The 57,671-nt window shown below is 50.0% G+C and carries 49 protein-coding genes (2 of these 49 cut by a window edge); all 49 read right to left on the reverse strand.

Features of this window, described 5'->3' with window-relative positions:
• Positions 1-1,075 carry the 5' portion of a phosphoglucomutase (alpha-D-glucose-1,6-bisphosphate-dependent) gene (gene pgm, locus E0L35_RS13980; protein ID WP_138800583.1) on the reverse strand. It extends 521 nt beyond the left edge of the window, so 1,075 of the gene's 1,596 nt are visible here — the first part of the coding sequence; its start codon is at positions 1,073-1,075; the stop codon falls past the left edge of the window.
• 21 nt (positions 1,076-1,096) lie between these two features.
• Positions 1,097-2,092 carry a glycosyltransferase gene (locus tag E0L35_RS13985; protein WP_249362143.1) on the reverse strand — a complete coding sequence of 332 codons (996 nt, stop codon included), beginning with the start codon at positions 2,090-2,092 and terminating at the stop codon, positions 1,097-1,099.
• 848 nt (positions 2,093-2,940) lie between these two features.
• Positions 2,941-3,921 carry a phosphotransferase gene (locus tag E0L35_RS13990; protein ID WP_171051155.1) on the reverse strand — a complete coding sequence of 327 codons (981 nt, stop codon included), beginning with the start codon at positions 3,919-3,921 and terminating at the stop codon, positions 2,941-2,943.
• A gap of 312 nt (positions 3,922-4,233) precedes the next feature.
• Positions 4,234-6,477: a glycosyltransferase family 2 protein gene (locus E0L35_RS13995; RefSeq protein WP_249362144.1), complete on the reverse strand. Its 2,244-nt coding sequence runs from the start codon at positions 6,475-6,477 to the stop codon at positions 4,234-4,236.
• Between the two features lie 70 nt (positions 6,478-6,547).
• A complete protein-coding gene (locus E0L35_RS14000) occupies positions 6,548-7,492 on the reverse strand; it encodes a sulfotransferase family 2 domain-containing protein (RefSeq protein ID WP_138800587.1) in 945 nt (314 codons plus the stop codon).
• Between the two features lie 271 nt (positions 7,493-7,763).
• A complete protein-coding gene (locus E0L35_RS14005; RefSeq protein WP_138800588.1) occupies positions 7,764-8,438 on the reverse strand; it encodes a hypothetical protein in 675 nt (224 codons plus the stop codon).
• The gene (locus E0L35_RS14010; RefSeq protein WP_101148404.1) at positions 8,413-11,028 is read right to left on the reverse strand and encodes a glycosyltransferase; all 2,616 of its coding nucleotides are present in this window, start codon (positions 11,026-11,028) and stop codon (positions 8,413-8,415) included. Before E0L35_RS14010 ends, E0L35_RS14005 begins: the two co-directional genes overlap by 26 nt.
• 407 nt (positions 11,029-11,435) lie before the next feature.
• The gene (locus E0L35_RS14015; RefSeq protein ID WP_138800589.1) at positions 11,436-13,013 is read right to left on the reverse strand and encodes a glycosyltransferase family A protein; all 1,578 of its coding nucleotides are present in this window, start codon (positions 13,011-13,013) and stop codon (positions 11,436-11,438) included.
• Entirely contained in the window at positions 13,006-14,859 is a 1,854-nt protein-coding gene (gene glmS, locus E0L35_RS14020) for a glutamine--fructose-6-phosphate transaminase (isomerizing) (RefSeq protein ID WP_138800590.1), read from the reverse strand. The genes E0L35_RS14015 and glmS overlap by 8 nt, the downstream gene beginning before the upstream one ends.
• Before the next feature lie 97 nt (positions 14,860-14,956).
• Entirely contained in the window at positions 14,957-15,832 is an 876-nt protein-coding gene (locus E0L35_RS14025; protein ID WP_138800591.1) for an MBL fold metallo-hydrolase, read from the reverse strand.
• Positions 15,833-15,847: 15 nt separating this feature from the next.
• The gene (locus tag E0L35_RS14030) at positions 15,848-16,957 is read right to left on the reverse strand and encodes a hypothetical protein (protein WP_138800592.1); all 1,110 of its coding nucleotides are present in this window, start codon (positions 16,955-16,957) and stop codon (positions 15,848-15,850) included.
• Positions 16,958-17,055: 98 nt separating this feature from the next.
• Positions 17,056-17,763: a phosphoadenylyl-sulfate reductase gene (locus tag E0L35_RS14035; RefSeq protein WP_138800593.1), complete on the reverse strand. Its 708-nt coding sequence runs from the start codon at positions 17,761-17,763 to the stop codon at positions 17,056-17,058.
• Positions 17,764-17,903: 140 nt separating this feature from the next.
• Complete coding sequence (locus E0L35_RS14040) at positions 17,904-18,692, reverse strand: capsular polysaccharide synthesis protein (protein WP_138800594.1); 789 nt, start codon at positions 18,690-18,692, stop codon at positions 17,904-17,906.
• A gap of 5 nt (positions 18,693-18,697) precedes the next feature.
• A complete protein-coding gene (locus E0L35_RS26290) occupies positions 18,698-18,862 on the reverse strand; it encodes a hypothetical protein (protein ID WP_171051156.1) in 165 nt (54 codons plus the stop codon).
• A gap of 116 nt (positions 18,863-18,978) precedes the next feature.
• A complete protein-coding gene (locus tag E0L35_RS14045) occupies positions 18,979-20,583 on the reverse strand; it encodes a glycosyltransferase (protein ID WP_138800595.1) in 1,605 nt (534 codons plus the stop codon).
• Position 20,584: 1 nt separating this feature from the next.
• Complete coding sequence (locus E0L35_RS14050; protein WP_138800596.1) at positions 20,585-21,910, reverse strand: glycosyltransferase; 1,326 nt, start codon at positions 21,908-21,910, stop codon at positions 20,585-20,587.
• A complete protein-coding gene (locus tag E0L35_RS14055) occupies positions 21,907-23,721 on the reverse strand; it encodes a glycosyltransferase family A protein (RefSeq protein WP_138800597.1) in 1,815 nt (604 codons plus the stop codon). The genes E0L35_RS14050 and E0L35_RS14055 overlap by 4 nt, the downstream gene beginning before the upstream one ends.
• Positions 23,722-23,724: 3 nt before the next feature.
• Positions 23,725-24,648: a hypothetical protein gene (locus E0L35_RS14060; RefSeq protein ID WP_138800598.1), complete on the reverse strand. Its 924-nt coding sequence runs from the start codon at positions 24,646-24,648 to the stop codon at positions 23,725-23,727.
• A 115-nt stretch (positions 24,649-24,763) separates the two neighbouring features.
• Positions 24,764-25,747 carry an NAD-dependent epimerase/dehydratase family protein gene (locus tag E0L35_RS14065; protein WP_138800599.1) on the reverse strand — a complete coding sequence of 328 codons (984 nt, stop codon included), beginning with the start codon at positions 25,745-25,747 and terminating at the stop codon, positions 24,764-24,766.
• Between the two features lie 53 nt (positions 25,748-25,800).
• Positions 25,801-26,559: a hypothetical protein gene (locus E0L35_RS14070; RefSeq protein ID WP_138800600.1), complete on the reverse strand. Its 759-nt coding sequence runs from the start codon at positions 26,557-26,559 to the stop codon at positions 25,801-25,803.
• Positions 26,560-26,627: 68 nt separating this feature from the next.
• Complete coding sequence (locus E0L35_RS14075) at positions 26,628-29,849, reverse strand: glycosyltransferase (protein ID WP_138800601.1); 3,222 nt, start codon at positions 29,847-29,849, stop codon at positions 26,628-26,630.
• Between the two features lie 8 nt (positions 29,850-29,857).
• A complete protein-coding gene (locus tag E0L35_RS14080; protein ID WP_101148418.1) occupies positions 29,858-31,048 on the reverse strand; it encodes an NAD-dependent epimerase/dehydratase family protein in 1,191 nt (396 codons plus the stop codon).
• 103 nt (positions 31,049-31,151) lie between these two features.
• Positions 31,152-32,192 (reverse strand): polysaccharide biosynthesis protein, encoded by a 1,041-nt coding sequence (locus E0L35_RS14085; RefSeq protein WP_138800602.1) that lies wholly within the window; start codon positions 32,190-32,192, stop codon positions 31,152-31,154.
• Positions 32,193-32,231: 39 nt separating this feature from the next.
• Positions 32,232-33,272 carry a hypothetical protein gene (locus E0L35_RS14090; RefSeq protein ID WP_138800603.1) on the reverse strand — a complete coding sequence of 347 codons (1,041 nt, stop codon included), beginning with the start codon at positions 33,270-33,272 and terminating at the stop codon, positions 32,232-32,234.
• A complete protein-coding gene (locus E0L35_RS14095; protein ID WP_138800604.1) occupies positions 33,265-34,302 on the reverse strand; it encodes a hypothetical protein in 1,038 nt (345 codons plus the stop codon). Before E0L35_RS14095 ends, E0L35_RS14090 begins: the two co-directional genes overlap by 8 nt.
• Complete coding sequence (locus E0L35_RS14100) at positions 34,299-35,006, reverse strand: hypothetical protein (protein ID WP_138800605.1); 708 nt, start codon at positions 35,004-35,006, stop codon at positions 34,299-34,301. The genes E0L35_RS14095 and E0L35_RS14100 overlap by 4 nt, the downstream gene beginning before the upstream one ends.
• Before the next feature lie 85 nt (positions 35,007-35,091).
• Positions 35,092-35,670 carry a dTDP-4-dehydrorhamnose 3,5-epimerase gene (gene rfbC, locus E0L35_RS14105; protein ID WP_138800606.1) on the reverse strand — a complete coding sequence of 193 codons (579 nt, stop codon included), beginning with the start codon at positions 35,668-35,670 and terminating at the stop codon, positions 35,092-35,094.
• A gap of 286 nt (positions 35,671-35,956) precedes the next feature.
• Entirely contained in the window at positions 35,957-37,441 is a 1,485-nt protein-coding gene (locus E0L35_RS14110) for a hypothetical protein (protein WP_101148424.1), read from the reverse strand.
• A gap of 182 nt (positions 37,442-37,623) precedes the next feature.
• Positions 37,624-38,538, reverse strand: a complete 915-nt coding sequence (gene rfbA, locus E0L35_RS14115) for a glucose-1-phosphate thymidylyltransferase RfbA (RefSeq protein ID WP_101148425.1) — start codon at positions 38,536-38,538, stop codon at positions 37,624-37,626.
• 89 nt (positions 38,539-38,627) lie between these two features.
• On the reverse strand, positions 38,628-39,521 hold the full coding sequence (gene rfbD, locus E0L35_RS14120) for a dTDP-4-dehydrorhamnose reductase (RefSeq protein ID WP_138800607.1): 894 nt from the start codon (positions 39,519-39,521) through the stop codon (positions 38,628-38,630).
• 141 nt (positions 39,522-39,662) lie between these two features.
• Positions 39,663-40,730 carry a dTDP-glucose 4,6-dehydratase gene (gene rfbB, locus E0L35_RS14125; RefSeq protein ID WP_138800608.1) on the reverse strand — a complete coding sequence of 356 codons (1,068 nt, stop codon included), beginning with the start codon at positions 40,728-40,730 and terminating at the stop codon, positions 39,663-39,665.
• A 29-nt stretch (positions 40,731-40,759) separates the two neighbouring features.
• Complete coding sequence (locus E0L35_RS14130; RefSeq protein WP_138800609.1) at positions 40,760-41,707, reverse strand: ABC transporter ATP-binding protein; 948 nt, start codon at positions 41,705-41,707, stop codon at positions 40,760-40,762.
• 67 nt (positions 41,708-41,774) lie between these two features.
• Positions 41,775-43,226, reverse strand: a complete 1,452-nt coding sequence (locus E0L35_RS14135) for an MBL fold metallo-hydrolase (RefSeq protein WP_138800610.1) — start codon at positions 43,224-43,226, stop codon at positions 41,775-41,777.
• 573 nt (positions 43,227-43,799) lie between these two features.
• Positions 43,800-43,991: a DUF2283 domain-containing protein gene (locus E0L35_RS14140; protein ID WP_138800611.1), complete on the reverse strand. Its 192-nt coding sequence runs from the start codon at positions 43,989-43,991 to the stop codon at positions 43,800-43,802.
• Positions 43,991-44,248 (reverse strand): DUF4258 domain-containing protein, encoded by a 258-nt coding sequence (locus E0L35_RS14145; protein ID WP_138800612.1) that lies wholly within the window; start codon positions 44,246-44,248, stop codon positions 43,991-43,993. Before E0L35_RS14145 ends, E0L35_RS14140 begins: the two co-directional genes overlap by 1 nt.
• Positions 44,249-44,510: 262 nt before the next feature.
• On the reverse strand, positions 44,511-45,611 hold the full coding sequence (locus tag E0L35_RS14150) for a chain-length determining protein (RefSeq protein ID WP_041157940.1): 1,101 nt from the start codon (positions 45,609-45,611) through the stop codon (positions 44,511-44,513).
• Positions 45,612-45,614: 3 nt separating this feature from the next.
• Complete coding sequence (locus tag E0L35_RS14155) at positions 45,615-46,427, reverse strand: ABC transporter permease (protein WP_138800613.1); 813 nt, start codon at positions 46,425-46,427, stop codon at positions 45,615-45,617.
• A gap of 167 nt (positions 46,428-46,594) precedes the next feature.
• Positions 46,595-48,328, reverse strand: coding sequence for a polysaccharide biosynthesis/export family protein (locus E0L35_RS14160; protein WP_138800614.1), 1,734 nt, complete (start codon positions 48,326-48,328; stop codon positions 46,595-46,597).
• Positions 48,328-48,735, reverse strand: a complete 408-nt coding sequence (locus tag E0L35_RS14165) for a DVU3141 family protein (protein ID WP_138800615.1) — start codon at positions 48,733-48,735, stop codon at positions 48,328-48,330. The genes E0L35_RS14160 and E0L35_RS14165 overlap by 1 nt, the downstream gene beginning before the upstream one ends.
• 283 nt (positions 48,736-49,018) lie before the next feature.
• Positions 49,019-50,044: a porin gene (locus E0L35_RS14170; RefSeq protein ID WP_138800616.1), complete on the reverse strand. Its 1,026-nt coding sequence runs from the start codon at positions 50,042-50,044 to the stop codon at positions 49,019-49,021.
• Positions 50,045-50,269: 225 nt separating this feature from the next.
• Positions 50,270-51,340, reverse strand: a complete 1,071-nt coding sequence (locus E0L35_RS14175; RefSeq protein WP_035577932.1) for a porin — start codon at positions 51,338-51,340, stop codon at positions 50,270-50,272.
• Between the two features lie 264 nt (positions 51,341-51,604).
• Positions 51,605-52,441, reverse strand: a complete 837-nt coding sequence (locus E0L35_RS14180) for a ProQ/FINO family protein (RefSeq protein WP_138800617.1) — start codon at positions 52,439-52,441, stop codon at positions 51,605-51,607.
• Positions 52,442-52,461: 20 nt separating this feature from the next.
• Positions 52,462-53,019, reverse strand: coding sequence for a dihydrofolate reductase (locus tag E0L35_RS14185; protein WP_138800618.1), 558 nt, complete (start codon positions 53,017-53,019; stop codon positions 52,462-52,464).
• Entirely contained in the window at positions 53,016-53,834 is an 819-nt protein-coding gene (locus E0L35_RS14190) for a thymidylate synthase (RefSeq protein ID WP_138800619.1), read from the reverse strand. The genes E0L35_RS14185 and E0L35_RS14190 overlap by 4 nt, the downstream gene beginning before the upstream one ends.
• Positions 53,835-54,175: 341 nt before the next feature.
• Positions 54,176-54,694 carry a hypothetical protein gene (locus E0L35_RS14195; RefSeq protein WP_138800620.1) on the reverse strand — a complete coding sequence of 173 codons (519 nt, stop codon included), beginning with the start codon at positions 54,692-54,694 and terminating at the stop codon, positions 54,176-54,178.
• Positions 54,691-54,990, reverse strand: a complete 300-nt coding sequence (locus E0L35_RS14200; protein ID WP_022519678.1) for a nucleotidyltransferase domain-containing protein — start codon at positions 54,988-54,990, stop codon at positions 54,691-54,693. Before E0L35_RS14200 ends, E0L35_RS14195 begins: the two co-directional genes overlap by 4 nt.
• A 123-nt stretch (positions 54,991-55,113) precedes the next feature.
• Positions 55,114-55,902 (reverse strand): prolipoprotein diacylglyceryl transferase, encoded by a 789-nt coding sequence (lgt, locus tag E0L35_RS14205; RefSeq protein WP_022519679.1) that lies wholly within the window; start codon positions 55,900-55,902, stop codon positions 55,114-55,116.
• A 225-nt stretch (positions 55,903-56,127) separates the two neighbouring features.
• Positions 56,128-56,925 (reverse strand): sulfite exporter TauE/SafE family protein, encoded by a 798-nt coding sequence (locus tag E0L35_RS14210; RefSeq protein WP_138800621.1) that lies wholly within the window; start codon positions 56,923-56,925, stop codon positions 56,128-56,130.
• Positions 56,922-57,671: the 3' portion of a response regulator gene (locus E0L35_RS14215; RefSeq protein ID WP_138800622.1), read on the reverse strand. The gene runs 477 nt beyond the window's last position; 750 of the gene's 1,227 nt are visible here — the last part of the coding sequence; its start codon lies beyond the right edge, outside the window; it ends in the stop codon at positions 56,922-56,924. Before E0L35_RS14215 ends, E0L35_RS14210 begins: the two co-directional genes overlap by 4 nt.

Genomic DNA, 57,671 nt, shown 5'->3' on the forward strand with positions numbered 1-57,671 from the left:
AGCCCACCGGCACTTCATAAAGCTCGCGTTGATGTGAGGCGACGACCCGGTCAATCATGGAAGACGACACTAGCGTTTTACCCACTTTTAGCGAAGCGGCCCACTCCGGGCGGTGGGTCATCAGGTAATCAATGCACACCGCTAAAAAATGGTTCGGGTTCATTAGGCCGTTGGCATCAACAATGCCGTGGCGGTCGGCATCTGGGTCGTTGCCAAAGGCAATATCGAAGCGGTCTTTAATTTCCAACAGATTAGCCATTGCGGCGGCGCTAGAGCAATCCATGCGGATTTTGCCGTCGTGATCCGGTGGCATAAACGCAAATTCAGGATCAACTGCGGTGTTTACCACATCCAGGTTCAAGCTATAGTGCGCCGCGACCGCCTGCCATACCGGCAGCGCGGTACCTCCCATTGGATCAGCACCCAACCTCAGGTTCGCCTTCTGAATAGCGGCAATATCAATCACGTCGCCCAGCTGAGACACGTAATGCGCCGTGTAATCGTACTCTTGCGCATGCGCGATCGCCTCTTCAACCGAAACAGTGGGCACATCTTCTAACTGACGCAGTAGGTAAGCATTGGCACGCAACTCAATCCAACCGGTAGCGTCAGTATCCGCAGGGCCACCGTGGTGAGGGTTGTACTTAATTCCGCCATCTTCGGGTGGGTTATGCGAAGGGGTAATGATTAATCCGTCTGCCAGCGCCGTACCAGGCACGGCCTGACCTTGAGGGCGGTTGTGCTGCAAAATTGCGTGGCTGACCAGTGGCGTCGCGGTGAAGCCATGATCTTTCTCGACAAATACCGGCACCTTATTAGCGGCCAGCACCTGCAGCGCACACTCCCAGGCAGGGCGAGAAAGCGCATGGGTATCAAAACCTAAAAACAGCGGGCCTTTATAGCCCGCCTCAAGGCGGTAATCGACAACGGCCTGGGTAATAGCGAAGATATGAGATGCATTGAATGTACGATTGGTCGCTCTGCCACGATGGCCAGATGTACCAAACGAAACCCGCTCGCCCACAACATTGGCATTAGGCTGTTCTTGATAAAAAGCGTTAACAATAGACTCCATGGTTCCCTCTCCCTGCTCATATTACTGCGACAAAGCATCGCTGCGTTGTAGCCAGAACTGCACGGCGGCCTCTACGCCACCTACCTTTTTTGCATCAATAGCAGCTTGTTTAGCCATCCGTGCAGCGGCTTCGGGGTTTTCTAATAAGTGCTCTAAAGCGCTTCGCCATTCGATGGGCGTATCATTAACAAGCAAACCGTTTTCACCATGATGCACCACCTCAGTATAGGGGTAGCGATTTGAATAAATGCCCACCCCCCCCATGGCGGTAATATCCAAAAACTTTATCAATGATTTGCCACGATTGAACGGGCTTTCTAACAGCGGGGCCAAACCTATATGGCAGTGGTGCTCTCGCTGATAAACCTTAAACGTCTCCCAGGGTAAAGGAGAAGGCGCATTTACGCGAGGCAGTGCAACGAGGCTTTCTGGCGTGTGTGGCCCCAGCATAATCTCCACCTGGGTATCCATACGCTGAGACTGAATTTGCCGTATGGCTGGGGCAATGTGCATGAGGTCTGTTAAATGCGCCCGCGTGCCGTAAAAGCCGATTCTCCAGTTAACGGCGGCAGTTGGTGGTAGTGAGAAATGCTCAAGTGAAGGTAGCGGAGCAATAAGAGGCGGCGTAAGCACTTGAACATTGTCGTGCTCGCTAAAAAAGCAGCGGGCCAGTTGCTCACTAGAAGCCACCACTTCATCAACCAGCGCCAGCAGCCGAGGCTGGTATGTAGCAATACGCGCCATTCGCTTACGGTAGGCGGCGGGCAACGCGGAGTCATTGGCAGCCGCCGTAATATCATCATCAATTAAATAAGCGATATAGCCAAAGGCGTTGCGATGACGCTCCAACCAACGCAGCCAGCTTAGCGGCAGCGAGCGGCAAAGCAGCAGATTGGCGCCTGCATAGCGTTTAAGCAGAGCACGACCATGCAACCGGCTAGCCCCAAAGGAGCGTGAAACAGCTACCCGCTCAACCGCGATTCCCTGCAGGCGTAATTCAGGCGCAGCAGACGCCAAGAAATAAATATCCTCGGTAGGCCGCGCCCCATTGCTAAGAACAACCCACCCAACGTGGCTACTCACAATACATCCCTTTTAACGATGGTTCTGTTCCTGGCTTAACAACCTCGGCACCGCTTCGCGCTGCTTTCACGCCGGGCCGCCGCTGCGGGTGCGCCTTGGGCTTACCACACGCTACGAAAACCACCCAAATCAATCTCTTGCACGTACCGTAGCGCGTGGTAACGAATCTCGCGAGGCACGAGCGTATGAGGCACCCGCGGGAGGCGGCGGAACGACGCCCAAGGGCACATAACCAACCCTGCCCACACAAGCCAACCCCGGCAACGCTGCGCGCTGCTCCCGCGGGTGCGCCTTGGGCTTACCACGCGCTACTAAATCACGCCTGCACATGAAAGTGGGGCTTCCACGGCCATGTGCACGTTATGTACATGGCCGTGGTACGTCATCACGCCACCAGAATCGAGTAATTGCACCCGTAGCGCGTGTTAACGAAGAACGCGAGTTCGACGAGCATTCGTAGGCACCCGCGGGAGGCGGCGGAACGACACCCAAGGGCAACCAACCAACAATGCCCACACGAGCCAAACCCGGCAGCGCTTCGCGCTGCTTCCGCGGGTGCGCCGTAGGCTTACCACGCGCTACTAAATCACGCTTGCACTTGAATATGGGGATTCCAAGGGGATGTGCACGTAATCACACCATTGGAATCGAGTGAGTTCACATACCGTAGCGCGTGGTAACGAATCTCGCGAGGCACGAGCGAATGAGGCACCCGCGGGAGGCGGCGCCAGCCGCCCAATGGCACTCAACCAGCCCCGGCACCGCTACGCGCAGTGGCGGGGTTATTGGCTTGTATCAGAGCGCAGTTTGAACTGTTCATACAACGTATAGATACGGTCACGCAGCAAGGCGGCTTCTTCCGAACGCATAAAGTGAGCGACGTCCAAACACTGGAACAGATAGGTGAACACCAAGGTACCCAACTGTTGATCCACTCTTTTTACAGCCAACGGTTCTACTTCACCCCAGGGTAGCCCCCGCAACAAAAGCGCAGCATCAAATCCTAACGGCAAATACGCCCATCGATCCCAGTCGACAAGCGCTACCTGCCGACGCTGAGTATCAATGAGCACGTTATTACGATGCAGATCCCCATGCGACAAGACGCGTGGCAAGCGTGCGGTAACCCGCATCAAAAAGATAAAAAAGGACAATTCAAGCTTACTACCCCCACCTCGTAATGCCTGAAAGAACACCGATGGGAATAATCTATGCAATAAGCTTTTAAAACGACTGGAACGGCGCTTTAAAGCGCTGCGCCTTGCTTCACCAGCTTGCTGAAGCGTAAGAAGTTGCGCCATGACTAAGGGCACCCAAGATTCCCAACCGCTGCCCACCTTATCCAGTGTAGTGCCTGGCTGAAAAGCAAATATCTGTATCACATGCTTGTCTTGAGAGATCGCGTCCAATAAAGGCGGCGCGGCTATCCGGCTAGGCGTTATCACTTTGTCATAAAGCTGCTTCACGTTTGAATGAGCCGTCGGCTCCACATCAAAACGCGCCATGACAGGCGCCTGGTTAGCAACGTTAAGCACAGCGCCAGCCATTTGTCGCTCAGCAGACAATCCAAACAATGGTTTAAATCGCTCTACCGACAGCTGATCAGGAAGCCTAGCAAGTGCTTTGTACTCTGCGTGGTGATGGGAAATAGCCATAGGTAACCAATCGCTTTGCTCGGGGTGCTTATAGAGCCATGGGCTATTCCGCAATGACACGCCTTTGTCCGTTACAATCCTGACGATATCCCCATGCTCCAGCGCCAACTGGCCACGAAACCCCACATTGCCGCTCAACGAATGCCCTGCCTTTTTCACATCCGCTCGTTGGCGGTCACAAAACAGTCGGCAGCGCTCTCGGCCATTTACCAAAACAGTTACGTAAGGCGCTAGGCTCCAACCACTAATTACCCCCTCACTCACCCGATCTATAAAACCAGATACCGTCGGTTTTTTTATTACTTTCAACATAAACGTATTATTTCAATATCCGGTAAAGATTGTTCTCGGGTGTAGCCCGGTTTCTGATAACCCCCACTGCATGGTCACCTTCAGTATTGTATCAAGATATTCAAGCGTTTATCGCAACGAAAAATCTTCATGGACGAGCGTAAGGTTGGGGTTGTAAGCAGGGTCGCAATCTAATCGCTTGCCCCATGTAGCACGCATATACGTCACTTCTTTGGATGCACGCGAACGTTTCTTCGAATTATCATCCGCACCACGAGAAATAGACTCATGGTGGTAAAGCTCAGCATAGGGCGTCCACAGGTTCCGGTAACCCGCTTCACGCACCTTCAAACAAAAATCGACATCGTTAAAGGCAACGGTCAGCTCATTTTCATTCAGCCCCTTTACCTGCTCAAAGACCGATTTACGCACCAACAAACAAGCAGCGGTAACCGCTGACATATTCTGAACCAAATGCAAACGCGTGAAATAGCCACTCGCGTTACGGGTAAAATATTTGTGCGCGTGGCCAGCAACGCCACCGATACCCAAAATCACCCCCGCGTGTTGAATCGTATCATTGGGGTAGTACAGCTTAGCCCCCACGCAGCCGATCTCAGGGCGGCATACCTGGCTGACCATCTCTCCCAACCACTCAGGATTGATCGGCTCAATATCGTTATTCACTAACCCAATAATTTCGCCCTTAGCGTGTTGGGCACCAAAATTATTGATAGCGGAGTAGTTGAACGGCTCTGACCAGGGCAGTACACGCACCCTCTCATCACGTTTAGCCACCGCATCCATATACGCCAAAGTGTCAGAACACGTGCTGCCATTATCCAGAATCAGCAGTTCAAAATTTTGGTAGTCCGTACGGTCTAAAATCGCATCGACGCAGGGCTTTAAAATCTCTACCCGATCCCGGGTAGGAATCAGTAAGCTCACCAACGGCGGAGTGGCAGGAATGGGCCAGCATACTCGGTACGTGTTGGGGTAATGACCATGTTCCGCCACGGCACCGCGGTGATGCTTCTCTACGTGGCTAGCCACTGCCTTGAGCCCCGCTTCGGCGGTATAGTCTTTTTGGGTACTGTTCATCGCCGTGGAGCCTTTCGTAGCGCGCCAGTGATAAAGCACCTTGGGAATATGAACAATACGGTCAGCGGAGATTTCCGCCGTTACCCGGAGCACCAAGTCGTGATCCTGGCTGCCCTCATATCCCTCACGAAAGCCTCCCACCTGGCGCACCAGTTCAGTACGGTACACACCTAAGTGGGAAATATAGTTTTGCCCGAGTAACAGGTCAGGATTCCAGGCAGGCTTAAAGTGCGGGTCAAACCGCTCACCGCGCTCATTTAGCTTGTCTTCATCGCTATATAGCAGCGCCGCATTGGGTTTTTCCTGCAACGCGACAACCACTTGATACAGGGCATCTTCATTGAGAGTGTCGTCGTGGTCGAGCAGCGCGGTAAACTCACCCTCAGCCATTTCCAGCGCACTGTTACTGGCGGCACAAATATGACCGTTGCGTTCCCGAATCACCACTTTTATGCGGCTATCTGAAGCGGCATAGGTATTTAACACCTTATGCACCCGAGAGTCGGTAGAGGCGTCGTCTGCCAGGCAAAGCTGCCAATGGGGGTACGACTGCGCTACGACTGAATCAATACAAGCGCTCAAGAGTTCGGGAGAAGGGTTATAAACCGGTACAACAATCGAAATAAGCGGTTTGTATTCCGCCTTAGTTAAAAATTGCTGAACCTCTTCCCTGCTTGGCAATACCTGGTTGCTCAACCACTCCTGATAACTCTTCCCGGCACTCATGCGTTCGAACGTGGCGTTATATTGCGCCATAGCAAGGGTACGCCAGTGAACCCCCTTATCCGATGCCTGCAGCTTTAATAAGGGAACCACCTCTTTTTTCTCCCTTCCCCGCCAAAGGTGGTGCATGCGCGTCAAACGTTGCGCCAAACGGTCATGGGCAAACCAAGGGGTCAACCACACAAACCGCAGATGACGGATAGTGAAGAGGCCTTCTGATTCCAGCGGGTCAAAGCGTATTGCCTTAACGCCCCAGGGCATCCAGAACAGGCGCTTGGTGATGCGGCCAAGCTTTAAGGGCAAGTAAACACTCGACTCCTCCTCAAAACCGTTGCCTAAATCAAAGTATAACTTAACAGCTGCGCTGGGCTGGTTGTGGGCAATATCCGCCTCAAGCATTTGCCAACCGGGAAGCGGCAACGCCTCAGTTTGCTCAAACTGAGGGTCGATATCAGATGCCAGCCACTCAAAACTACCGCCCTCTTCACCGACTAAAGGGCGCAGACCACTTTTTGGCTTAACGCGTAAATTTCGTACAAACAAGTTCACTCGACCTTTATCCATGTGTAATTAAACGTAAGCCATGCACAGAAAAATTTTCCTTCACCAACATACACGACTAAACCGTGTAGCGGCCGATGACCTGACCAGTGCTTGCTACCACGCACTCGACGCTGTCGTTCTTTTTTAAAGGTTTAGAAAACTTATGATGGAAGCCGACATACCCTTTGCGCGGCAGTGATAAATGCAGCATGCCGGGGCGGATCTCCTTGGCAAAGGTTCGCACCTTCTCATGGTCATTCACATAAATGGCGACTTCTACAGGTTCTTCCGTATCGGCATACCAAGCCCAACCACGCACCATGCCAGGTTTGCTGTCCTGCAATGCTGCGTGAGTGTAGGGTTTTCCCTCATCAAAAAGCTGGGTACGCTGCTGAAATAGCTTTCCCGCATGTTCATAACAGCGCAAGTCATCAGCATTCAACTGCCTGATTTCAGACAGCGTTTCATCGTCTAACTCATAGGTTGACTGTTGGTCGCTACGACCTTGATTAAGCTGTACCGACTTAATTGCCAAGCCATAGCGTGAGTTTATTTCTACCAGGCTGCGCTCGTACGCTTCGGTTAAGCCAATAAAGCCAATTGCCTCAAGCGGCACACGGTTTAGCATCCGCGACTGACGATTAATCGCATGCTGCTGATTGTAAAAAGTACGTAAATCTTTCTTATAAGAATTATTTCGTACATGGTGGTGATATTCCGACACCACACGCTGAACAGGGTCGCGCACGAAAGCAATAGTATTAGCAACGCCTAATAAATGAGTATATTTGATAGCGGGTACATGTCCACTTAAAAATTTTGTATCTGTAGAGGAAAGCTGGGAATCCAGTCCCGCGTAATCGTCTTTTTGATACACCCACTCCTTGACCAGCTCGGAGGTTTCCTTCATATCCGGATAGTAATCATAAAGGACTTTATCTTCACCAAAATAGGCTTCACACGCCTTACGAAAGCTTGTGCCTGCCGTTTTAGGGATGTGCACAAAAAAAACAGCTGACATATTCGTACCTTAAGAAAACAATTAAATAATCAAACGTGATAAGCGCGCTCGCTAGCCAAGAGCAGTGTGCCCCTGAGTAACTTATTACCCGTGCTGCTTATATAACTTGCCCATACAGATAACCGCACTCCATCGCTTGAGCATGGGAACACTGACGCCAAACAGCGTAAAAAATTCCTTTTCTCAGCCATCTCGAACAATATTCTAAGTTTAAATAATTCCTGATCAGCGCCATCAGCAATGGCCGTTTTAACAATGACTTCTTAGCAGGTTATAACGGAAATACTTTGCGACCTTCATTTCTACCAAAAAGTGAGTAGTGAACAAGCGGATTCATCTGATTCTGATACACATCGGGAGATTCAAGGTAATACGCTATCGAGTTGAATAATGGGCCTGGGTGGCGGCCTTCAAAGCCACCAAACAGAAGGTAGTGCATAGCCGGATCTTCAGCGTAACCACTGTCTTTGATGTCTGGATAAGCTTCCAAATACCACTCAGCATCAAAAAACTCAGAATCCCGGACGGTTTGAATATGCGGCACTAAACGCTCACGCTCTTCAGCGAGCACTTTTAACGGAATAAAACCTGCCAACCTTTGCTCTGGGTATGGCTCTTCGCTTACCACAGGTTCAGGCAAAGCTTGGAGCACGGGGCTATCACTTGTGGTTTGATGCGCGGAAGGTTCAGCTTGAGGCGCTAAAACGGCCATTTTCTCATCTAGCCCCGCTAAGGTTCGGCCTAATGCTTCCATTGACTCAGCTAAAGCGTTCTGACGCGTTTGTAGCTCAGAAAAAGCTTGCCTGTCTTTTTGTAACTGCGTTTTGCAGTCGTCAATTTGCTGTTGTAACAAAGCGATGTTCTCAGACATTTTTATACCTTTCTCTAGCATGTCAAAATTGAAATATATCTGTTCGAGCTTATAAGCGATTGAAGTGCTTTTCAAAATAGAGCTGCTGATACTTTCCCGCCATATGACGCGTCGTGCCCGTTTCTTCCATTTGACGTTGCACATCAGGGATTAGCTGCAGCTTTTCTTGCTGCTGCGATACCACCAAATCATACAGCCTATTTGAATGCTGTAGTGTATGAATATCAACCACCCATCCTACGCCTGAAGCTGATACTCGGTCTTGCAGGGTAGGGAAATCACTGACAATCGCTGGCAGGCCGAGCGCCCATAGCTCTGTTAGTGTATGACTCCAGGTTTCGTTCCAAATCGAAATCACCGCGCCTACATGGGGGTTAATATCAGCGACAAGTGCTGCAAGCTCATCACGCTGATAGCTACCATGGAGAATAATGCCGGGCTGCTCAGCAAGCTCGGTATCTCCCAAAATATGGAAATGCAGCGATTGGCCTTTATCCTGGTTCGCTAGCTGTTGAATTAGCTGGCTACCTTTTGCCTCATTAATATGGCCTAGCACTAAAATTCTAATGGCTTCGCCCGGCTGATAAGGCGCCGCTAATTGATAAAAACACGGAAAATCCCGGCCATGTGGAATGATATGAAAATTGTCAGCTGGCAACTTTAAAAGCGGCAGTAGCGTCTCTTTCACGCTAGCATGCGTTGTCACGAATTCATCACAGTAAGGGACTACTTTTTCGACAAACTGCTGGCGCCACTGATACACCCAGTGATGTTTCAATGCTGGAAACACAGGCTGCTGGCCAGTTGCTTGCCATAGCTCCGGCTGGCAAGTGCCCTTCGTGTTAGTGCACTGCCCGGCACAGTAAACGTTATTTTCATCAAGTAGCTTCACGGTGGGGCAAGCCGTGTAAAAATCATGAAACGACTTGATTACCCGCACGCCCTCAGCTTGCGCCAGGCGAGGTAAATTGAGTGAGTGCCACGCCAGATGGCGAATATGCATAACCGCAAAATCATATGCTGCCAACCAGTGCTGAATAACCCTGTCGTACTCATGTGACACGTGAGTCAATGGCTCTACGGGCTCTGAAAGCGTGTGCTGATGAACGAGGGTATCAGGGCCAAACGCCGCAACACGATAAAGCCGCAGCGTTTGCGCATCACATTGAAGCAACCATGGCTCAATCTCTGAGCCTATGGCACGCATTAAATCACGATTAGTTTGTGGGGTGCCTCCGGTCAAGGTAGAAATCACAAACAGCACACGTGGAACAACGGGGTCGTGGTTCTCAACTGAGTTCCATGCCTTACGGGCTATGAACCTAGCTGCTGCGATACTCGGACTTTGAGTAAATACCGAAATTGCCAGCGAATAATCCGGGTACCGTTTATCAACCACCGCGCGCCCAGCGTCCATCAAGGCCCTTTTCTGCTCACCAAAACTCTGGTTACGCTCATGGAAGACATAGGTGCGGTCATCAATCACATTAAACCAACCGGCGGCCCTCGCACGCATACAGAAATCGTTCTCTTCACCGTACCCGCGGGGAAAGGCTTCGGCATCAAAAACGCCAAACTGCGATAACGCTGCACGGCGAATATACAGACAAAAACCATTTCCCGTAGGCACCGAAGGGTACAACCCTAATGAGTGCCGACGAAACGCGACGGCATAGTCAGCCTCTGAGGTTTCGGAAGATAGCGGATTATCATTGCTAATAGTCGGCGCTGAAAATGCCCCCGCCCAAGCAGACATAGGTGTTGCAGTAGCGATCAGCGGATCAGTGGCGACGGCACGCTGCAAGCCTTCCACCCACCTGGGGGTTACACGGGCATCAGAGTTGAGCAAAATAACATCGCGCTCACCCGCTAGCTCAATACCGCGATTGACGGTTCGTGTGTAGCCTAAATTATCTGCATTGTGGTAAACGTGATAATGAGCAGGTAACGATACAGAATCCAAAAACTGACGAACGCCGGGATCTGTGCTGGCATCATTAATCAACAGCACCTCAACATTGGGGCGGGTATATTGCAATAACCGTTCAACGCAGCATTTCACGTCATCAAGTGCGTTAAATATAGGCACAATGACACTTACAGGGGCATGTTCCCCTAATGGGAAACAGTGGTTAGTAGGAAGTGAGGCCGCCAACCTCTCACCGATAGCAATATCATCAAAGCGCACGCCATTTTCAAAACGTAGGCTTAGTGTTGAGCTTACAGTTAACAAGGCCGGGTGTATTTGAAAACTAAACCCACCCAACCCTTCAGAGAAACCGGCCTGCTTCAGGTCTGGACGTGGTCTATCGTTTTTGATCGTTAAATAAAGCTCATTATCGAGGTACACGTAGCAGTCAAAGACTTTGCCACTAGAGGTTTTATCAACAAACCAGCCGGATACATGACTGCCTTTTGCGGTATCGATGTTGCCCTGCACCCTATCGTTATCAGCAAGAGCGACAGAAGCTTTTGATCCTCTTCTGGAGGCAATAGCCGGTGAATGAATTCGACGCTGGGCAGCGGCCATATTGAACTGGACGACCCTGGTCAGCTCGCTATCGCAGCCGTCAGGATTTTCCGTAAGCATTGCCCGATAGAGCCGCAACGCTTTGGTGTAATCTTCCGCCTGGAAAGCGTTATTCGCTTCCTGCAACACGCTCATAGTACGACTCGACACCAAAAAATAGGAAAGAATGTATTGTTTTAAAGAACAACTTAATCGACTTTGATAATATCAACGCAAAAAGTAGCCGATCAATTGCTATCGAACAGGCCACGAGTATAAACGTTATCAGCAACGTTTTTCAGATCATCTGACCAAGCGTTAGCGAAAATGGCATCACACTCTGCTGTGAATACTGTTAGCTCACACATCATCCGAGAGCCTTAGAAAGTGTCAACTACTAAAACTTGTTCACTCCAATTTGATCAAGCATTGCATGCGCTGAGCCCAACGGAAACCCTTCTCTACTCCACTACTTCATCAAACATACATTAAGCATGCTGCTATATGACACCGAGCAAACATATGGATACCCCTCGTGATGGACCTTCCTTCTTTCCATCTGCTCAAGGCAGCATAGCCACAGGCACGGCGAAAGGACGCTCTCCAGGTTCAGCAGGCAAATAGAGCCGTTCCGGCCGTCCAGCATTGGCACGGTGCCAGGCCTGACTCGCCTCACGGTAGTCGGCGCGTACACCACTGTATTGGCTCACCAGGTGCGTGGTTCCCACCGAGGTCAGCGAATCCGCAGCCACCCGCCCAAAGGCCAACGGCACCTTGGGCAGCACCTCTCCGATGGCCTGGTCACCGAAGGCAGCACGAATGCGGTAGTAATACTCGGTATCCGCCTCCACTCGCACCCGGTCCCAGTAGCCCAGGGCCTCAAAAACCTGGCGGCGGAACATCAGCGAGGAGACGTTGCGGTAAGTCCAGCCGGTGTCCATTCGCCAGACCGTGAACACCAACTCAGGCGAGCAACGCACCCAGTGCGAGCAACACGCCTGCCATTCAGGGTGTGTTTGAAGCCCAGCCAACTGCGTGGCCAGCTTGTCGGGATGCGACCAGTCATCGCTGTCGTGTACGGTAATGTATTCCCCCCTTGCCTCGCTAAGGCCGCGGTTGCGTGCCACATAAGCCCCCTGGTTATGCGACTGGCGGATCACCCGGAAGCGTGCGTCACCCTCGGCGAAGGCCTCGGCCACCTCGGCAGTATCATCTGGAGAGGTATCGTCCACCACGATCACCTCCAGGTTGACCCCGCGCTGAGATGCTAGCCCATGCAGCGCCGTGGGCAGCGTATTAGCCGCCTTGAAGGCTGGGACTATGACAGTGATGAGCGGCGAAAAATGTGTCGCGACCGGTGAACGGTTAGTCGTGAGGTTGTCCAGGGAGAGCGGTGCCGTCGGGTCGGCCAGCTCGACTTCTGTGAGGCTATGCCGATTCCAGACCGAGTTTATCCACATCAGGCGCTGTCGCTGCCATTCGCCTCGCTGATCAGCGGAGACCTCTGGGTGCGCCTCTGCCTGCCAGGCCAGCAGGTTGGACTCCGCCAAGCGGGTATCGGCCCACTCTGGTGCCTGCTTCTGCAACGCAGCCTGAGCCTGCCAGGCCTCAACCAGCTGACCGCTGCGGCCAAATGCTTCCACCGTAAGCAGTGCTGGTCCGGAGTGGTTGGGCAATGTGCCCTTTCCGGTGGGGCGTCGCGCCAACCAGGCCCCTGCCGCCGCCCACTCATTCTGGCAGGCATGCCAGCGCCCAAGGGCAAACCCCGCCCAAGACGCCTCTGACAACCCGCCGTTCTCAAGCAGGGTCTGTAATACCTTTAAACATACCTCGGAAGGCTTCTCTTGCCGCCACAAGGCTGCCTCCCACATTTCGGTCTCCAGGCTGCAGGGCAGCCTCCCCTCTTGCTCACCGTGGACGATAAAATGCAGCAGCGGACTCACGCCCGCCTGCGCCACATCTGGGTACTTAGCCAAGTACCACTTAGGAGCGAACGTTGGCCCCGGCTGCCGCCCTTGGCTTTCGCCGAAAAGCAGGTAGTGCTCTTCCGGTGCCATGTCCAAAAGCCTCACGTCGGGATATTGGTCACAGTACCAATCGGCATCGAACCAAGGGGATTGCTTCAACAGTTCACTATTCAACAGTCACACTCTTAGCAAGATTACGCGGTTTATCCACATCAGTACCTTTCACTAGCGCTACGTGGTAGGAAAGCAACTGAAGCGCTACCACGTGCAACACCGGCGAAAGCAGGCCGTAATGCTCTGGCATCATCAGCACATTGACGCCTTCAGAGGACTTCACGGCACTGTCGCCATCGGCAAACACATACAGCTGGCCGCCACGGGCGCTGACTTCCTGCATGTTGGCTTTTAACTTCTCCAACATCTCATCGTTGGGAGCCACCACGACTACCGGCATTTCTGCATCGACCAACGCCAATGGGCCATGCTTTAACTCACCCGCCGGGTAAGCTTCCGCATGAATATAGGAGATCTCTTTAAGCTTAAGTGCCCCTTCCAACGCAATGGGGTAATGCCGCCCACGGCCTAAGAACAGCGCATGATGTTTATTAGCAAAGTGCTTCGCCCAGGCTTCAATGCTGGGTTCAAGCGCAAGCACCTTATCTACCGCGATGGGAAGGTGACGCAACTCATCAAGGTAAGCTTTTTCATCTGCTTCACTTAAGCGCTGGTTGGCTTTGGCAAGCAGCAGAGTAAGCAGGAACAGCGCACTTAGTTGAGTGGTGAACGCCTTGGTAGAGGCAACGCCAATTTCCGGCCCGGCGCGGGTAATAAATCGCAGCGCTGTTTCACGCACAATGGCGGATTCCGGTACGTTGCAGATCGCCAAGGTATGGGTATGGCCTAGCGATTTAGCGTGGTGAAGCGCCGCCAGCGTATCCGCTGTTTCACCCGACTGTGAGATAACCACCACCAGCTGTTTAGGGTTAGCGACGCTTTGGCGGTAACGGTACTCACTGGCAATTTCGACGTTACAAGGAATGCCTGCCACTTGCTCAATCCAGTACTTGGCGGTCATCCCCGCATAGCTGGAAGTACCGCAGGCCAGGATCAGCACGGCTTCTACCCGGTCGAAAATATCAGCGGCTTCTGCACCGAAGATGCCTGGTTGTAGCTGCCCTGCCCCGCTAATCATTTCCAGCGTATTGCTAAGGGCCTGGGGCTGCTCGAAGATTTCCTTCTGCATGTAGTGGCTGTAGTCACCCAGCTCTACCGCATTAGCGCTTAGGCTTGAAGTAATGACCTTACGCTCGACCGGCTGGCCAATACCATCAACGACAACCACCGCTTCGCGACTTAACCGAGCCACATCACCATTTTCTAGATACATCAAACGCTTGGTAGTGGAGATAAGTGCGGAGGCATCCGAGGCGGCATAGTGCCCATCATCTCCAATGCCCAACATGAGCGGCGAACCTTCACGGGCAACGACTAAGCAGTCAGGCTCTTCTTCACTAATCACTGCCAGGGCAAAGGCACCTTTTAGGTGTCCAACGGCGCACTGCACGGCAGAAAAGAGGTTTTCAGCGGGCTCTCCAATTTGGCCTTTAAAGCAGGCCTGAATCAGATGGGCGATGGTTTCGGTGTCGGTATCCGAGGTAAATTCATACCCCAAGCCCTGTAGCTGAATGCGCAACGCTTCGTAGTTTTCGATAATGCCGTTGTGCACCACCGCCAACCCGCCGGAGATATGCGGGTGGGCATTACGTTCTGCCGGTACGCCGTGGGTGGCCCAACGGGTGTGGGCAATACCCACATGACCACTTAGCGCCTTTTCCTTCACTAGGGCGGCTAATTCCGCCACACGCCCTTTAGAGCGGGCACGCTGCAAAATGCTGCTTTGCTCACCCGATAGCAACGCCAAACCCGCTGAATCGTAACCGCGATACTCCAATGTAGATAAGCCTTCCAAAAGAAAGGCGGTGCTATCCTTTGCGCCAACCGCGCCAACAATTCCGCACATAACGATCCTATTATAGATAATTAAATATTATGTTTAAAAAACCATTCTTAAACCTGATAACAGGCAACCTGAATACAATTTTTACATACCCTTACTATCAAGCATGGTTTATATTCAATGGGACTTTTAAGTAATGTTGACCATTATCTTCAGCCGGAGGGGCTTTACCTGCGCGCATGTTCACTTGTACAGACGGTATTAGTAAGCGCGGCATTGGTAGTTTTTCATCACGGGCGCGCCGCATAGCAACGAACGCATCTTCATTTGTCCCTTCACGCACATGCACGTTATGCCCCCGCTCCTCCCTCACAGTCGTAGCATTCCTAAATTCCTGGCGCCCGGCAGTCTTGTAGTCATGGCACATATAGAGCTGTATTTCATCTGGCAAACTTAGCAACTTTTGTATTGAACGATACAGTTGACGCGCATCGCCACCGGGAAAGTCACAACGAGCCGTGCCAAAATCAGGCATAAACAATGTATCACCTACAAAGGCAAAGCTATCATTTACCAAGTAGGCAACGCACGCTGGCGTATGGCCTGGGGTGTGTAAAACTCGCACCGGCAGGTTTCCAATGGAAAAAGTATCCCCTTCATGAAACAACTGATCAAACTGGCTTCCATCCCTCTCAAATTCAGTGCCCGCGTTAAACACCTTCCCGAAGATATCTTGCACTTGAATAATTTGTGCACCAATACCAAGCTTTCCGCCTAGCTTACTCTTAATATAGGGCGCAGCAGAAAGATGGTCTGCGTGAACATGCGTTTCTAAAATCCATTCAAGTTTCAACCCTTGCTCGCGAATGTACTCAATGATTACATTCGCAGATTCAAACGATGCAGTGCCTGATGCATAGTCAAAATCCATTACTGAATCGACAACAGCACAACACTGCGTAGCGGGGTCACTGACCACATAACTAAAGGTATTAGAATCACTATCGAAAAAGTCTTTAACTACTGAATGGGCCATGGCTGCATACCTTAATTAATCATGTAAAAAAGAAACAAGATAGTCCGCTGCTTGGTCAGCACCAGAAGGCGAAATTGCCGGATAGCGCTCCTGGTTTAACAGGTGCTCCATCTCGCAGGAGAATTTGCCATCTGCCAACGCATCGCGTGAGATTTGTGCTGAAAGGCCGACCTTTTCAATCCATTGCACCAGACTATCAGAGTCTGGCCAATCATCGCGGGCTACAAATAACAGTGGTAACCCCGTAGCCGCTGCTTCAACGAAAGTGCCATAACCCGGTTTGGTTATCATAAGGTCAACCGATGCCATCAGGTCTTGATACATCAAGTCGGTATGAGAGACCGCGTGAAAGTATGACGCTAAAACTTCCTCACCTTTAATTGCTGATAACTGTGAATCGGGTAGAAGATAATGCACCGGCCGCCCATGCAACTCATTGGCCCAATGCCTTGCAGAGAGTGAGAGAGCCATCCCCCCCATACCGACCAAAACGATGTAACAGTTCGCTGGTAGCGCCAATCGGGCAATGAGCGCTTCACGCTGGCATCGCCCTACGCGCCCGATGGGAGCTACCGGAAGACGATTATCAAGCCAAAGCATAGGCATACTGGGGGCTGGTTGAATAAACACCTTGGCTTGTTGGTACGCTTGCCTCGCCTGATCCTTCCAGTACTTGGCCTGTTCACTGCTGAAATAACGCTCTATTACCTCTGCCCAATTCAGTGAACAAATCACCGCGCTAGGAATGGCCGCATACTGCGCAGCTGCCAGTGGTAAATAAGCAACATCGGTAAGCACGTGGGTTACGTGTTGCTGCCGCAACCACGTGGCCAATGCTTCCACTTTCAAATCCCATTGGTCGTGAAGCGCAGTATAGGCCGCTTCACTGGCATTTAAGTCCACATCAAGCGCACTCGTCATACGCATACCGATATCATCTTCAACGCAATAGTGCGTAAACGCTGGTGATATCCACTCCTGAAGCACAGTGGTAGCAAGCGATGAGCGTATCGATAACTTTATACGAGGATAACGACTGGATAGCGAATTGATGACGGCGCTGGCTTGGCTAAGATGGCCAAGGCCATGACCTGAAATTGTAACCAGAAGGTGCTGTCCATGCATAAAAAAGACTCCGATGCTATTACCGATGGTTGATCAGTATCGTACCGGAAAAGAGGGAATCAATAGCAACAGCACCCATAGAACGCGGTGAAATTAGACTACAAGTGCAAGCCACACTCACGTTTTAGACCAAAGAAGCGAGTATCTTCCTCCTGCATACCAGGCGTTAGCGGCTGGCTTGTATGCCAATCGCCTACTGTGACATAGCCCTTCTCCCACAACGGGTGGTAAGGAAGATTATGTTCCGTCAGGTAATGATGAATATCACGACTATGCCAATCGATCAGGGGGTACACCTTGTAGCGGCCATCATGACGCTGCTCTATTACCGGGCGTTGCTCACGAGAACCCGATTGCTGGCGGCGTAAACCTGCAAACCAAGTCCCAACGTCTAGCTCGTCCAGGGCTTTTTCCATCGGCGTCACTTTCATCAGCTGATTATAGCGATTTAGCCCCGCAAGCCCTTGCTCCCACAGTTTACCGAAGTTTTCCTCCAAGCGCGCCGGGGTGAAATCGGGTTTCGCCACCTTAAGATTTAGGCCAAGCCGTTTAGTTAAAAGATCAACAAACTGGTAGGTTTCAGGGAAAAGGTAGCCAGTATCCACCAGCAAAACTGTCATTTCTGGCTGAATACGTGTAGCTAAATGCAACAATACCGCAGATTGGATCCCAAAGCTGGAGCTAAGCACGAAAGTGCCTGGCAAGTGAGCAAGCGCCCACTCCATACGTTGCTGGGCATTCTGCTGTTCCAACATCGCATTTGTACTAGGTAGATTAACCTTTTGGGTATGTGCCTGTAAGACCATGCTCACCCTCCTTGATGTGACTATGGGCAGTCGCCACTAGCAAATGACACCATAGCCCAGCATAGGAATAACTCAAAAGAATAAAAAATAATTTTTTAATAACCAAAAGCACCAAAGCAACGAAACAGGCTATGCATGTCTCACTTTTGTTTATAACCAATATCATTCGCCAGCATCCGTTCTCGATATACTCGTGAAAGAAGGGCTTGACTGGTGGCAAGCTGCTCTGGCGTCCAGTCTTTTAGGGTCGCACCCTTCACGTCTTGCTCGAATATACGATGAAACAGCATTAACGTAATGGCATCTTGTGGTACGACATCACTAACCGGCATTGTAGTATCGGCCAACAGGTGTTGATGTTCAGCCACAATAGGGTGAACACGATCCTCACGAAACAAATAACAACGGTCTAGGGCTGCATCCACAATTGGGGTCAGCAAATGCGCCCCCACTTCCGCCCACCGAAACTCGGTCTTTTCATTTAGAATCATTCGGAGTTGATCGCAATAAGCAGTTATAATCGAGCCTCCCGGCTCGCTGCCATAGAAGCCAATCGAAATATGATTAGTTTTTGCGGAAGTTCTACGAATTGCGAAAAATTCTGCACCACCGACCTCATTGAAAACCTGACAATAATCGACCAAAGCAAGACAGTCAGAATCTACATATAGACCACCGTAACGCTCCAGCAATAGCGCCCGAATATAAGCACAGCGCACGGCAATTGGATTTTGGTTAGGAGAAGACAACGTGATATCCCACACACGTGGGTTTAGGTCGGGTAAATAATCATGAACGTTATCTGGCGTTACCCATCGTATATCCACTCCGTGCTGTTGGCTTTCCAAAACTTTATGGCAGAACTCTATATGTGGGGGTTTATGCTCACCGGGTCGATTTTCCCAGTACAACCAGACAATCTTATCCATAACATTTAATCCTGATTTGTCTTACGCTCTAGCTCCAAAAATGCCTCATCGCAAAATGCTTCGTCATCCTCTTCTTCCTTGGTCTCATCTGCAGCCTCTTGCCCTGTTGCGGTTAAATCCCGCAGTACTGGCTGTCCTTCAAGTTGATGCTCTGCAAAAAAGTGCGACATGACATAATCAACACCCTCTTCATGAATGCTGCGCGAGTTATTTTTGACAAATATAGCCTTGTAAGTTCAATCAAGCCAAACTCAAAACTTTTTATACTCATTAATAAAAAACACTATTATCGGCTTTCAAACCTTACAGACAAGTCTTCAATTATTGAATACTCATTTTTTGGTTTCCGTCCCGGCCATCGTTCAAAATAGCGATCATCTACAGCGATAGGGAAGGAGCCTTCAAATGCTCCAACCGTATAAAAATGATAAAGAGGGCAAATATCTGACTCATTCTGCTTCATATACCTAATTCTATATTTTTCATTGTCAAACAAAGGAGATGGATTATAACCATCCCTCCACCCTTTTGAGATATAGTGTAACAAAGGGTCTTGACCTGATTCTTTTACATCTAAATATTTCTCTAAGTAATAGCGTTCATCAAATAAATCATGCCCATAAATAGTTAAAAATTCTTGCCGATAACTTTGGTAAAGTTCTTCATTCTTTTTGAATAGCATTGCACTTGAATAAGCCCCCTCCTTCAATAGCTCTCCCAACAAATACTTCGCTTGCATTAGTTCTGAGTTGTTATTTAATACTTTCTTCTTCCTATCAATTGCTGAGAGCAGTAAGGACTCCCACTCTTTGTTTATTGGCTCTGGAAGATATTGAGCTGCTTTTTCAATACCTTTTTTGCCCAAATCGACACGTCTCTTGGAATCATTCATCAGACTTTTCATAGCGCTAGCCAAACCACCGATTGGCTCATTAGCTGTTGCGAGCAGACCATCAATGTCGTGTTCTATAATCTCATTACTACCTGAGCAAGTATCATAGGCAATAACCGGTAACCCATGCGCCATCGCTTCGCGTAACGCCATTGGGCAACCTTCATACTCAGAAGGAAGTACCTTCAAATGAGCTTTAGGGTACAATTCATACATGGCTTCGGTGTTGTCCACGCTCATCCACTCAATGCGATCGGCGAAACCACATGCTTGAGCCTGTTTTTTCAGTTTTTCCTCTAGCGGCCCATTTCCTATGATCTGTAAGTCCCAATTAGAAAACTCTTCAGCCAAACTAGAAAAAGCTAATATTAAATACTGAAGTTGTTTTTCGAATGAAAGACGACCAGAGTAGATAACTTTATATCGACCATCAGCGTTGGGCTGATCTGGTGAAGCAAACGATGTCGCTGGTTCAATCTGACTTGGAATTGTTTTGATTTTGGCGTGCTCGGCAGGATCAAAAATATTTTTATAAGATGGCAACAACAAATGAACAGCATCAGCCACCTTAAATGGAAGATCGAATATTACCCGGCAACGCCACAAATAGTATAAGCAAAAATATGGGGATCCTCGCATTGAATATACAGACGGTATATTGAAGTTACTAAGATATGCAAGAAATGGTAATGCTTTTGGCGAGCTATTAACTACAAGGCCAACATCATAATTTTCATTAGACACATTATCAACAACATAAGAATACAAATCTTTATTATCGACACTGGAGGGTATAATATGAACAGAAACACTACTTTCAAAATCATATGCAAGCTCTTTTAAAGAAGGAGTTGTCGGAAGTCCTTCAGCAAAACCAAAAATATCTACTGACCACCCCCTATTAACCAAGTAATTGACTAAAAATTGATATGAACGCTGAATTCCGCCAATGCTATTAAGCTGGCCTGATGCAAAAAGAAGTAGACGTGGCATTTTCATTTTAAAAACTCACCCAGCGGTTTTTTATAGCATGAGACTCTTTCTCTAGCAGTGTACGTTCATCAACTTTGCCTTTCAAAAATTCCAATTTTTTTGCATAAAAACTATAACCTTTCTCATCGAAGTCATAATCTTTAACATTTTGACAATACAGTTCTCTCAACATATATCTAGATTGTTTTACAGTTTCTACATCTACTGATGACTTCAAAGATACTGCTTTCTCAATTATATCGAGCCAGCATTCATATACTTTATCTGGATCAAAAATCTTTGCCTTTTCAAAAGCATTTCGTCCCATAGCATCTCTTAAATTAGAATCCTTAATCAATCTTTTTAGAGATTCATATAGCCCTTCAACTAGTGAATTAGGTTCTACTAAAAAGCCGTTAACATTATCAACAACAACCCCATCCACTCCTGGCACACCTTTGACTCCAACAGTAGGAACACCATGGCACATGCTTTCAGCGACCGCATTACTCAACCCTTCTGAAAGGGATGTAATTACATGTATACTAGAGTTTAAGTAATATGAACCAAGATCATCAACTTCACCGTGGATAACAACATTCTCACGCATACCACAAAAATCAACTTTCTTCTTAACACTTTCCAAAAACTTTAAACCTTCTGGATTATTATTCACTGCAGAGAAAATATGCAAATGCCAATCAGGGAACTCCTTGAATAAAAGCCTTAGTGCTTCAAGCAAAGGAATGATATTTTTATTAGCTTTCAAGCCACCAATATTTATAATATTTTTATTGATAGCAACATTAGCTCTTTCTTCAACTTGATCAAAAGCATTTGGAAATGCATTAACTTTATCCCTTAACCCCAAACTGACTGAGTCAGCATATTCGCTCATAGTAAATCGAATAACAGATGCTTGACTCAGAACCAACTCTCTTTCCCAAGCGGCTTCGTAACGAGAGATATTACGAACGTCTGCCCAGTTTGTAGTTATCACTCTTTCGGGATTACTCCCTTCATGAATAATAACTGGAATTTCACTTCCATCAATCAAGCTAAGAACTTTAAGAACTTGTACTGACGCACCAAAATATATAAAAAGATCAGGTTTACTTTCACAAATTCTTTTGATGAATTTTTGCCGCCCTTTTTTTGCTTGTAAATGCCATGGCGACAAAGTCACTTTATCACAGACATAATATGCAGGAGCTGATTCGGCATCTCTTTTGAAATACCCTAGAGTAATTTTAAAACCATTTCTCAAAGCCAAAAAATTTGCGAGATTAGCCGCAACCTTTTCCATCCCTCCCTTGCCAAAGGCTAAAGGACCACAAAATATAAAAATATTCATGAATACATCAACTCACTTAATTGACATTTGTATCTTCTGGAATTATTTAAAAACTGTTTCATATCAACATCCCATGTATGGTCACTACCGCCACGTCTATCAACTACCATATTCAAATCATCAACACAGATTATTACTGCATCATCTTTTTTTCTTAAACCATCAAGCCATTGGCTATCTACAGCACCAAAGTTTTTCGAGGGGTAGGGATTTCTCCTAAAAAAAACTGTACGTCCTCCTTGAGAGCATCCGGCAAGAAAATTCACGCTTATAGGTAGATTTTTTGAAAGACAGAATGAAGGCTTCTGAAAATTAAGATTTTTAACGACTCTATAGAACACATCATTAGGAAACACATCCCTCATAACAAATGATCTAAAAACCTTTCCAATCACATCAAAACTAGCGACCCTACTATATAAAATCATATCCAACAAATAGTTGTCGCCATAATAATCATCATCATCCATGCGAAAAACATAATCAGTCAATGATTTCTGAAATCCCGCATTCATACAAGGGCCAGCATGCAGTTCGGAAGGAACATATATAGCTTGACTATTTTCTACCTTGTCTACTTCTACTTTAACATCTGAATATTTATTTTTTTCCCCATTGAATACCATCACCCAATGCTTATTAGGATAGGTTTGTCGCGTAAAACTGTCTTTTGCACGTGCCAAAAACTTTTCTCGATAAGACGGTGTTACCATTGCAGCAGAAGGGTATTCTACCCAATCATGCTCAATTTTTAATTGCTGGCAGATGGTACTCACTCGGTGAGAGTAAGTGTGGTTCATCAGCGCTTCACGCCATGCTTTCTGCGCTACTCGCTCGTAGTAGAGGTTATCCTTATCTTGACGGATTAACTCAACAAAAAACTGATCCTGATTGTCTGGCTGTAAACAAAGCGTTGCAAATTCGCCTACATCAACGCCAGCCTCAAGTAGTATCGTCATATGGCTTGCGGCTGCCTCTACCGCTGACCATTTCATATCGGTGCGGGTGCGACTGGCACTTTTCAATATACCTAGCGTTCGTGACTCCTTGAATAGAGCAACGCGAGAGTGAAGGTCAAGCGTACCCAGCAAGCTTTCTGGCTTTAGCTCCAGTTTCTTTGTCTTGGTATTCCATACTTGGTTGCGCGAGTCGAAGAAATAGCCACCGAACGCCTGCACGTCTTGATAAAAGCTTTCGCGCCCTTCCCACGACTGGATCACATCAACGAGGTCATCACACACCAAGCGCTTAAGTTCACGTTTTTCAGCTGTGTACTGGTTTAACTTGGTAAATAAAGCTGGTTGAACCGCAGGTGGTAAATAAGTTGCCTTTACTCCCTGTTGCTCAAGGGCTTCTACTGCCTTCTCGTCGGCACAAAAAACATTATCTATCCATTCAATGATCGGCTGGTACTGGGGAAGATACTCTTCATCTAACGTAAACCAGTAAGCAACCGGTATTTTATGTTTTTTTGCACTTGCTACCATTTCCCCAAAAATCGAGTTCTCGAGATCAGGAGCTGTCTGAGCCATAAACCAGTCACCGGTTGCCGTTTCAGCGCATGACTCAATTAATAAGAGGTCTATATCCGCATATTTGAACACCCACTGCCAGTTGACTTCGGTTAGCGAGATGATCTTGCCTTCCTGTTGCATTGACCAATACACGCGCTCGCCGGAAATTAAGGCGATAGTAAGGGACGAATTGGGTGATTTAGGAAAGCTTTCTGTTTTTTGAGGTAACCAACTGAGTTGCTTGGCTAGGCTTCTAGTAGGGGTGAGCGGCTTTTTCGCGTGACTTAGCGGTTTCATAAGTTAATCCGTTATCTGCTGCAGGCGTTCTACATCCCGAAACGCCTGTTGGTACTGACCTAAGGCAGCCGTTTGACGCTTGAGTTGCTGCTGACACACTGTTAACTGCCTGTTTTTTTCGGTAGTCTCTTTCAGTTGCTCACGGCATTTGGCATTCGCTTGTTTCTGGTTGGCTGCTAACATCCACCAGGGCCTGAACGCTGCCAATACTTCACGCTGGTGCTGAACGCAAGCCATTAAGGCATCATGCTGTTCAGGTTCATCTATACACACTTGCAAATGCTCGTAAAGTGTACGAACCAGCGGGTTATTAACTTGCACTCCAGTGCTGCGGCTCCGCTTAAGCTGTGCTGAAACAGGAGGCGTTTTATCGCTGATATCAGTCTGCTGATCGAATACAAAATCTGCCAACTGTTGGAGTGTTTGCTGCGGTGAGGTGAACCAATTCTCGTAGGACAACAAATGGCAATCACCGCCAGTAAAGTAAAGTGCATCTAACGTACGCTGTAGGAATATTAGCTCTGCAAACTCCTGGTCATTGCCATATTGCTGGGCGAAAGATTCTATGATCGACTCAGGCTGCCGCATCGCAAGCACAAAGCGTGGCACGATCTTGAGCTGATTAAACAGCCTGATCCATAGCGGCAAAAATGTCGCTGTACGGGGGTCTTTAAAGGCCCAGACTCCTTTCTCCGTGCCTAACTGAGCTTCCACAATTGCTTTTAGCTGCTTTAATGCCTGCCTGGCCTGCGGTGTATTTATCCAGCCTTCTTGTAAAGGCATGGCCGGACTGGGCGCGAGTGTGTTTAAAAGCTGTTTATGAATCTCGACAATATCGGCGTCTTCATAGAACCCTTTTGGGTTACTAACATTAGGTGGAATGATGTTCTCTGATACTCTTATACCCAGAGTTTCCAGCGCTTGCATAGCCAACGAGGTGCCAGAGCGCCCTACGCCTAACACGACCACTACCTCACGGTTATTGCTCTCTTGTTCTTGCTGAGTTGTCATGTCACTCCTTTACCTTTTTCGACTTGCTTGTTTAACGCGCCAAAAACCAGCGGATGGTTTCACCAATGCCTTCATTAATGTCCATTTGGGTCTGCCACCCAAGTATGGTTTTTGCTTTAGTGGTATCCGAGTAGTTGCGCATAACATCGCCCAGTCGTTTTGCTTCGTGGGTGATCTGCATGCTTTTACCGTGGGCTTCGAGGTTTTTGGCGATCAACTCAGCCACTTCACCTACAGTGCGCTCTTTACCCGTCGCAATCTGGAACGTTTCACCACCAACAGGCGCTTCCATAGCTGCTTGAATGGCGCGAATAAGGTCAAAAATGTAGATAAAATCGCGGGTTTGGCTACCATCACCGTAAATGGCACAGGTCTCTCCCGCTAACGCCTGTTTGATGAACTTGGCGACGACACTGGCTTTGTTTTTTGAGCGCGGGCCGTAAACATTGCCAAAGCGCAGGCAAATAGTGTCAATTCCAAACGTCTTGTTGTACGAGGAGCAATACCCTTCCCCTGCTAGCTTGCTGGAACCATAAGGCGATACAGGGTGCGGTGGCAGTTCTTCATGAATCGGCGGCTCTACTTCACCAGCCGGGGCACCGCTGGAAGCAAACACGAATTTCTTGACGCCATGTTTGCGGGCGGCTTCCAGCATATTGAAAGTGCCAACAACGTTGCATTCCATATCTAGCCGTGGATCTTCCACGGAGGGGCCCACTCCCGTGTTAGCAGCCAAATGAACGATGGTGCTTACGCCTTGGGCCACCTGCTCGGTTAACGTGATATCGCGGATATCGCCCTGCACCAGCACTACCTGCTTGGCAGCTGTGTGCAGTTGGTCAACGGTCAAGGTTTCAAACTCGGTGACTTCGGCAAGGTCTTCAGGGCTGCCGGTTACCAAGCTATCCAGCACACGAATAGGCTGCGTGCAGCCGCCTTTTAAAAGCGCATCAATAAGGGAGGTGCCGATAAAACCACAACCACCAGTGATTAAAATTACATTATTTTGAGCCATGAAAGGTTACCTCTTTAAAATGAGTTTAAGTAACGGCATGAGTAACAAAAAATTTAGGCAACAATGCTGTAGCGACGGATACGTAGCCGCTCCAATTCGTCGTGTTGGTTCTTGAGTGTCTTCAATGTGTTGTTGGCATTGAATACGCGCTCTTTGAGCTGAGCTTTGAGTCGCTGTGCTTCTTCCGGCGACTGGCCCTCGCCCTGTAGCTTCTCGTATTGAATATCCAGTTCGTCAATCTCTCGGTATTGCGTGCTCAAGGATTGGTCGAGCTTTTCTAACTCTTGCTCAAGAGCATGAATTTGCTGATCCAGAACGGCGTTTTCAGCTACAGAAACTTTCGGTTGTTGCCGCGCTGAGGGTTTACTATCCAGCGCTTGCTGCAAGGCATTGGGTGCCGCCGTTAGTGATTGCCCTTCTAGATGCGACATGCGGGCGTACTTTATCAGTAGCGCCTGGCCAGGGGCTTTCAGTGCTAGATAGTGTTTATTGCTGTTGCGTAGCTGTTGCGTAGCCTTTGGCAACACATCGTCTTTTATCTCTACCGGTGTGGTGAGTATCAGTATCTGCTCATAACGCAGTTGTCCTGCCACATTGGCAAAGGTACGCCCCTTGGCTGGGCGGATAATCAGCGATACTTTACCAGCGAACTCACGCATCAGTTGCAGGTGTTTAGCCTGCGGCTCGTTGAACAGCAGCACCACTTCGACAGGAAGGAGCGTATTCACCTTGATCAATTGATGCAGAAACTGTTTTGCAGATTCTATGTTGTTACCTGCACGTAACAGAATTGACACTCCGGCCTTGTTCACTTGATTGCCTCCTTTGCTTGTCTTCTGTCACTCATCAAACATATACCTTTCCGGTTATAGGTGACTCATTACACGTTGATGTGATCGCGCGTGATGGGCATAGCTGTATTTAGCAATGCTGCATCATTCTCTTTCCAAGTATGATGGCTTTTATCAGCGGCGCGAAAAACGGTGAAGTTAAAATCATCAGCCAACATTACATGTAACTGTTTTTTAAGCGCTCCGCGAAAAAACTCTACATCCACCGACGAACGACGTACTTCTGAAAATGGGTTAAGCTTCAACAGGCTATGTTTTCCAAAGAAAGTCGCTCCCGCCATATGGTGGCGGTTGTCGTCGTATATCAAAAAGTCACTCGCTGTGATAGATGCTGGGTCGCGATATAAAGTTTGCTCTAAGGCTTCAAAATAGGTTGGCCCCATTTTTTTGCCCATTAAGTCGATATCCAATGCCTGGGTATTGAGCACATAGTCTTGCAGATAATGAGGCCCATATTCATCATCGTCATCCATCTTGGCCCAGTAGCCCCCACGGGCGTGCTGCATCAGCCAGTTAAGACAGAAGCCAATATTACGTTCGCTGCCAATTTGAAATACACGCGCATTGGGCACGGCTTGCAGCACTTGTGACTTGATAGCTTCTATATCGACATCTGCGCTATTAAGAGCGATCAGTAGTTCCTTATGGGAATACGATTGACGTTCATAGTTATCGATCACGGTTTGGATCAATTGCGGGCGTTTGGTAACGGTCAGGCAACTGACTAGCGGCTCTACATTGACGCGCTTGGGGCTTCCAGCTCCTTCTAGCAGCTGATCAATACGTTGTTGAATAGTGTGGTACTGGTGAACCGCACGCCAACCTCGCTGCGCTTCACCTTTGCATTGCCAAGGATTTTCTTTAAACCATTGCAACCGCTCAAACAATGTGCCCGCATCGCGATAATACTCGACATACTCACCGAAGGGACCGAGGTTAATAACATCATCTTCATGAACGTATACGAGCACCCTACACTTGGCGGCCAATGCTTCAGCAACTACTTGCTGAAGCTTGATGGAAGATTTTAGCGTACGCGATGTAATCAACAGTATGCTGAACTCTTTTAACGCTTGGTGCTTTTGCTCGGCAGAAAGATAGCCTAAAACATACGGAGAGAATTCAGGAAAATCGTTGAGTTTAAGCTGATTAAACTGCCACTGACTGTCAGCAATAAGTAAATCATTACGTTTGTGCTGGCTAAGTAGTATACGATTTTCTTCAAATTCGATTAAATCAGCCCAGCCATCGTATAGGACATGAAGGTTTTCAAATGTATCTGCCTTAAACTGCCTAATGGCGTTGTGATGTGCTGATGCTATGCAGGGTGACAGAATATCAATAGTCGTAGCATTTGGCTTACACACCGCAAGGTGTTGCTCCAGATATTGAGCACTAGCCGGCTCTATAGCGTAAGTGTTGTCAAAATGGCTAGCTAGATTCGCTAGCAATGGCAAATGCGCCAGTGATTCAGTTAGCCAGAAAGCACTAGGTTTGCTTGCTTGCTTAAACTGGGTAGCCCACGTAATGCATTCACTTTCGTAGTCTTGCTGGTTGCCGGAAAGCAGTAGGGATTCCACCAGCAACAAGTCGCACTTGCTAGGAATGTTTGCCTGCTCTACTTCATCTGCATAGTGTGTCAAATCAAGAGGAAAAACACGGCAGACACTTTCCAGTTGCTTGCACAGCGCACTACTTCCAATAAAGGCGATGCTGACTAGATGATCAGGCAAATGCCGCCAGGGCTGTAAATTTTCATCACGAAAGTGGGGGGTGGTGTGAAGCAGCAAATTTGAGGGATTATTTACACTATTACACCAAATGTTGGGCAATTTTTGGCGCTTTTTCAATCTTTGCTGAATGCTCAAGGCGTTAAGACGCTGCGTCAACCGCCACCGCATCTCTGATTCTATATGACCCGCACCAATAGCAAAGTCTTTCAAAAATAGCGGTGCGCCCCTACTGCTCTCACATGCACTTAAGTATTCAGGCAGGCTAAGCAGAACTGCTTTTGGGGAAAGAGCATCATCTAACGCCAGCCACGGCACCTGCTCTTCCTCTAGCACGTCAACAGCGCTTGTTAATTCATCTGGCCCTATCGTTAACGGCCACTCCGCCAATAAAAGCGTTGAATATCGTGCTCGCTGGGGCAGTGTTGATTGCTGCCAGTGTTTTACAGGCAATACATAGCAGGCTAGACGACCTGCGAAGTGCTTGACAATATGCAGGGCTAGTTCTTGAATTTCACCGGCTGTGCCTGCGGGAAGCAGAAGCACTTCTAGTAAGCAGTGCTCCTTATAGCAGGCTAGAGGCTCCAAAGAGCCTATCAATGCTGAGAGTTCTACTCCCTTCTTCACATGCAGCACAACGGTAATGCCGTGCTGTGAGGAACAGTCTTGAGTAACTGAAGCAGGTATAGCGATGGTTTTTAACCAAGCACGGTATTCCTCCCCCAGCGCTTGTCGAGCCCGCTTGGTTCCTAGGCGACTCCCTTCAGCAAAATCGTGCTGTAATACTAACCCAGGCCAGTAACGAATATGCCATTGTGGTTGAACCCGCCGGCACCGGTCAGCTAATTCATGTCCTTCATGACCAAACATAATTGGATCAAAGCCACCAGCCACACGGAAGATGCTGCGCTTGATGGCCATGTTTCCTTCCAAGTTAAAAGAGGCATTCTCTTTTGACTCATTACCCAAGTCATAATGCGACCCCATGCCTCCACTTGGGCTACGGGGTGCAATACGCCCCCGTACCCCTATAGTATCTGGGGTGGCTAGTGCGTTGATGGCCTGCTGAATATAATCTTCTGCTGGTAAACCATCATCATCTACAAATATCAGCAGCGGTGCACGGGCAAAAAAAGCGCCGATATTACGTCCTTCAGAGGGCAAAAAATTATACGGACAGCGAATATGCAACAGCGAGCGTTTTGCTAACTCAGCGTGCAAGGCTTCGTTGCCTCCGTTGTCCACTACGATGATTTCACTGCGATCAGCACCAGCTTGAGCTTGCAGCCGATCAATACATTCGAGTGTGTCGGAGCTTGCTCGATGGATTACGATAATGATTGAACATACTGGCGACGATGTAATGCGCTGCTCGGTCATTGAAAAACGGCGATAGGCAATAAGACGCCGATATTCACGTGCTTTTTCACGCGCTTTATTAAATTGATGCTGCTGAAAAAGCAGTCTGGCCGCCTTGAAGGCGGCCAGAGCTTTTGGCTGCGTATTAGCCAGGGTTTTCATTCAGACGCTTACCATTTAACTCCGCGGAAGATGACATCATTGCGGATATTATCCTTGTACCTATCTGCAACACGAAGCATCTGCTCCATCACTTCTTCAGTTAGGTAGTGAGGCTCTACACCGATATCGATCAACCCTTGGTAGGAAGGGTTATAGTAATGCTCTTCGGCTTCTTTACGTGGGTTTTCAATACTCTTTACTTCCACGTTATGGCCCAGCTTGTTACCGACCTTCTGGGTAAGCTCGGCGAGCTCCTTGACGCTGAAGGTTTCCATAATCTGGTTGAAAATTCGCAGTTCACCTTTATCCGCCGGAGTTTCGGTAGATCTGTGTACGCATTGCAGGGTGTCTTTGATATTCAGATAACCACGCGTCTGTCCGCCCTGGCCGTATACGGTGAGCGGGTAACCGGCAATAGCCTGCACAACAAAGCGGTTAACCACTGTGCCAAACACTTCATCATAGTTGAAGATGGTATTCAGCCGTTCATCAATAGCGGACTCTTCGGTTTCGTTGCCATATACCGGGCCTTGCATAAGATCGGTCACTTTCAGATCCCACATGCGCACAGCAAACCACAGCAGGTCGGTGTCCATCACTTTAGTGGTGTGGTACAGGGAACCGGCCTGGCGTGGGAACAGGAACTTACCCTTACGACCTTTATGCTCAATCTCAAGCCAGCCTTCCTCGATATCGATGTTCGGGGTGCCGTACTCACCCATAGTACCCAGCTTGATGATGTGAGTATCGCGGGCGTAGTCACGAACAGCGAAAACCAGGTTGTTGGTCACGCGCAGATTGTTGGTGATGGTGATATCTGCGCGCTTATAATCCATCAGCGAGTATGGCGCGGAGGGTTGCTCGGCATAGTGGACGACAGTTTCTGGAATGCCGCTGAATTGGGGGTTGATCGCCCAGTCGTATTTGACGTTGCCGTTGAACAACGAGCGCATAACTTCCGGGTCGCCCAGATCGCCAATCACAACTTTAATTTCTTTGCCGGTGTGCTCGTGCCATATCTTGGCTCGCGCTTGCAGCGTGGGTACCGGGTAGAGCATACCTACATCGATTTCGTCACAGGCGTGGCGGCGCATGTAGTTATCTACGACCGTGACTTCATAACCACGTTGAGAGAAATACATAGCAGTGGGCCAACCGAGGTAACCGTCGCCGCCAAGAATCAAAATATGTGATGCCATGGTAAATACCTTGTTAATGGATGGTGAGAATGTCGAAAATTCGTCTTTAGGTTGGGCACTCGCTGAAAGAGCACCTCATATCACTGAAGGAGAAGAACCGAAATTATTCGGCTTCTTCCAAGAGCTTGTGCTCACGAAGAAAAGAATTGAGCTCATCTTTGGACAGTGTAGGTTCTAGCTCCGAGTTATACGGGTTGGTAATACTGTCGGAGATCTTACCTGTATAGTCGTACTTAATATTTTTATACATGTTGCTAAGCGCTGGTAAGACAGCGAAGTAATCTTCCAGTTCACATGTACGACGAGTTTCCTCTCCACTCATCAGCTCTTCATAGAGCTTTTCACCTGGCTTGGAACCAATGATTTTGATCTCGATATCTTCTGGCTTATGCCCATAGCGCGGTGCGAGTTCTTGAATCATGCACTCTGCAAGGTCTTGAATTTTGATTACTGGCATTTTGGTGACAAAGACTTCGCCACCACGAGCAATTAGGCTGGAATCGATCACCAAACGCGTCGCTTCATGAATACTCATAATAAAGCGCGTCATATTGGGGTCTGTCAGGGTGATAGGGCCACCCTTTTTGATCTGCTCTTTGAAAATGGGAATAACCGAACCACGAGAGCCAAGCACATTACCGAAGCGCGTGGAACTGAAAATTGTGTTGTGGCCACGCTGGGCATTATTAGCGGCGGTGATCAGCCGCTCCCCCATTAATTTGGAGGTACCCATAACGCTGGTAGGATTAACTGCTTTGTCCGAACTAGTGAAGATAACTTTCTCTACTCCGGCATCGTAGGCAGCCTCTATCACATTCTGCACACCGTGAATGTTGGTCTGCACAGCGTCGAATGGTGAGCGCTCACACAGTACTACGTGTTTAAAGGCCGCCGCATGGAAGACGATGTCCACATCTTTGAACAGGCGGGTAAGCTTCATACGATCCCGCATATCGGCAAGAAAGAAGCTTGCGTGCTCGTATCCCTGGTACTCCTGCTGTGTGAAGAACAGCTCGGATTCACTGTTATCGATGCCTATGAGATGGCCCACACCGAAATTTTCCAGCAGTTGCTTAACCAGCTCACTTCCGACGGTGCCGCAACAGCCCGTAACGAGAACCGATTTGTCCTTTAAATATTCCATTATTTCTCTACCTATCAAATGCTCGGTTTACAGAGCGGGTTAACTTTCCAGCTTTTGCAGAATGGCCTTGAGATCGTCTTTAGACATGTCTGCAAGTTGCGAGGAAATGCGTAATTGGATATGACGTGCAGCGTCAGGTATATCACCACTGACGGTGTTGAGGGATTTATGAAAATAGCCTAGGGCTTCATCATGATCGCCTAGTAGAGCGTTGGCACGAGCAAGACGGTTGTAGATACCCGAAAGCATGAACCGCTTGATTTGACTGGTTGACGCCCCCCATTGGCGCACTATTTTAACACAGCGCTGTTCGGCTTCGCCGTCACCTTGCTGCTGATGACCACAGGCAGCATAAATTCCCAGCATGATGCGTTGAGGATGCTCGGCAAGCGTGACGTTATCCAGCTGGGTAAGCTTTTGCCAGTTGCCCGTGGCCCAGTCGTGTTGCGCCTGCTGGTACGCATTGTCCGTTGCATGATCATCTTCACCGTCATGCGTGTTCTCTTTACGGCTAGAAGACACTATACCCGACAGTGTCAACTCACCAGCATGCTCGTTCACCTCACCAAGCCCTTCTAGCTCCGCAGCCACACGGGCTTTTATTAGATAGCTGGGAGGCTCTACAGGGTGATCTAACGATAGAGCTTGGCGGAAATGTTTAAGTGCATTCTCGCTGTTTTCACTCAATGCATGAATGCGCCCAAGAACATTATGCACGCCTCCCGCTAACACCCGAACGACTTGCTCTTTACTGGCACCCCACCCCTGGGCCAACCGCATCAGTTGACGCGTCTCCGACAACTGGCCCAATTGCTGGTGCGCTGCTGCGCATAGCATGGCAAGATTAGCGCGCTCAGGATGAGACTGGATCACCTTAGTAGAAAGCTTAGCAAGGGCTTCCCAATCTCCAAACTGCCATTGAATCTTAGCGGTTTCCAGCAGGTGAGAATCTACATCCGCAGGTAGCCATTCGGCATTCACGAGTGCACGCTCTGACGGAAGCAGCTGTACGTCTATATGCTGCTTCCGCTTTCTTTCCTGGCGCGTAGTTTTTTGCTTACGCTTTTCCATTTTACTCATGCAGCACGAACTCTTTCATTAGCTGGAGCTGAGTTTCTGCTTTTACAATATCTTGCTTTATGAGCTGATTTTGGCTCTCTAGTGCATCGTTTTGTTGTGTTAACTGAGCTAGTTGCGCTTCGAGTAACGTAATCTTTTGCTGCTCCTGAGACTGTCCTCGCTTTTTCGCACTTAACTCCTGTTGCACTTTCTCCAGCTCTTTTTGGCTCTTAGCAAGTTCCTTTTGTGCTTGATCAAGCTTCTGCTTTTGAGTGTCACGTTGCTCAGTGCACTGCTGAAGCTGTGTATCCGTTTTACGTAAGGCTGTGGCAGCTTCATTGAGTTGCCCTGCATTTTCCTTAAGAAGGGACTCATATTCGGCGAGGCGTGCTTTCAGGCTGGCAGTTTCTACTTTGGCGTCAGTCAGCTCGCGGAAAAGGGGGTTACGAGTCATGTTGAGCAACACGAAGTCAGGATCATCGGCATAATGGTCGCTGGCCGAGAGTCGGTGCTCAAACCCTTGCTTCGCCAGCCAATCAATAAGTTCTTCCTGGGTGGCCATACCTTCATAGAGGCTTAGAGGACTGGTGCGCACATAGAGCGCTTCCAGATTATCCAGTAGACCTTCCTCGTTCAGAGCCACAAGTAGCTCAAGAGCATTTTCTGGTTGCTCAATTATCAGTTGTGTGATGCATGCACTTTCTTGACCTTGAGCCTCCATGGCCTGCCCTAGCGTTTGCGTGTCCACAACTTGATGGCGTTGCTCTTCTACTCCTGGGTAGAGTGTTATGAGCCCGGTAGCCGAAGCTAGGCTAGCAAACCCAGGCAAATTAAAGATGTAACGTGTGTACTCACCTGCTTGAGGGGTAATAATAGTGTCACTGATATGGCTAATAGACCAATTCGAGCTTGTTGAATCCTTTTTCAGCCGCTTTTTTTCATCCGGGGGGGTAATCACAAGCGCTTGCAAGGTGGCCCGTTCCAGAATCGCCTGACTCTCTTGGCGTAGCGGCCCAATGTGAACAAGCCATGGCGTCGCGGGAGTTTTCATTTAGGTGGCTCCTGCGTTTTAAGTTGTTCTTTAATGTCATCGCGAAAATAATGCAACAATGGATGGGAACCCGCGAAGTTTATATCTGGATATTTCAACACATAGCCCCCGGTATTGAAATGAGGGGTTGGGTTACGTTCTTCAATCGCGCCAAACTTGATGGAGTGTTCAGCCAGCCTAATGTTAGCTTTTGCGATATCGTTATACTGATTTAGGTACCACTCGACATCAAATAACTCGCTTTGCTCTAATAGACCCATTTGTTCTTGCAAAACCTTATTTTCGGGATCATCGTAAGCGACTCCAGCATGGTGGTGAGCACGGGCGCGCAACCATGTGAGCAGCCCTTTCAACCTTTGTTGCTCTTTACACTCTGCGTCGCTGACGCTTGATTGACGAGCTAAAGAAGCGTCTTCGCATACGTCTTGTAATAAATGCAACTGTGTTAATAAAAGCTCATTGCCCGGTGCCATACCTAATAACGTCAGTTGACCACGATGACGACACAGCAAATTTAGCAGCCGTCCAGCCAGACTTTCCCACTCGATGAGAGAGTGGTCGATAGCTTCATCACACCCTAGGCAATTGGCAACAAAAGCAGTCGGTTTGGGCCATACCATTAATGATTCGGACTTGCTCTCATCCTGTAACCACCTGCTGAGAATGTCGCACTGGCTGTCGGATGAGACCGTTACTGTAAGCATGGCATGCCGCCCTCTTCAGGCGCTTGTTGCAGAGCAGAGAGCGTTATCGGCGTATGTTCTGGCAACGCAAAAAGGCCAAGATAGATTACCCGGGGCATCGAGTATTGGCTCCTACTGAAGTGAATTGGGGTGCTTCGCTAAGCGCTACACCACCGGCATCTTTATCAGATAACTGAGGCGCTTTTCCATCTATTAGTGGCCACTCAATCGCGAGATCGGGATCATCCCAGCGAATACTCACTTCGTCGCCTGGAGCGTAGTAATCAGTACATTTATACTGAAACTCAGCTTGATCGCTGGTGACGTAAAAACCATGTGCAAACCCTGGCGGTACCCATAGCAGTTGCTTATTCTCTTCGCTTAAGGTTACTCCTACCCAATGCCCAAAAGTGGGCGAGCTTTTGCGCATATCAACGGCCACATCGAATACTTCGCCTTGGGTAACGCGCACTAATTTTCCTTGGGGCTGCTGATACTGGTAGTGCAGGCCGCGCAAAATACCTTGAACGGACTTGCTATGGTTGTCTTGAACGAATTGGTAGTTACCACAGTGGGTTTCAAATTCGCTTTGGCGAAAGGTTTCCATGAAGAAGCCCCGCTCATCGCCAAATACGCTGGGGGTGAACAGGACTACGTCGGGAATGGCGAGTTTTTCGTAGTTCATAGCGTTGTGTACTTTTAATGATGGCTTAGAAAGCTGCTAGCTTCTAACACCTAACGGTTGGCAGGTGGCTAACAGCTTGGCTTGTCGACGTATAAACGTTCTGGGCTGGCGTGCACTCATAACTTATCCAGTGAGTGCAACTAACCTTGGACTTCCAGTATTTTTAGTAATGTATGCCAGCTTCCAGATGTTCCATTCTGAGAGTATATATTCGTACAACACGCGTCATCGTCTTGGGCGGTAATAAAGTTGATGTGCACAAGTATGGGAGTAGTGGCTTCAGGCATTATTTAGCTTCCTGAGATGCTTGTGCATCTTCGCCACCAGAAGCTTCTTCAGGCGCTTGCTGTGGCGAAGATAGCTGTAGCTGCTCTAGCTTGGTTTGACGATGTTCCATTTGGCCATGCTGTATATAGTGCAACAGGGGTTGGTAGCCCCCCTCAGCAATATCTGGGTTTTGGGTAATGTAGAACTTAGTATCAAAATTCGGGCTTGGATTGCGAGCTTCTAATACCCCAAACTTCAGGTAATGCTCCACTGGGTTCATCGTACTATTAGCAATATCAGGGTACTGCTCTAAGTACCACTGTTTATCGAAGTGCTGACTAGCTTGCACCAATGCAGCCTGCTGTTTCAGTGTTTTACGGTGCGAACGGCTATGCTTATAGGCGGCCGCACTATAGTGAGCCGCATTACGCCGAACCCACGTTAGCCAGGTGCTTTGTTCTTGCAGCGCTTGCTGAAACTCTTCTTTCTGTACGTTGAGCTGTGTCTGGTAGCGATCTATTCGAGAAGTGAGTTTTTTTTGCTCAGCTTGATATTTTTTGACTTCAAGGTGAAGCTGCTGTAGTTGCGTAAACCGTTGATCGAGTTGCTGTAACGCGTTATTTCGCTGCTGTATGGCAATTTCGTAATGATTTCTTACATCATCGCGCTGTTTCACTAGCTCCTCTCGCTCGATGAGTTTGCTTTCTAATAGCTCCTGAACACAGTGCAGCTCTGCGATAAACAAGTCGTTTTCTTCATTTACGCTAGTAAGTTCTTGGCTTTGAGCTGCTACTTGTTGCTGGTTTTTCTGGTGCGCCTCTTTTTCAGCACTAAGCTGCTGTTCAAGGTCGTTAATCCGCTGGCTGTTTTTTTGATGATCACGCAGCGTATTAACTACTTGATCTATCCCACTCTCCACCTGAGAGTATACACAGGTGCTACTAGCGCAAAGGTGGGCAGCCGTTTCTTGCATCGCACTGTTAGTCGCTAATAGCTGGCTGGCAGCCGAGGTAAATAACGGTGCATGTTTTGCAGGTGGTAGTGTTAACAGCGCTACTTTATCCCGCTTTGGCGGTACTCCTCCAACATCAGCACCAATAAGTGTCACTTGCCGACGATGTTGCCGGAATAAGTTGAGTGTGGCATTCGCCATTTGCTGCCATGCTTGAAGCGTGCTTTCTGCGTCTTCCCCCTCCGCTAGTTTAGCGGCGATATAGGGCACTGGCTTTAACCATACCAGCGTAACGTGCTGTGTCGCCTTTTGTTGAAGCCATTGCTTAATAGGGCGGGTAGCATCTTCCGAGAGAGTTTCAAGAAGCAGCACATGGCTGTTATGTCTTTCAACATGCTCGCCTTTCTGCTGCCCGCTATCAGCTTTATTGAGAGGGGCCGCTGTATCATTTACTTTTAGCGTCGCTAAGGTTATTTGCTTTTGCTCTGATGGCAATATCAACGCTGGCTCACGCGTGATTGCGTGCAGACCTAAATAAATTACCAACGGCATAATATGTTAACTCCGGATATATTCAGTCGTTCAATATGGTATGGGCTTGCCTGGCCAGCAGCAAATGGTAGCCACGGACACTCACTGACAACACGGATATGAGCAAACCTCAATGTTTGGTTTTTGATCCGTGCTTGCTGTGTTTTCCGTGGCAGAAATTCGGTGTTCCTAGTGGCGACTTTTTACTTTTCGGACTTCTGATTGAGTAAGCGCTGGAGATATTGGCCGTACTGAGTCTTGGAAAGCGGTTTAGCAAGCTCACTTAGGCGCTCATCGCTGATCCAGCCCTGCTGCCAGGCAATCTCTTCCAAGCAGGCGATCTTCAGGCCTTGGCGGTGCTCTATGGTTTGTACGTATTGACTGGCTTCTAGAAGGCTGTCGTGAGTGCCGGTATCAAGCCAGGCAAAACCACGGCCTAAACGCTCTACGCGCAAATCGCCGCGCTCCAGGTAAGCATTATTCACACTGGTGATTTCCAGCTCGCCACGCTCGGAAGGCTCGACCTGTTTAGCAATTTCGACAACGTCATTGTCGTAAAAATACAGCCCTGTGACCGCATAAGCCGATTTTGGCTTCTTAGGCTTCTCTTCGATAGAGATGGCTTTGCCACTCTCATCAAACTCTACAACGCCAAAACGCTCTGGGTCTTTAACAAGGTAACCAAATACACTGGCCCCTGTGGCGTGTGCACTGGCACGTTTCAGTTGCTCTGAAAAGTGCTGACCATGGTAAATATTGTCGCCCAACACAAGGCAAACGGGGCTGTCACCAATGAACTCTTCGCCAATAATAAAGGCTTGTGCCAGACCGTCAGGGCTTGGTTGTTCGGCGTATTCAAACTGAACACCAAAGTCGTCGCCATTACCTAGCAAGCTTTTATACTGCGGCAGGTCTTCAGGCGTCGAGATGATTAGGATCTCTCGAATACCGGCCAGCATTAAGACAGAAACCGGGTAATAGATCATCGGCTTGTCATAGACAGGCAGCAGCTGCTTTGAGACACCACGCGTGATGGGGTGTAAACGGGTGCCAGATCCTCCGGCAAGAATAATGCCCTTTCTTTGTGAAGAGTTAGGTGTGAGCTGAGAGGTGTTCATAGTCAGTCATCCGTGAATATATAATTGGAAGATGAGAGGTGTGAGGTGTAAACCGGTTTAACAAATCAGAACTGAACGCCATTTACTCCTCACTCCTCACAGAACTCTTTCAACGTTAGCGCTAGCTGGTTTTGCCAGGTCGGTAGTGTGACACCAAGGGCAGCTTCAAGTTTACTCAGGTTCATTCGTGAGTTTAGAGGCCGTTGTGCAGGCGTTGGATACTCAGCGGTGGGAATGCCCGCTGCGCCTTGCGGCTTAATAGCAAGCGTTTCTCCTGCTTTGCGTGCCTGCTCAAAAATTTCGCATGCGAACCCGTGCCAGCTGGTTTCCCCTCTTGGCGCCAGGTGGTAGATGCCTGAGGGGATGTGAATGGTGAGTGGTGAATTGTGAGTAGTGAATGCTAGTGCGGTGGCCTGGGCGATTAGGCGTGCGGGTGTGGGTGCGCCTATTTGGTCGTTGACGATGCTAAGTACATCGCGCTCACGGCTTAAACGCAGCATGGTTTTCATAAAGTTGTTGCCGCGTGCAGCGTATACCCAGCTGGTGCGGAAAATCAGGTGTTGGCAGCCACTTTGGGCAACCGCCTGGTCGCCTTCCAGCTTAGTCTGGCCGTATACACTGTGCGGCTCTGTGGGGCTATCTTCCTGCCAGGGTGTTTCACCATCACCTGGGTAGACGTAGTCGGTTGAGTAGTGCACCAGCGCAATGGTGTGCTTGGCAGCGTACTCAGCTAACTGTGCTGGCAGCTCGGCATTGAGGCGTTTGGCTTGCTCTGGTTCGCTTTCGGCTTTATCGACCGCTGTGTAAGCGGCAGCGTTGAGGATCAGTGCTGGCTGGTGCTCAGCTAAATAGGTGTCAACCGCTTGGGTGTTGGTTAAGTCGAGCTCTTGGCGTGTAGGGGCCAGGATATTGCCGAACAGGGCAAATTGGCGCTGGAGTTCAAAGCCGACTTGACCGTTGCCGCCGGTGATGAAGATATTCATTGGAGGAATCCTTTTCATACACGCAGGAAGCTAGTGCATGTGGCACCGCTTCGCGCTGTTTTCGTGCCGGGCCGCCGTCGCGGGTGCGCTAACGCTTACGCCGCGCTACGAAAAACTAACAACTCGGGCGCTTGTACAATTCTATACATTCCCTAGGCGTTGGCCTTGGTAGCTGCCGTCTTGTACGCGTTTCCACCAGGTTTCGTTGGCGAGGTACCACTGCACTGTTTTACGCAGGCCGGTTTCAAAGGTTTCTTCTGGCACCCAGCCTAGCTCGCGTTCGATTTTGCTGGCGTCGATGGCATAGCGGACGTCATGACCGGGGCGATCGGTGACGAAGGTAATCAGATCCCGGTAAGAGGTTTCCTGGGGCACCAGCTCTTGAAGAAGATCACACAGCGTTTCTACCACGGTGAGGTTGGCTTTCTCGTTGTGGCCACCGATGTTGTAGGTCTCGCCTACCTGCCCTTCTGTGGCTACTTTGATCAATGCGCGGGCGTGGTCTTCTACATACAGCCAGTCGCGGATCTGCTGCCCATTGCCGTACACGGGAAGCGGCTTACCGGCTAGCGCGTTAAGAATCATCAACGGGATAAGTTTTTCCGGAAAGTGGAACGGGCCGTAGTTATTCGAGCAGTTGGTCACCAGCGTAGGCATGCCATAAGTACGCTGCCAGGCGCGCACTAAGTGATCAGAACTGGCTTTACTTGCCGAATAAGGCGAGCTGGGCGCGTAGGACGTTTCTTCGGTAAATAAATCATCCGTGCCTTCTAAATCGCCATACACTTCATCAGTGGAGATATGGTGAAAACGAAACGCTTCGGCTTTGGCGGTATCTTGCAGCTGCAGCTCTTTCCAGTAACTACGGGCGGCTTCTAGGAGTACAGCGGTACCAACCACATTGGTTTGGATAAACTCTGCCGGGCCGTCAATAGAGCGGTCAACATGGCTCTCTGCTGCTAAGTGCATGACTACATCAGGCTGGTGCTGTTCGAACAGTTGCTGCATGGCAGCGGCATCGCAAATATCGGCTTGAGCAAAGGTGTAGCGCTCGCTTGTTTCAACATTTGCCAGAGATTCTAAATTGCCTGCGTAGGTCAGCTTGTCTACGTTCACCACATGGTGAGCTGAGTTTTGAATAAGCTCACGCACTACCGCTGAACCGATAAACCCGGCTCCACCGGTAATTAAAAATGTTTTCTGCTTCATCACTGTTAAGCCTTTCGTTTCATCATTTTTTACATTTCCACATGCGGGGAGGCTTGCTTTAGTGCCTCTAAATGCTGGATCGCATGTGCGACTTGGCGTTCTCTTTTCGGTATATCTTTCGCTATTTGGTCTAGATATAGCGGTAACAGTTTTTCTGTTTTGGCGACATCGAGAGATCGTTTTGCTTCTTTTAATTTAACGCGGCATTGCTGAAGATGTTTTTCAGCACCAGCTATGTCTTGAGGCAAGTTGGGGTCAATCTTCGACACTGGCTCCGGTTGCTTAACTTCCTCCACCGTTGAAACAGTTTTATGTTTATCTATATCGTCGTGGTAGGCCTTAATTGCATCCTTGATATTATCGTACCAATGCGCGGTGCCTTCATTCAGGTACAGGCCAGCGGAACATAAATCTTTTAAGATACCTTCCGAGTGGGAAACCATAATCAGCGAGGCTTCACCTACTTTAGACTGGAATAAAGCTTTAGCTTTTTCTTTGAAAGCTCTGTCACCCACCGCCGTCGCTTCGTCGGAGATATAAATATCAAAATCAAAGGCGAGGGAAAGCCCAAAGGATATTCTTGAACGCATACCGGAAGAGTAGGTGCGCACCGGCTCATCAAACGCCTCTCCAATCTCAGCGAACTCTTCTACAAATTGAATAACACGCTGTACTTCCTGGGGAGAAGAACCTTGCACCCGAGCGACAAATTTAACGTTTTGCCGCCCTGTCATATTATTTTGCATGCCCCCCGCTAACCCTACGGGCCATGAAACCCGGCTGTGGCGAATCACTTCGCCGCGCTCAGGACTATCCATACCGGCAATTAAACGCAGCAGCGTGGATTTACCCGCACCGTTGGCACCAATCAACCCGACGCTCACTCCTTTGGGGATCGTCAGATTGATGTCTTTAAGCACCCAATCGCTGCCGTGGTGGTTGTGGTAGCGTTTGTAGAGATTACGTATTTCGATCATTGGTTTTTTTGTGAAGGGTAAGGGGTTAGCGCTTCGCTTGTGAGGGGGAACACCTCACTGCTATCAACTAACTCCTTACCGTTACACTTCTGCCTTTGCGTTTATAGAGGCTTTCGAGTTCAACTTTGAGCGCTGCGCGGGCGGTTTGTTCGCCGTGTACCAGGCGGATGGTGTGGGGCCAGCGGCGCATGCGTTTTACGAAGTTGAGCAGGTCTTTTTGGTCGGCGTGGGCTGAATAGCCGCTGATGGAGGTTACGCCTGCCTTTATATCAAAGCGTTCGCCGTCGATAGATACCCAGCCGCCCTGGGGGCCGTATTGCTGTATGTCCCGCCCGGGGGTGCCTGCGCCTTGGTAGCCCACGAGCAACACTTGGTGGCGTTCATCGCCGAGCATGGCTTTTAGGTAGTTCATGATTCGCCCGCCTGCACACATGCCGCTGGCGGCAATCACTAGCGCTGGGCGGCCTGTTTTGGCCAGATATTCAACGGTTTGTTCGTGCTCTGCGTGGCTATCCACGGTGTAGATATTGGCGAAGTTAAGTGGATGGCGGCCACTGCGCAGGCGGCCTTGGGCTTCTTTATCCCAGTAGGGTTTTAGCTCGCGGTAAACCTTTGTAAAACGCGCAGCTAGCGGTGAGTCGACAATGATTTCCAGTGACTGCCATTGCGGTGAGCGCGCTTGATGAATAATGGTTTCTAGCTCGTAGAGCAGCTCTTGGGTGCGGCCGATACTGAACGCAGGCACCATCACCGTGCCACCGTTAGTGAGTGCTTGCTCTACGGCGGCTTTTAGGGTGGCGCGGCGCTGGCGGCGGTCTGGGTGTTGGCGGTTGCCATAGGTGCTTTCGAGTACCAGTTGGTCGCAGCCGTAGGGGGATTTAGGCGCAGGTAGTAGCGGTGCGTATGGGGCGCCTAAATCGCCGGAGAATACGATGCGCTCTTTTTCACCGGTCTCAGCATCCTGGTAGCTCACTTCAACGTAGCTGGAACCTAGAATGTGCCCTGCCCGTTTTAGTTTTACCCGTGTGGTGCCTGTGCCTTCACCTATCCCTGCGTTTTCAGTCGTGCCTGCGCTAGCGCCGGTGTGGCCGCTTACTTCGCTTACCCTGCCTATGTTGTGCCATTTGCCATAGGGCACGCTCACGATTTGCTTTTCGAGCTGCGCTTGAAAGCGTTCGATCAGTTGGGCGTTGCGGGTGAAGCCAATTTTTAGCGCATCTTCAATCACCAGGGGCAGCAGCTTGGCCGTGGGGATCGAGCAGATAATCGGGCCGGCGAAACCCGCCGCCAGTAAGTAAGGCAGCCTGCCCACGTGGTCAATATGGACGTGGGTAATGATGAGCGCCTTAACGGTGCTGATATCGAATTCAATTTGCAGCTGCTCGAAGCTGTCTTCCGCGGCGTCTTCCCCTTGGAAGAGGCCACAATCCACCAGTAGGGATTCGTGTCGATTGAGTAGCAGTTGGTGACAGCTGCCAGTTACCCCAGTGGCCCCGCCATGGTGAATTATTTCGAGCATTGGTAAACCGTTAGTGGTGAATTGTGAGGTGTGAGGCGTTTGGCTTCAGCGAACCCGCGGTCGCAGTGTGGGGCGGTGCTGGGGTTGGTTATGTGCCCTTGGGCGTCGTTCCGACGCCTTTCGCGGGTGCCCACGAACGCTCGCTGAACTCGCTTTCTCGTTACCACGCGCTACGGGTCGTGCTTCCACAAGGTCATGTGCGTGCGTGATTTAGTAGCGCGTGGTAAGCCTCAGGCGCACCCGCGAGAGCAGCGCGGAGCGGTGCCGGGGGTTTGGTTACGTGCCATTGGGCGTCGTTCCGACGCCTCCCGCGGGTGCCTCAAAAGCTCGCTGAACTCGCTTTCTCGTTACCACGCGCTACGGGTCGTGCTTCCACAATGTTCTGTGCATGCGCGATTTAGTAGCGCGTGGTAAGCCCCAGGCGCACCCGCGAAAGCAGCGCGAAGCGGTGCCGGGGTTGGTTGTGTGCCGTTGGTCGTGCTTCCACCATGTTCTGTGCATGCGTGATTTAGTAGCGCGTGGTAAGCCTCAGGCGCACCCGCGGGAGCAGCGCGGAGCGGTGCCGGGGTTTGGTTACGCTGCTTGGCTCTTTAAGAGCGGCCATGCCCCCTGCTTAGAAGCGTCAAGGATGACAATTTCAGTAATTGTGCCATCTTCCGCGTAACTAATATGCGTATTCCAGTCTTGAGAAATTTCTTTAACCGTACGTTTATCTGAAAGATGCAGAACTAGAATGTCATCCACTTCATCGTAGGTTGTACGCATTACTTATCCTCCCACTCAAAGTGATGCATAACGGTTTTGACAACCAGTTTGTCTTCTAAGACAGCTGCGACAGACAAAAGGTTGTCTTGGCGATTTTCAAAATGTATCGCTATCCAAAACCGCGTAGCATCTTTGTACTTTACTGTTCCCCGCTCTATCAATTCTAGCAGTTCACTTTCTGTGATATTTCGAGCAGCCATACGCTCACTGGCATGGCGTGTTATGTAAATATCTACCTTGAAACGATGACTATACATATTCTCAAACTACATACTTAGTTTGGATCACTGCATCAACACCCGCGGGAGCAGCGCGGAGCGGTGCCGGGGTTTTGGTTATGTGCCGTTGGGCGTCGTTCCGACGCCTCCCGCGGGCGCCTACGAACGCTCGCTGAACTCGCGTTCTTCGTTACCACGCGCTACAAAAATGTGAATCGTGAGTGGTAAATGGTGAATCGTTTCGTACCATTCACCCTTCACGATCCCCCCTCACGATTCACCATTCACCCCTCACCCAACCTTAATCGCGGTGATCTTTGATGATCATCATCAGCATGCTGAAGATAAAGGCGAGGAAGATGGTGATGATGGCGAATACGCTGCTGTTGTAGAGCCGGTTGGGTTCTGTGGGGTACTCCGGGAATAGCGGGCTTTGCAGTATGCTTACCTGCTTGAGCTGGCGGGCAGCTTCCAAGCGGGTGTTTTCTAACGCCGCCAGTGCACTTGAGTAGGTTTCCTGGGCGAACTGTGCCTGCAGTTCTAGTGTTTCATATTGCGCAGAAACACTGTTGAGCGAGTCGCCTGAAGCTTGGGCGATTCGATCACGCTGCTCAATAATTTGGTCGCGTAATGCGGTGATATTACGCTCGACTTGGCGCAGTTCAGAAGACTGGGAGCTTTGGAAGCTGGCTAGTGCACTGCGCTGCGCTTGCAGGCGGGCTAGATCAGCCTCAAGTGTTGCCACCACTTGGTTAATATTTTCCACCGTTGCGGTTGGAGAAACCAAACCATATTCGTTTTGGAATTCAAGCAGCTTGGCCCGGGTCTCTTCGAAGCGCTCTTCAAGTCGAACCATTTGCTGTTCTAAAAATTTCACCTGCTCATCTGCTAGACGGTGCCCCATTTCATTCATATGGTCTTCACCTGCTTCAAGTAGCAGCGTGGCCACGTCATGAGCAAACTCAGGCGTATATGCTTGTACACGAATATTCAATACACCTGCGTACTCATCCAGCTCTACCTCTACCCGGCGCAGGTAATATTGGTGCAGATCTTCAATGGGGGCATCGCGGTTATGCAGCTTGGCGAAGATATCTCCATGCTCGGCATAGTGTTCACGAAAATTGAGTTGCTCATCTATCAAGCGCAGCATATCGACTGAGAGTAAGTGCTCACGCAGCAGTAATAAATCGTGAGTATTACCACCTCCACCGCTGCCCATAATTGACGATAGGCTAAATTCCGGCGTAGCGACCTGGGGGCTTTCTAACACTACGGTTGCGCGGGATACATAGCGTTCCTCCGCCCATACAAACCAATAAAACGAGACTAAAGCAATCGCGATTATCGCCACGGCCCAGTGTGGCGATGTTTTAACAAAATGACGGAAAGAACGTTGCATAGTTTATTGTGCCTTCAAACGATCAATAAAGCGCAGGTGCATCAACAGCCCCAGGGCGATTAAGGTGAGTGTAAATAGCCAGAAATAGAGCATGCTGGTGCCCGTTACGACTTGGTACTTGTCAAAGAACCCCAGGCGCAACGTTTCAAGACCATGCGGGATAGGGTTAAGCATCAAGTATTCCAGCAACCAGTGGGGCAAAGAGTTCAATGGAAGAATTACACCTGAAATTATCAAGAGAGGTAACGAAAGCATACGTATTACCCTCCCAACTTCGGGTACAAGCGCATTGGCTACGGAAGTTATTAGCCCCAATCCCAAACCAAGGCACCACAGTGAAAGCCAAGCAGCCATCACCCTAATGACATTATCTGGGTATAGTTCCAACCCCAGCATTAACCCGCCGCCGATAAAAAGCAGGAAGATAAAACTGCGTAGCATGCCTTCTAAAAAGTTACGAACTAGCACGGGGTCTACGGGTTGAACTTGACGGTAAGCAAACAGAGATTTATTACCCTCAATGGCGCCCATCCCCCTCAACATACCTTCTCGTACTAGAAAAAAGCCCATTAGCCCCACAATCATCCAGGGGACAAATTCGGCATTCACTACCAGGCGATCACCACTAACAAAACTACGAATTCCGACCATAATGCCAGTAAAGGCGACTGGCTCGAAGATCATCCAGAACCAGCCCATGCGGTCTGACATGGTGCGCGAAATGGCTTCGCGCATGAACATGGCGTACCACACGCTGCGCGTGACTTGCCACGGTGTTCGTGCGCTCCGCCGTGGGCCACCGTTTACGTTATCCATAGCGCTACTTCTTGAATAAGTGAGGTGTAAGGGGTGAGGTGTTAATTGTGAGGGGTAAGTTGTAAATCGTGAGGGGTGGGGTGTTAATTGTGAGGTGTGAGAGGGACTTTCTTCACCCCCTCACTCCTTACTCTTCACTCCCCCCCTAACTCCTCACCCTTCTCCTATTACAGATCAACCGCTACTTTGGTTGCTACGGCGATCTGGTAGAGGATCTGCGTTAGCGTGGAGGCTAGCTGAAGGTTGTGCGTGGGTGCCGCGGGCATCACGAGGATTTCATCGCCTGGCCGTAAATTAACATTGCGGGCGTTCTCGACGGCGCCATTTTGACGTACCACAAGAATATGGTCGTCATCTGCACGCTCGGTGAAGCCGCCAGCGCCTTCAATGTAATCAATGACGCTCATACCTGGGCGGTAAACAGCGGCTTGGGGCACAAGCACTTCACCACTGATTAGCATGGAGTCACTTACTTCCGGAATAGTGACCACATCGCCATCCTGCAGGCGAATATCGGAAATGCGCCCATCGTAAGCGACGACTAAGCGGCCACTGGGTTCTAGCTCGCTGGCACGGGAGATGAAGTCCTGAATCAGCTCCGCTTCTTGTACACGAATTTGCGCTTCTTCATTGGTGCTGGAGGGCGCGCCTAGATAGGTGGTCTCTAGACGGCGTAAGCTCTCTTCAAGGGATTGCGCTTGCTGCTTTTTAACACTTTCACGCTGTATTGAGATGCTTTCCACGGCGGTCATGTTTTCTGGCACGGCGATGGCGTCCAGCAGCTCGCTTAATCGAGCATCTCGCGGCAGTGCGTACCGTGAAGGGCCGTAATAGCTGCCTTCTACTTCCACTACGATGGTTTCGCTGCGCTTATCTGAGCTGAACAGCACTTCGTCGCCGCTGCGGATCGTTTGACCGGCAAACATATCGATGGGGAAGTATTGGGCAATAGGCCCTTCTTCACGGTCACCACGTAGCAAAACGTGTGAAACACCGCTTCTTAACCGCGCCAGATTCACCAGTTCAGCGCCGCTTAAGCTGCTCCCGGTCATTTCATAGCGGTATTCACGGTGAACATCTCCACCTACCGCAATTGCTGGGCCGCGCTCTTCAACGACGATGGTATCGCCATCTTGAAATTGTGGGCGGGGTATATTGCCGTTAATCAAGAAATCATAGAGGTCGACGGTGGCGACATTGCGTCCGTCGCGCATTACACGAATTTGGCGATAACTGCCCAGGTCTTGATCTATGCCGCCGGACTGGTCTAGAAAATAGAGCAGTGAGTCGTTGGGTGTACCCGCATAACGGCCGGGGTTTTCAACATAGCCTGTGACGTAGACAGCTACGGGCTGCACGCCTTGCAGGTTGGTATAGACCTGGACGTTATCTGGGTATACCGAGGTAATGGCTTGTCGCACGCTGGCATCGACCTGTTGGCTGCTCTGCCCTTCTACGTTGAGCGGCCCTGAGCCAGGAATGAAAATATTTCCTTGGGCGTCGACGGGAAGCACGCGATCAAGTTCAAATGCGCCCCAGGCACGAACCGTGACTTGGTCACCGGGCTTAATCCGGTAGTCAGGGTTGAGGCCATCGCCCATCGCACCGCGAAACCCGCCGCTGAATAAGTTGGCGCCAAATGGCGGTAGCACATCGGGATCTTGTACGTTCGGCGAAACTGGGCCATATGTGCCGCTATCCCAGTTGGCTCGGGGCGTATCGTTGACTTCTTGCTGCGGCAGGTTGCCTTGCTGGTTAGCCTGCTCAGGTAGAATGCTGTCGGAAAGGCTTAGCGCCTGCGCCCATGTGCTGGGCGCTACCAAGACGCTGGCAATCGCAATGGAAGCGACGGCTAACGAACGATTTAGCGTAGCGCGGTCAAGCAGTGTGGTCACTTTCATTAATTGCGCCCCTGTGTTGTTTGTGCCACAACGCGTTGATTAACCCAGCCATTGGGTGTTTTGCAGACGAGTGCAGAACGCGCGTTGTTGGAGTCGACGGCTACCACTCTTAGCTTGCGACACTCGCGCCCACTGGCGGCAAGGTAGGCGGCGTCAGCCACAATCTCGACATTATTACCCCATGGGCTGTCTGGAGCATTAATCACGGCACCTGCGGGCGCCTGTGTTAGAAAGCTGTTGAGGTTGTCATCTTGCAGCAAGGTGGCCGGGTCGTTATTCAATACATATTGCGCTTCTTGCTGAGCTGAGCTGGAGGGGTACGAGGCACAACCACTCACCACGGCTAAGCTCAGCGCTGCCAGCAGCATGCGTGCTGGAGAGACCACTGAACGTTGAGATATCGACATAGTTATTTCCAAATAAAAGGCACGCTACCGCCCAGGGATTGTGACGGGCGCATTCCCTTGCCCTACTTCTCTGGGTGGATGAAAGTGGTTGGCATAAGCGCAAAGCACTTTTGCCAGCCGCCCATTGTAGGGGAATACCGCCAGCGGCTCTACATGGACAGCTCTTGTACAACTTATTCATTCTTCGTGTAAAAAAAGAGGCCATTGAAAGTTAAAAAAAACGGCCACTTTAAGTGACCGTTTTGAATATAAACAAAGTAACTCTTAACGCATTTAGAGGGCGTTAAAAATGATAGCGCGCCCCTGTTAGCCAGTATGTTCTGTCTGCGGAACTTTCTTTGCGCATGCTTGGTGCATCGCCATCTGCTAGCTCTACGAACACGTCAAATGCGCTGGAAACCTTATAGTAAGCTCCCGCGGCCCAGGCGTTGCTCTCTTCACCTTCGTCCCGGTCGACGTTGTAGTAATCTGCGGTAAATGCCCAGGGGCCTGTTGAATAAGTACCACCTAGACCAACCGTTTCGAACCCTTTTCCGTCGGTATCGCTATTGTCTTGGCTTTCAATACCTAAGCGCATTGACAACTGATCAGATAGTGAGTATGAACCGATAAGGCCATATAGCATCTCACCGTTTCCGCTGCCGCCACCACGCGCTTCGTTTTCCACTGCGCCAAAGCCTACTTTAAACGGGCCTTGCTGATAGCGAATACCGCCTTGTACGGCAAAGACATCACCCTCACTACTCTGCTCCGCAGTCGTTAATCCGCGCTCACTGTAGTGCTTTACTTGCAGGAAAGAGGTGAAACCGTTCAGCTCGGGCGTGTAGTAACCAATTGAGTCGCCTCGCGACTGTAGCCCGGTTGAATTAAAAAGCAGGCCTCGGTCGAGGTAGACATCAAAGGGGGCCGATACAAATTGGTAGTAGAGGCTATCGAAGTTACCTGCTTGCAGCGTTCCATACTGCTTACTAGCCAAGCCAATATAGCTCTGGCGAATTTCATTAAACCCCTGGTCGGTATTTCGTTCATCGCCGGTAAATCGCCACTCTAAGCGCCCAAAGGCGTTTAGATCGGATGTAACGGCATGACTCATTCGAAACCCTAGACGGGAGTAAACATCAACGAACTCCGCTCCATCATCGACTTTATTACCAGCGCTATCAAATTCAGGGCCACCGCCCGCAATCCCCATTGCGATACGCCCATAAATATCGAGCTTCGTGCCTTCTTGATCATAAAGCGTTGTGGCTTGAACCGAGGAGATACTTAACAGGCTGGCTACCGCTACTGCTAACTGCTTCTTCTGCATTCGAAATGATCCCTTGATATGCTCATCTTATTGGCTGCTTACGCTATTCCGCTGTGCAGCGAACTAATGTTATACAATATCAAGTTATCATTAAAGAAAAATCATTCTTATTTGCATTAGCTATAAAAACGTAATCATTAATCCAAAAAAAACCGGCCTCTAAGAGGCCGGTTCTATTTGGTTCTGCTAGGCAGTTACCCTTTAAGCGTGGTGTTTAAACCAAGCTTAGAAGTGGTAACGAGCGCCTGTCAGCCAGTATACGTCGTCAGTCAGGTCACCAAGGGTAACGTCACGATCAACAGTTGGTGCGTCGCCATCGTTAAGCTCGAGGAACACGTCGAAGTTACTGGATACATTGTAATAAGTACCTAGAACCCAAGCGTTACTGTCGTCTAACTCTTCGCGGTCTACGTTGTAATAGTCAGCAGCGAATGCCCAAGGACCAGTGGTGAAAGTACCACCTACACCAACTTTATCGTAGCCATTTTCGTCGTTAGCACCACGAAGCGCGTAGCTGTCGTTGTTGTCACGAGTTTCATAGCCCAGACGTGCAGAGAACTGGTCAGTGAAATCGTAAGAACCGATCAGGCCGTACAGCACTTCGCCGTTACCGCCGCCGCGCTGCACGTCATCAACGAAGCCAAGACCAACAGTCACAGGGCCTTGTGCATAACGTACGCCACCCTGAGCTGCAACAACTTCACCTTCTGAAGATTGCTGAGCTTCAGTCAGGCCGCGCTCGCTGTAGTGCTTCGCTTGCAGGTAAGCAGTGAAGCCACTCAGGTCAGGCGTGTAGTAACCGATAGAGTCGCCACGTGACTGCTTCGGGTGACCTGCGAATTCTAAACCACGATCGATTTCCCAATCAAAGGGCAAAGAAACGAACTGGTTGTAGAAGCTGTCGAAGTTACCCGCTTGGAAAGTACCGAACTGGTCGCTTTGCAGACCGATGTAGCTCTGACGGACTTCTTTGAAGCCGGTGTTGCCGTTACCGCTGGGGCCGGTACGCTCGTCACCGTCGAAACGCCACTCAACACGACCGAACGCAGTCAGATCGCGAGAAACTTCGTGGCTCATACGCAGACCAAGACGCGAATAAACGTCTACAAACTCAGCGCCGTCATCGATTTTCTGACCAGCGTTATTGAACTCGGGGCCACCGCCAGCGACACCCATGGCGATACGGCCATAAACATCTAACCGAGTGCCGTCTTGGTCATAAACGGTTGCAGCTTGGGCTGCAGCAGAGGCACCCAGGGCGCCAACGATAGCAGTCGCTAAAAGTGTTTTTTTCATGATGTAAGTTCCTTAACTCGTATACTGTTTCGATCGTTGCTGCTCAGCCCTTATTGAGCTGGCAGTTGGCTTTTGCGGGCCATGCTCTTTTGCCATCCGCCGGTTTTTCCCGGTGGTATGCGGCATGTCCTCAACTAAGCCTTGTTATAGTCCAATGCTCGCAGAACAAACTCTATACTGGGACTCCAGGGAACGCAATAGAAAAAAACAGTGTTTTCTTACTATTTGTGCTTTTTTATGGAACCCACACCTATAGACCTGGTCTCAGCGGCCTTTGAATTTTTGCTGCAGGTCTAACAATTTGTCTTCCATGCTAAGCGGCTTACGCGGCTCAGTTTTTTCTGCATCCGGTGCTATATCAGGCTGTTTAGGTGCCTCTCGGCGAATGTTTTTAGCAGCAGACGCTGGTTTGGATGGCGTTTTTTCTGGCTGCTTCGCCACTTTCTGATCACCGCGTTTGGCTGACGCATGGAGTGCCGCTTCTTTATCGACCTTGCCAGCAAGCTGGCCATCCAGATCTACCCGTTCGGCGCCTTCTCGCACGGCTTTTATATAGCGGGGAAGGTTAACGTAGTTGGCCAAGGCGCGGCGAATCAACTTGCTGGGCCACTCTTCACGCTCTACAAGGTCTTGGTGAATACCTACTTTTAGCGGTTTGGTATGCCCCTTAAAGAAGGCTTTGGGGTAACGCTCGTACCATTGGTTAAGAAGGGCGTGCGGTGAAGGTGTCTTGGCCGCTTCATTGGTAGCCGACGTTTCAGCTTTCTCTTCTGTTGCTGTTTCTGTTTCAGCTGGGGCTGCTTCCACAGGAGCAGCTTCAGTAGATACTCTCTTTTCAGTTTCAGGCGCCTTGACGTCGAGTCTGTTCGCGTCATGGGTCTCTGCGTCGAGGTTTTTTGTATCGAAAGCTGCTTCGCTGGGCGCATCAGCGTCTACTGCAGTGACGGGTTCTGGGCTCGGCACGCTCTGCTCTTGGGCGTCTTGCTGCGCCAATTGCTGCTTTAGCCGCTGGTTTTCTTCACGCAGGGCCTGTAGCTCAGCTTGTGTGCGTTCCAGACGCGCGTCTAAATCATCTAACATGTTCATTAAGCTGGCGGCCATAGCCTTCTCCTTTACCCTGTTCAGTCGGCGATGCGCTCATAGACCACGAAATCATAGTTTGGCTGCCCTTCTGCTGGCTGCCCCGCTACGCGCTGCACTTCCTGCCACTCGCTGGGGTCGAAGTCAGGAAACGTTGCGTCGCCTTCTACGTCAATGTCCACTTCCGTTATGTACAGCCGTTGGGCAAAGGGTAACGCCTGGCGGTAAATTTCTCCGCCTCCCATTACCATGATCTCTTCTGCCGCCTCTATGGTGGCGTGCTGGTCGGCCAGGTCTAGCGCTGCGGGCAGGTCGTGGCACACGCGTACGCCTTCGTGGGAAAACTCGGCGTTGCGGGTGACAACGACATTAAGCCGATTAGGCAGCGGCTTGCCAATGGAAGCGTAGGTTTTACGCCCCATGACCAGCGGTTTTGCCTGGGTAATGCGTTTGAAGAACTTTAAATCTTCGGGCAGGTACCAGGGCAACTTGCCGTCTACGCCGATCACACGATTTTTAGCCATGGCAACAATCATTGCCACCGGCACCAGGGAATCGAAAGCGCCGTTTTGGTTACTCGTATCGTTTTGCTGGCTCATACCGCTACCTCGGCCTTGATGTGCGGGTGCGCCTCGTAAGCGTCAATGTGAATATCTTCAAAACGGAATGCGAACAAGTCGTCTACCTCTGGATTGAGCACCAGCTTAGGCGCCGCTTTAGGCGTACGCGATAGCTGCTCTTGGGCCTGTTCAAGGTGGTTACTGTAAAGGTGCGCATCGCCTAGGGTGTGGATAAATTCACCCGGCTGCAGGCCGGTCACCTGGGCGACCATGGTCATTAGTAAGGCGTAGCTGGCGATATTAAACGGCACGCCGAGAAAAATGTCGGCGCTGCGCTGATAGAGCTGGCACGACAGCTTGCCATTGGCCACGTAGAACTGGAACAGGCAGTGGCACGGTGGTAGCTGCATTTCATCGACCTGGGCTGGGTTCCATGCAGAAACAATCAGGCGGCGGGATTGGGGTGTGGTGCGAATTTGACCGAGCACCTTGGCAATTTGGTCAACGCTGCCGCCTTTTGGGTCGGGCCAGCTCCGCCACTGGTAGCCGTAAACAGGGCCTAGGTCACCGTTTTCATCCGCCCACTCGTCCCAGATCCGCACCCCGTTCTCTTTTAGGTAGGCAATGTTGGTGTCGCCTTTCAGGAACCATAGAAGTTCGTGAATGATAGAGCGCAGGTGGAGTTTTTTGGTCGTTAGTAGCGGAAAGCCGCGCGATAAATCGAAGCGCATTTGGTGACCAAACACGGAGCGAGTGCCGACACCTGTACGGTCGTGGCGGTCAACACCATGCTCCAGAACGGTTTGCATCAAGTCTAAATAGGGTTGTTCAAGCGCGGGCGTTGTAGCAGTCACTGAATTTCCAAATTAACAGGCGATGTAGCGGTTTATTCTAGGCGCCCATAGCTGCCCGGTCTAGCAATGCCGCCCCGTTAACGTTATTCGCCCAACCCCGGCACCGCTTCGCGATGCTTTCGCGGGTGCGCTTCGCTTACCACGCGCTACTAAATCTCGCATGCACATGAATGCGGGGGATCCAATGCACTGTGCACATTATGATATGGCTGCGGTACGTAATCACACCACCGAAAGCGAGCGAGTGCACATCCCCGTACGAGTTCAGCGAGCGTTTGAGGCACCCGTTGGTGTACTCCCCCAATTATCAGATAGTTGAGTTCCTTCATCTTCCAAGAACACTAGCTATTAGGTAAATCCAACAACCCCGGCAAATCAGCTAAGGCCATTTTACTTTCAGCATAATTGTGAAGCTGGTTATAGGTATCCATAAGCATAAGACTCGAATCTCGCGCAATATTGATCGCCTCTGCAAACTCGCATGCATTTTCCATGTACTCATGAACCAACTGGTTACGAAGTTTTCTGGCAATCAGCCACCCTTCAACACTTTCTACTACACCTAAGCGCTCAGCCCGGTTTAGTGTTTCAATTTGGCTTCCAGGCTTTTCCGCAAGCGCCTGTAACCAGCGAGGTAATAACTTATCGGCTAACGTATCTTGCATTCGGCCACACCTGGAAACGAAAGCTTCTAAAAGAACCGCCTCTTCTGGCTGTTCGTCTAGCACCTCTACCCATGTTTGGGTAATCAGCTTCCCTTCAGCAAATAGCGTAAGCCAACTGTATGCTAAGTGATTCCCTTCACGCTTTACTATGCTAAGCGTCGCCACGAAGCGCTCAACCGGAAGAAGACCACTCATATTAGCTCTCCATTAGTAAGCGCTTGCTCATACACAGGTGACAAGGGTGTTTCTGGATCATAAATCAATATGTCGATTGGCTGGTCGCCCAGGCGCATCTGTAACCGAGCCGTCATGGTCAACATCTTGATCATTTTGCCCGTCATTGGCTTGTCACTCTTGACTAAAATGTCGATGTCCCCGCCCTTGACATGGTCGTTTAAGCGGGAACCAAAGAGCGCAAGCTGAACATTATTACCGAAAACTTCCTGGCCTACCTGCTTTACGATAGCTTTCTGCTCTTCACTGAGTCTCATACCACACCTCTGTATTAACTCAATTTGGCTTTGTCATGAACAACTATTTCCCAATAGGTTCTAATGACAACCTGACGTAATACCGCTATTTCCAACTGAATCAGGCAAGGCTCTATGACCCCATCAAACCTTAACATCCACTGGTTGGGAGCGTGACCAGGCGATGATGACGAGGCCCAGCGCGATCATGGGAAGCGAGAGCAGCATGCCCATGGTGACCCAGCCGAAGGCGATAAAACCAATGTGGGCGTCGGGCATGCGGACAAATTCGACCATAAAGCGGAACACGCCGTAGCAGACTAAAAACAGCCCGGATAAAAAGCCTCGTGCGGTCGGCTTGGCGGAGACCCACCACAGAATGGCGAACAGCACGACGCCTTCTAACAGCGCCTCGTAGAGTGCTGATGGATGACGCGGCTCAGGCCCCATGCCGGGAAATGGCATGCCCCAAGGAAGCGAGGTCATGCGGCCCGGTAGCTCGTGATTAATAAAGTTACCAATACGCCCGGCACCCAAGCCAATCGGCACCAGAGGAGCGATAAAGTCGGTGAGCGTTAAAAAAGCCAACTGCTTACGCCGAGCGAATATCCAGGCGGCGAGGAGCACCCCGAGTAGGCCGCCGTGAAAGCTCATGCCGCCATCCCATACGCGGAAGATCCACAGCGGGTCGGCTGTCCACTGTCCTAGCCCGTAGAACAGCGCGTACCCTAAGCGCCCTCCAGCCACGACACCGATGGCACAGTAGAAGAGCAAATCACCGATATCGTCATTATTGAGACCAATACGCGATGCGCGCCGACAGCCAAGCCACCAGGCGGCGACAAATCCCACCACATACATAAGGCCATACCAATGGACTTGCAGCGGCCCCAAGGAGATAGCCACTGGGTCAATCGTTGGGTAATTAATCATTTACACTCTCTAATCTGACCAAAGGAAATATGCAAGACGCCCACTCAGCACGTAAAACGGTCACAGACTAGGCTTTGTACGAAAACTGACTGCGCTCGACAATACTGCGTTGAAAATCAACTCAAAATGCTCATTTACACCCCGTAAACTCGAGCGCGAGCCCGGTCCTTTTCTCGTTGATTTTTGCCTTGTCTAGTCTTCGCTCGCCGACTTTTCGTACAAACCCTAGGTGAGCAGGAAACGCACCCCTACCACTGCCAGCAGTAACGCGAAGGAGAGACGTAGCACATGAGCGGGCAAAACATGGGCAAGTTTAACGCCTAAGCGGGCAAATGGAACGCTGGTGACCACGATACTGAAAAACGCTGGCCACATAACAAAGCCAGTTGTCCAGGCAGGCAGCAGCGGATTTCCCCAGCCCACCACGATAAACGCCAGAGCCCCCACCAGCGCGATGGGTAGCCCTACCGCCGCTGCCGTGCCCACCGCTTGAGTCATGCTGGCGCCACAGCGTGATAGTAGCGGTACTGTCATGGCGCCTCCGCCAATCCCGAACAGTGCTGAAACAGCGCCGATCGCACCACCGGCGAGCGTCATTATCCATTTGCCGGGTGAGGCACTGCCCTGCTTAGGCGTTAATCCAAACACCATTTTAGCGGCAATGAGTAGAACAAAGATGCCAAACATAGTTCCCAGCACCGTGCCGGAGAGGTTGTCGGCAATAAACGCCCCAACGATGGAACCTAACACTAAGCCAGGCAGCAGCGCTTTAAGCCACCCTCGGTGAATGCTGCCGCGCCGATAATGGCCAAGGGTGGACGATGAACCGGTGACAAGAATAGTGGCGAGAGAGGTGCCAATGGCTAAATGCATGGCAATTTCAGAAGCGATGTTCTGCAGCCCAAACGCAAAGACCAAGACAGGAACGATAATGAGCCCACCACCCACTCCGAATACGCCAGCCATCGTGCCCGCAACGGCACCTAAGGTTAAATAAATCGATAACGTCGTGACGATGGTCATTTAGACGGAGCCGCTTTAACCGTGCCAGGGAACCAGTGAGCAATCATATTCATGAGGGTTTGGGGTTGGTAAGGCTTGGCAAGTAAGTCATCCATACCAGCCGCCAGACAGGCGTCGCGCCCGGCATTGTCAACGTTGGCCGTTAGTGCGACCAACACGCTTTGACTAACGCCATGGTTGCGCTCGTACTCGCGCCAGCGCCGGGTGGTTTCAAGCCCGTCCAGAGTGGGCATAAAAATATCCATAAATACCAGATCAAATATCGCGTTTTGCTGGCGTTCCAACGCCTGTTCACCGCTGCTAGCGCCTTCCACCTGTAGGCCCTGGGTTTCCAGCATCTGCCGGGCCAGCATCAAATTTACCGGCCCGTCGTCAACGACCAATACGCGTAAAGTGCGCGGCGCCCCCAGGCGATCACCACTCCTCCCTTGTGCCTCACCGCTCAAAGAATTTTGTTCAGAACCTGGTTCAACTCCTCCCTCAGCGCTTTGTTGAACAAGATTGGTCAGTAGTGCGCGGATATCCGATAGGTGCTCATACACTTCCATGATATTTTGCCCACCGTTATCGGTGAGCTCTTTATCAACCATGCTGTTTAAATGGTCTAACAAGCTATCCGTTTCACGCTGCAGCAGCGTTAAGTAGCCTGATTTTAATCGTGACTCTTCCCGTGCCCTTTCTCGACCGGCGATCAAGTGCTTGAGCTGCCGTTGCTGGTGCTGAAGATCGTCCAGCAGGGTTTGCTC

Origin of the sequence: Halomonas sp. ATBC28, assembly GCF_005937175.1 — a bacterium.
Taxonomy (GTDB): domain Bacteria; phylum Pseudomonadota; class Gammaproteobacteria; order Pseudomonadales; family Halomonadaceae; genus Vreelandella; species Vreelandella titanicae.

Excerpts from the sequence above, each read along its gene's own strand:
- E0L35_RS14000 (WP_138800587.1), bottom strand. The coding sequence starts at position 7,492 with ATGTCAGCTGTTTTTTTTGTGCACATCCCTAAAACGGCAGGCACAAGC.
- E0L35_RS14010 (WP_101148404.1), bottom strand. The coding sequence starts at position 11,028 with ATGAGCGTGTTGCAGGAAGCGAATAACGCTTTCCAGGCGGAAGATTAC.
- glmS (WP_138800590.1), bottom strand. The coding sequence starts at position 14,859 with ATGTGCGGAATTGTTGGCGCGGTTGGCGCAAAGGATAGCACCGCCTTT.
- E0L35_RS14025 (WP_138800591.1), bottom strand. The coding sequence starts at position 15,832 with ATGGCCCATTCAGTAGTTAAAGACTTTTTCGATAGTGATTCTAATACC.
- E0L35_RS14030 (WP_138800592.1), bottom strand. The coding sequence starts at position 16,957 with ATGCATGGACAGCACCTTCTGGTTACAATTTCAGGTCATGGCCTTGGC.
- E0L35_RS14035 (WP_138800593.1), bottom strand. The coding sequence starts at position 17,763 with ATGGTCTTACAGGCACATACCCAAAAGGTTAATCTACCTAGTACAAAT.
- E0L35_RS14040 (WP_138800594.1), bottom strand. The coding sequence starts at position 18,692 with ATGGATAAGATTGTCTGGTTGTACTGGGAAAATCGACCCGGTGAGCAT.
- E0L35_RS26290 (WP_171051156.1), bottom strand. The coding sequence starts at position 18,862 with ATGTCGCACTTTTTTGCAGAGCATCAACTTGAAGGACAGCCAGTACTG.
- E0L35_RS14045 (WP_138800595.1), bottom strand. The coding sequence starts at position 20,583 with ATGAAAATGCCACGTCTACTTCTTTTTGCATCAGGCCAGCTTAATAGC.
- E0L35_RS14050 (WP_138800596.1), bottom strand. The coding sequence starts at position 21,910 with ATGAATATTTTTATATTTTGTGGTCCTTTAGCCTTTGGCAAGGGAGGG.
- E0L35_RS14055 (WP_138800597.1), bottom strand. The coding sequence starts at position 23,721 with ATGAAACCGCTAAGTCACGCGAAAAAGCCGCTCACCCCTACTAGAAGC.
- E0L35_RS14060 (WP_138800598.1), bottom strand. The coding sequence starts at position 24,648 with ATGCAAGCGCTGGAAACTCTGGGTATAAGAGTATCAGAGAACATCATT.
- E0L35_RS14065 (WP_138800599.1), bottom strand. The coding sequence starts at position 25,747 with ATGGCTCAAAATAATGTAATTTTAATCACTGGTGGTTGTGGTTTTATC.
- E0L35_RS14075 (WP_138800601.1), bottom strand. The coding sequence starts at position 29,849 with ATGAAAACCCTGGCTAATACGCAGCCAAAAGCTCTGGCCGCCTTCAAG.
- E0L35_RS14080 (WP_101148418.1), bottom strand. The coding sequence starts at position 31,048 with ATGGCATCACATATTTTGATTCTTGGCGGCGACGGTTACCTCGGTTGG.
- E0L35_RS14085 (WP_138800602.1), bottom strand. The coding sequence starts at position 32,192 with ATGGAATATTTAAAGGACAAATCGGTTCTCGTTACGGGCTGTTGCGGC.
- E0L35_RS14090 (WP_138800603.1), bottom strand. The coding sequence starts at position 33,272 with ATGAGTAAAATGGAAAAGCGTAAGCAAAAAACTACGCGCCAGGAAAGA.
- E0L35_RS14095 (WP_138800604.1), bottom strand. The coding sequence starts at position 34,302 with ATGAAAACTCCCGCGACGCCATGGCTTGTTCACATTGGGCCGCTACGC.
- E0L35_RS14100 (WP_138800605.1), bottom strand. The coding sequence starts at position 35,006 with ATGCTTACAGTAACGGTCTCATCCGACAGCCAGTGCGACATTCTCAGC.
- rfbC (WP_138800606.1), bottom strand. The coding sequence starts at position 35,670 with ATGAACTACGAAAAACTCGCCATTCCCGACGTAGTCCTGTTCACCCCC.
- E0L35_RS14110 (WP_101148424.1), bottom strand. The coding sequence starts at position 37,441 with ATGCCGTTGGTAATTTATTTAGGTCTGCACGCAATCACGCGTGAGCCA.
- rfbA (WP_101148425.1), bottom strand. The coding sequence starts at position 38,538 with ATGAACACCTCTCAGCTCACACCTAACTCTTCACAAAGAAAGGGCATT.
- rfbD (WP_138800607.1), bottom strand. The coding sequence starts at position 39,521 with ATGAATATCTTCATCACCGGCGGCAACGGTCAAGTCGGCTTTGAACTC.
- rfbB (WP_138800608.1), bottom strand. The coding sequence starts at position 40,730 with ATGAAGCAGAAAACATTTTTAATTACCGGTGGAGCCGGGTTTATCGGT.
- E0L35_RS14130 (WP_138800609.1), bottom strand. The coding sequence starts at position 41,707 with ATGATCGAAATACGTAATCTCTACAAACGCTACCACAACCACCACGGC.
- E0L35_RS14135 (WP_138800610.1), bottom strand. The coding sequence starts at position 43,226 with ATGCTCGAAATAATTCACCATGGCGGGGCCACTGGGGTAACTGGCAGC.
- E0L35_RS14140 (WP_138800611.1), bottom strand. The coding sequence starts at position 43,991 with ATGCGTACAACCTACGATGAAGTGGATGACATTCTAGTTCTGCATCTT.
- E0L35_RS14145 (WP_138800612.1), bottom strand. The coding sequence starts at position 44,248 with ATGTATAGTCATCGTTTCAAGGTAGATATTTACATAACACGCCATGCC.
- E0L35_RS14150 (WP_041157940.1), bottom strand. The coding sequence starts at position 45,611 with ATGCAACGTTCTTTCCGTCATTTTGTTAAAACATCGCCACACTGGGCC.
- E0L35_RS14155 (WP_138800613.1), bottom strand. The coding sequence starts at position 46,427 with ATGGATAACGTAAACGGTGGCCCACGGCGGAGCGCACGAACACCGTGG.
- E0L35_RS14160 (WP_138800614.1), bottom strand. The coding sequence starts at position 48,328 with ATGAAAGTGACCACACTGCTTGACCGCGCTACGCTAAATCGTTCGTTA.
- E0L35_RS14165 (WP_138800615.1), bottom strand. The coding sequence starts at position 48,735 with ATGTCGATATCTCAACGTTCAGTGGTCTCTCCAGCACGCATGCTGCTG.
- E0L35_RS14170 (WP_138800616.1), bottom strand. The coding sequence starts at position 50,044 with ATGCAGAAGAAGCAGTTAGCAGTAGCGGTAGCCAGCCTGTTAAGTATC.
- E0L35_RS14175 (WP_035577932.1), bottom strand. The coding sequence starts at position 51,340 with ATGAAAAAAACACTTTTAGCGACTGCTATCGTTGGCGCCCTGGGTGCC.
- E0L35_RS14180 (WP_138800617.1), bottom strand. The coding sequence starts at position 52,441 with ATGGCCGCCAGCTTAATGAACATGTTAGATGATTTAGACGCGCGTCTG.
- E0L35_RS14185 (WP_138800618.1), bottom strand. The coding sequence starts at position 53,019 with ATGAGCCAGCAAAACGATACGAGTAACCAAAACGGCGCTTTCGATTCC.
- E0L35_RS14195 (WP_138800620.1), bottom strand. The coding sequence starts at position 54,694 with ATGAGTGGTCTTCTTCCGGTTGAGCGCTTCGTGGCGACGCTTAGCATA.
- E0L35_RS14200 (WP_022519678.1), bottom strand. The coding sequence starts at position 54,990 with ATGAGACTCAGTGAAGAGCAGAAAGCTATCGTAAAGCAGGTAGGCCAG.
- lgt (WP_022519679.1), bottom strand. The coding sequence starts at position 55,902 with ATGATTAATTACCCAACGATTGACCCAGTGGCTATCTCCTTGGGGCCG.
- E0L35_RS14210 (WP_138800621.1), bottom strand. The coding sequence starts at position 56,925 with ATGACCATCGTCACGACGTTATCGATTTATTTAACCTTAGGTGCCGTT.